The organism is Microbacterium testaceum (genome assembly GCF_001476285.1).
Classification (GTDB): domain Bacteria; phylum Actinomycetota; class Actinomycetes; order Actinomycetales; family Microbacteriaceae; genus Microbacterium; species Microbacterium testaceum_B.
Genome location: NZ_LDRU01000037.1, coordinates 1 through 56373 on the forward strand (window position 1 = coordinate 1; position 56373 = coordinate 56373).

55 protein-coding genes and 1 tRNA gene (1 of these 56 only partly in view) are annotated in these 56373 nt (G+C 69.5%); 41 read left to right on the forward strand and 15 right to left on the reverse strand.

What is annotated here, in order from left to right; genetic code table 11:
* Window positions 1-160 precede the first annotated feature (160 nt).
* The 5 genes from NS283_RS07555 to NS283_RS07575 all read left to right on the forward strand — a co-directional run bounded on the left by NS283_RS07555 (window position 161) and on the right by NS283_RS07575 (window position 3998).
* The gene (locus NS283_RS07555) at window positions 161-649 is read left to right on the forward strand and encodes a tetratricopeptide repeat protein (RefSeq protein WP_058596254.1); all 489 of its coding nucleotides are present in this window, start codon (window positions 161-163) and stop codon (window positions 647-649) included.
* Between the two features lie 78 nt (window positions 650-727).
* Entirely contained in the window at window positions 728-1312 is a 585-nt protein-coding gene (locus NS283_RS07560; protein WP_013586418.1) for an ATP-dependent Clp protease proteolytic subunit, read from the forward strand.
* Window positions 1313-1335: 23 nt separating this feature from the next.
* Complete coding sequence (locus NS283_RS07565; protein WP_058596255.1) at window positions 1336-1998, forward strand: ATP-dependent Clp protease proteolytic subunit; 663 nt, start codon at window positions 1336-1338, stop codon at window positions 1996-1998.
* Between the two features lie 168 nt (window positions 1999-2166).
* Window positions 2167-3435 carry an ATP-dependent Clp protease ATP-binding subunit ClpX gene (gene clpX, locus NS283_RS07570; RefSeq protein ID WP_058231495.1) on the forward strand — a complete coding sequence of 423 codons (1269 nt, stop codon included), beginning with the start codon at window positions 2167-2169 and terminating at the stop codon, window positions 3433-3435.
* Between the two features lie 5 nt (window positions 3436-3440).
* Window positions 3441-3998, forward strand: coding sequence for a hypothetical protein (locus tag NS283_RS07575; RefSeq protein WP_058596256.1), 558 nt, complete (start codon window positions 3441-3443; stop codon window positions 3996-3998).
* Window positions 3999-4158: 160 nt separating this feature from the next.
* Here NS283_RS07575 and NS283_RS07580 read toward each other — a convergent pair whose 3' ends face one another.
* Window positions 4159-6210, reverse strand: coding sequence for a M3 family metallopeptidase (locus NS283_RS07580; protein ID WP_058596257.1), 2052 nt, complete (start codon window positions 6208-6210; stop codon window positions 4159-4161).
* Between the two features lie 81 nt (window positions 6211-6291).
* Between NS283_RS07580 and NS283_RS07585 the strand changes: the two genes are divergently transcribed.
* Complete coding sequence (locus tag NS283_RS07585; protein WP_058596258.1) at window positions 6292-6882, forward strand: ArsR/SmtB family transcription factor; 591 nt, start codon at window positions 6292-6294, stop codon at window positions 6880-6882.
* On the forward strand, window positions 6879-7100 hold the full coding sequence (locus NS283_RS07590; protein ID WP_058596259.1) for a hypothetical protein: 222 nt from the start codon (window positions 6879-6881) through the stop codon (window positions 7098-7100). The genes NS283_RS07585 and NS283_RS07590 overlap by 4 nt, the downstream gene beginning before the upstream one ends.
* A 7-nt stretch (window positions 7101-7107) precedes the next feature.
* On the opposite strand, the gene NS283_RS07595 is transcribed toward NS283_RS07590, so the two are convergent.
* Both NS283_RS07595 and valS read right to left on the reverse strand, forming a co-directional pair.
* The gene (locus tag NS283_RS07595; RefSeq protein ID WP_058596260.1) at window positions 7108-7356 is read right to left on the reverse strand and encodes a hypothetical protein; all 249 of its coding nucleotides are present in this window, start codon (window positions 7354-7356) and stop codon (window positions 7108-7110) included.
* Window positions 7356-9923, reverse strand: coding sequence for a valine--tRNA ligase (gene valS, locus NS283_RS07600; RefSeq protein WP_058596261.1), 2568 nt, complete (start codon window positions 9921-9923; stop codon window positions 7356-7358). The genes NS283_RS07595 and valS overlap by 1 nt, the downstream gene beginning before the upstream one ends.
* A 265-nt stretch (window positions 9924-10188) precedes the next feature.
* On the opposite strand from valS, the gene NS283_RS07605 reads away from it, so the two are divergent.
* The 8 genes from NS283_RS07605 to ndk all read left to right on the forward strand — a co-directional run bounded on the left by NS283_RS07605 (window position 10189) and on the right by ndk (window position 21105).
* Entirely contained in the window at window positions 10189-11817 is a 1629-nt protein-coding gene (locus tag NS283_RS07605) for an ABC transporter substrate-binding protein (protein ID WP_058596262.1), read from the forward strand.
* 24 nt (window positions 11818-11841) lie between these two features.
* Complete coding sequence (locus NS283_RS07610) at window positions 11842-12819, forward strand: ABC transporter permease (RefSeq protein ID WP_058596263.1); 978 nt, start codon at window positions 11842-11844, stop codon at window positions 12817-12819.
* On the forward strand, window positions 12816-13658 hold the full coding sequence (locus NS283_RS07615; RefSeq protein WP_058596264.1) for an ABC transporter permease: 843 nt from the start codon (window positions 12816-12818) through the stop codon (window positions 13656-13658). Before NS283_RS07610 ends, NS283_RS07615 begins: the two co-directional genes overlap by 4 nt.
* On the forward strand, window positions 13655-15226 hold the full coding sequence (locus NS283_RS07620) for a dipeptide ABC transporter ATP-binding protein (protein ID WP_058596265.1): 1572 nt from the start codon (window positions 13655-13657) through the stop codon (window positions 15224-15226). Before NS283_RS07615 ends, NS283_RS07620 begins: the two co-directional genes overlap by 4 nt.
* 298 nt (window positions 15227-15524) lie before the next feature.
* Window positions 15525-18935 (forward strand): isoleucine--tRNA ligase, encoded by a 3411-nt coding sequence (ileS, locus tag NS283_RS07625; RefSeq protein ID WP_058596266.1) that lies wholly within the window; start codon window positions 15525-15527, stop codon window positions 18933-18935.
* Window positions 18932-20284 (forward strand): bifunctional folylpolyglutamate synthase/dihydrofolate synthase, encoded by a 1353-nt coding sequence (locus NS283_RS07630; RefSeq protein WP_058596267.1) that lies wholly within the window; start codon window positions 18932-18934, stop codon window positions 20282-20284. Before ileS ends, NS283_RS07630 begins: the two co-directional genes overlap by 4 nt.
* Window positions 20272-20685 (forward strand): DUF4233 domain-containing protein, encoded by a 414-nt coding sequence (locus NS283_RS07635; RefSeq protein WP_081317308.1) that lies wholly within the window; start codon window positions 20272-20274, stop codon window positions 20683-20685. The genes NS283_RS07630 and NS283_RS07635 overlap by 13 nt, the downstream gene beginning before the upstream one ends.
* A 3-nt stretch (window positions 20686-20688) precedes the next feature.
* Window positions 20689-21105 carry a nucleoside-diphosphate kinase gene (gene ndk / locus NS283_RS07640; RefSeq protein ID WP_058596268.1) on the forward strand — a complete coding sequence of 139 codons (417 nt, stop codon included), beginning with the start codon at window positions 20689-20691 and terminating at the stop codon, window positions 21103-21105.
* 176 nt (window positions 21106-21281) lie between these two features.
* On the opposite strand, the gene NS283_RS07645 is transcribed toward ndk, so the two are convergent.
* Window positions 21282-21512 carry a PLDc N-terminal domain-containing protein gene (locus NS283_RS07645; RefSeq protein WP_058596269.1) on the reverse strand — a complete coding sequence of 77 codons (231 nt, stop codon included), beginning with the start codon at window positions 21510-21512 and terminating at the stop codon, window positions 21282-21284.
* Between the two features lie 85 nt (window positions 21513-21597).
* On the reverse strand, window positions 21598-22194 hold the full coding sequence (locus tag NS283_RS07650) for a vitamin K epoxide reductase family protein (protein ID WP_058596270.1): 597 nt from the start codon (window positions 22192-22194) through the stop codon (window positions 21598-21600).
* Between the two features lie 284 nt (window positions 22195-22478).
* Between NS283_RS07650 and NS283_RS07655 the strand changes: the two genes are divergently transcribed.
* Entirely contained in the window at window positions 22479-25112 is a 2634-nt protein-coding gene (locus tag NS283_RS07655; protein ID WP_153003300.1) for an Rne/Rng family ribonuclease, read from the forward strand.
* 55 nt (window positions 25113-25167) lie between these two features.
* Here NS283_RS07655 and NS283_RS07660 read toward each other — a convergent pair whose 3' ends face one another.
* Window positions 25168-25443: a DUF4031 domain-containing protein gene (locus NS283_RS07660; protein WP_058596271.1), complete on the reverse strand. Its 276-nt coding sequence runs from the start codon at window positions 25441-25443 to the stop codon at window positions 25168-25170.
* Window positions 25444-25656: 213 nt separating this feature from the next.
* On the opposite strand from NS283_RS07660, the gene rplU reads away from it, so the two are divergent.
* From rplU to rsfS, 9 genes are all read left to right on the forward strand, one after another.
* Complete coding sequence (rplU, locus tag NS283_RS07665; protein WP_081317309.1) at window positions 25657-25965, forward strand: 50S ribosomal protein L21; 309 nt, start codon at window positions 25657-25659, stop codon at window positions 25963-25965.
* 18 nt (window positions 25966-25983) lie between these two features.
* Window positions 25984-26241: a 50S ribosomal protein L27 gene (gene rpmA, locus NS283_RS07670; protein ID WP_058596273.1), complete on the forward strand. Its 258-nt coding sequence runs from the start codon at window positions 25984-25986 to the stop codon at window positions 26239-26241.
* A 94-nt stretch (window positions 26242-26335) separates the two neighbouring features.
* Window positions 26336-27880, forward strand: a complete 1545-nt coding sequence (gene obgE, locus NS283_RS07675) for a GTPase ObgE (protein ID WP_058596274.1) — start codon at window positions 26336-26338, stop codon at window positions 27878-27880.
* Window positions 27877-28713: a glutamate 5-kinase gene (gene proB, locus NS283_RS07680; RefSeq protein WP_193752645.1), complete on the forward strand. Its 837-nt coding sequence runs from the start codon at window positions 27877-27879 to the stop codon at window positions 28711-28713. Before obgE ends, proB begins: the two co-directional genes overlap by 4 nt.
* Window positions 28714-28717: 4 nt before the next feature.
* On the forward strand, window positions 28718-29977 hold the full coding sequence (locus NS283_RS07685) for a glutamate-5-semialdehyde dehydrogenase (protein WP_058596276.1): 1260 nt from the start codon (window positions 28718-28720) through the stop codon (window positions 29975-29977).
* Between the two features lie 50 nt (window positions 29978-30027).
* Window positions 30028-30252: a hypothetical protein gene (locus tag NS283_RS07690; RefSeq protein WP_013586444.1), complete on the forward strand. Its 225-nt coding sequence runs from the start codon at window positions 30028-30030 to the stop codon at window positions 30250-30252.
* A 10-nt stretch (window positions 30253-30262) separates the two neighbouring features.
* The gene (gene nadD, locus NS283_RS07695; RefSeq protein ID WP_058596277.1) at window positions 30263-30859 is read left to right on the forward strand and encodes a nicotinate-nucleotide adenylyltransferase; all 597 of its coding nucleotides are present in this window, start codon (window positions 30263-30265) and stop codon (window positions 30857-30859) included.
* On the forward strand, window positions 30856-31974 hold the full coding sequence (locus NS283_RS07700) for a hypothetical protein (protein ID WP_058596278.1): 1119 nt from the start codon (window positions 30856-30858) through the stop codon (window positions 31972-31974). The genes nadD and NS283_RS07700 overlap by 4 nt, the downstream gene beginning before the upstream one ends.
* Window positions 31971-32348 (forward strand): ribosome silencing factor, encoded by a 378-nt coding sequence (rsfS, locus tag NS283_RS07705; RefSeq protein ID WP_058596279.1) that lies wholly within the window; start codon window positions 31971-31973, stop codon window positions 32346-32348. The genes NS283_RS07700 and rsfS overlap by 4 nt, the downstream gene beginning before the upstream one ends.
* A 97-nt stretch (window positions 32349-32445) precedes the next feature.
* Here rsfS and NS283_RS07710 read toward each other — a convergent pair whose 3' ends face one another.
* Genes NS283_RS07710 through NS283_RS07720 form a run of 3 tightly spaced genes read right to left on the reverse strand, consistent with a single transcriptional unit; the run spans window position 32446 to window position 35413 of the window.
* Window positions 32446-33375 (reverse strand): TAXI family TRAP transporter solute-binding subunit, encoded by a 930-nt coding sequence (locus tag NS283_RS07710; protein WP_058596280.1) that lies wholly within the window; start codon window positions 33373-33375, stop codon window positions 32446-32448.
* Window positions 33372-34760 carry a sensor histidine kinase gene (locus NS283_RS07715; RefSeq protein WP_058596281.1) on the reverse strand — a complete coding sequence of 463 codons (1389 nt, stop codon included), beginning with the start codon at window positions 34758-34760 and terminating at the stop codon, window positions 33372-33374. Before NS283_RS07715 ends, NS283_RS07710 begins: the two co-directional genes overlap by 4 nt.
* Window positions 34757-35413, reverse strand: a complete 657-nt coding sequence (locus NS283_RS07720; RefSeq protein WP_058596282.1) for a response regulator transcription factor — start codon at window positions 35411-35413, stop codon at window positions 34757-34759. Before NS283_RS07720 ends, NS283_RS07715 begins: the two co-directional genes overlap by 4 nt.
* A gap of 195 nt (window positions 35414-35608) precedes the next feature.
* Here NS283_RS07720 and NS283_RS07725 point away from each other — a divergent pair, with 195 nt between their 5' ends.
* On the forward strand, window positions 35609-36997 hold the full coding sequence (locus NS283_RS07725; RefSeq protein ID WP_058596283.1) for an MFS transporter: 1389 nt from the start codon (window positions 35609-35611) through the stop codon (window positions 36995-36997).
* Window positions 36998-37209: 212 nt separating this feature from the next.
* Here the strand turns inward: NS283_RS07725 and NS283_RS07730 are convergent.
* The 5 genes from NS283_RS07730 to NS283_RS07750 all read right to left on the reverse strand — a co-directional run bounded on the left by NS283_RS07730 (window position 37210) and on the right by NS283_RS07750 (window position 40738).
* Window positions 37210-37282, reverse strand: a tRNA-Ala gene (locus NS283_RS07730).
* A 43-nt stretch (window positions 37283-37325) separates the two neighbouring features.
* Window positions 37326-38231: a hypothetical protein gene (locus NS283_RS07735; RefSeq protein WP_058596284.1), complete on the reverse strand. Its 906-nt coding sequence runs from the start codon at window positions 38229-38231 to the stop codon at window positions 37326-37328.
* The gene (locus NS283_RS07740) at window positions 38228-38938 is read right to left on the reverse strand and encodes an SOS response-associated peptidase (protein WP_058596285.1); all 711 of its coding nucleotides are present in this window, start codon (window positions 38936-38938) and stop codon (window positions 38228-38230) included. Before NS283_RS07740 ends, NS283_RS07735 begins: the two co-directional genes overlap by 4 nt.
* An 82-nt stretch (window positions 38939-39020) precedes the next feature.
* On the reverse strand, window positions 39021-40052 hold the full coding sequence (locus tag NS283_RS07745; RefSeq protein ID WP_058596286.1) for an App1 family protein: 1032 nt from the start codon (window positions 40050-40052) through the stop codon (window positions 39021-39023).
* Between the two features lie 5 nt (window positions 40053-40057).
* The gene (locus NS283_RS07750) at window positions 40058-40738 is read right to left on the reverse strand and encodes a DedA family protein (protein ID WP_058596287.1); all 681 of its coding nucleotides are present in this window, start codon (window positions 40736-40738) and stop codon (window positions 40058-40060) included.
* Between the two features lie 42 nt (window positions 40739-40780).
* Between NS283_RS07750 and NS283_RS07755 the strand changes: the two genes are divergently transcribed.
* Entirely contained in the window at window positions 40781-42019 is a 1239-nt protein-coding gene (locus NS283_RS07755; protein ID WP_241492208.1) for an anthranilate synthase component I family protein, read from the forward strand.
* 65 nt (window positions 42020-42084) lie between these two features.
* Window positions 42085-44658 (forward strand): leucine--tRNA ligase, encoded by a 2574-nt coding sequence (leuS, locus tag NS283_RS07760; protein WP_153003301.1) that lies wholly within the window; start codon window positions 42085-42087, stop codon window positions 44656-44658.
* 61 nt (window positions 44659-44719) lie between these two features.
* Here leuS and NS283_RS18870 read toward each other — a convergent pair whose 3' ends face one another.
* Complete coding sequence (locus NS283_RS18870) at window positions 44720-44983, reverse strand: DUF2087 domain-containing protein (protein ID WP_193752646.1); 264 nt, start codon at window positions 44981-44983, stop codon at window positions 44720-44722.
* 369 nt (window positions 44984-45352) lie between these two features.
* Here NS283_RS18870 and NS283_RS07770 point away from each other — a divergent pair, with 369 nt between their 5' ends.
* From NS283_RS07770 to NS283_RS07825, 13 genes are all read left to right on the forward strand, one after another.
* A complete protein-coding gene (locus NS283_RS07770) occupies window positions 45353-46276 on the forward strand; it encodes an ATP-binding cassette domain-containing protein (protein WP_058596290.1) in 924 nt (307 codons plus the stop codon).
* A gap of 10 nt (window positions 46277-46286) precedes the next feature.
* Window positions 46287-47087, forward strand: a complete 801-nt coding sequence (locus NS283_RS07775) for an ABC transporter permease (RefSeq protein ID WP_058596291.1) — start codon at window positions 46287-46289, stop codon at window positions 47085-47087.
* Between the two features lie 110 nt (window positions 47088-47197).
* Window positions 47198-47899 (forward strand): hypothetical protein, encoded by a 702-nt coding sequence (locus NS283_RS07780; RefSeq protein ID WP_153003302.1) that lies wholly within the window; start codon window positions 47198-47200, stop codon window positions 47897-47899.
* A 60-nt stretch (window positions 47900-47959) separates the two neighbouring features.
* Window positions 47960-49132, forward strand: coding sequence for a sensor histidine kinase (locus NS283_RS07785; RefSeq protein ID WP_058596293.1), 1173 nt, complete (start codon window positions 47960-47962; stop codon window positions 49130-49132).
* The gene (locus tag NS283_RS07790; RefSeq protein WP_206542545.1) at window positions 49129-49794 is read left to right on the forward strand and encodes a response regulator transcription factor; all 666 of its coding nucleotides are present in this window, start codon (window positions 49129-49131) and stop codon (window positions 49792-49794) included. Before NS283_RS07785 ends, NS283_RS07790 begins: the two co-directional genes overlap by 4 nt.
* A gap of 108 nt (window positions 49795-49902) precedes the next feature.
* Window positions 49903-50274: an SdpI family protein gene (locus NS283_RS07795; RefSeq protein ID WP_058596295.1), complete on the forward strand. Its 372-nt coding sequence runs from the start codon at window positions 49903-49905 to the stop codon at window positions 50272-50274.
* Window positions 50275-50664: 390 nt separating this feature from the next.
* The gene (locus NS283_RS07800) at window positions 50665-51291 is read left to right on the forward strand and encodes a hypothetical protein (protein WP_058596296.1); all 627 of its coding nucleotides are present in this window, start codon (window positions 50665-50667) and stop codon (window positions 51289-51291) included.
* 67 nt (window positions 51292-51358) lie between these two features.
* Complete coding sequence (locus NS283_RS07805) at window positions 51359-52978, forward strand: sporulation-delaying protein SdpB family protein (protein ID WP_058596297.1); 1620 nt, start codon at window positions 51359-51361, stop codon at window positions 52976-52978.
* A 5-nt stretch (window positions 52979-52983) separates the two neighbouring features.
* The gene (locus tag NS283_RS18620; protein ID WP_119863578.1) at window positions 52984-53094 is read left to right on the forward strand and encodes a lasso RiPP family leader peptide-containing protein; all 111 of its coding nucleotides are present in this window, start codon (window positions 52984-52986) and stop codon (window positions 53092-53094) included.
* Between the two features lie 77 nt (window positions 53095-53171).
* Entirely contained in the window at window positions 53172-54968 is a 1797-nt protein-coding gene (locus NS283_RS07810; protein WP_058596298.1) for an asparagine synthase-related protein, read from the forward strand.
* A gap of 5 nt (window positions 54969-54973) precedes the next feature.
* Entirely contained in the window at window positions 54974-55243 is a 270-nt protein-coding gene (locus NS283_RS07815; protein WP_153003303.1) for a PqqD family peptide modification chaperone, read from the forward strand.
* Window positions 55236-55679, forward strand: a complete 444-nt coding sequence (locus NS283_RS07820; protein WP_058596300.1) for a lasso peptide biosynthesis B2 protein — start codon at window positions 55236-55238, stop codon at window positions 55677-55679. The genes NS283_RS07815 and NS283_RS07820 overlap by 8 nt, the downstream gene beginning before the upstream one ends.
* 166 nt (window positions 55680-55845) lie before the next feature.
* Window positions 55846-56373, forward strand: partial view of a ComEA family DNA-binding protein gene (locus tag NS283_RS07825; RefSeq protein WP_058596301.1) — the 5' portion only. The gene runs 90 nt beyond the window's last position; 528 of the gene's 618 nt are visible here — the first part of the coding sequence; the start codon lies at window positions 55846-55848; its stop codon lies beyond the right edge, outside the window.

Consider the following 56373-nt stretch of genomic DNA (forward strand, 5'->3'; position numbering starts at 1 on the left):
GCCATGGCATCCGCCCCCTTTCGCGTTCCCGGGACCGCGCTACCGAAACGCGCACCCGAACAGAACCGTCGAGTGTCCAAGACACGCCGCAATGCCCGGTGGGGAAACGGCGTGTCTTGGACACTCGGCGGGCACCGCACAGAGAAGGATCGGGCCCATCATGAACGACTGGCAGAACCGAGTGGACGCTGTCTGGGCGGACGAGACCCTCACGCCCGGTGACGTGATCGAGCGGATCGACGCGCTCTCGAGCGAACGGCCGGAGGACGACGCGGTGGCCCTGTTCGAGCGAGCGGGTGCACGCGACTCGGCCGGTGTCGAGGACGAGGCGGAGGTCCTCTACCGCCGTGCCCTCGCGCTCGGTCTCGACGACGAGCGCCGCACGCGCGCGACGATCCAGCTCGCCAGCACCATCCGCAACCTGGGCAAGACCGCCGAAGCCCTCGCGATGCTGCGCGCGGAGTACGAGCGCGAACCGCGCGGACCCCTGCACGACGCGGCTGCGGCGTTCTACGCGCTCGCGCTGGTGTCGAGCGGCGAGCCCGAGCGGGCGGCATCCATCGCCCTTCAGGCCCTCGCCCCGCACCTTCCGCGCTATACCCGGTCGGTGACCGGATACGCGCGAGAAATCGCCGACGACCGCGTCTGATCCGCCCGCGGCGAACACGGCATCCCGCCCCGGAACGCGCCGGTAGATTCGTTGCAGATCACCGGAAGAGGAGCACAAATGCCCGAACCCCTTATGGCAACGAGCGTCTTCGACAGGCTGCTGAAGGACCGCATCATCTGGCTCGGTTCGGAGGTGCGTGACGAGAACGCCAACGAGATCTGCGCGAAGATCCTCCTGCTCGCCGCAGAAGACCCGCAGAAGGACATCTACCTCTACATCAACTCGCCCGGCGGCTCGATCACGGCCGGTATGGCGATCTACGACACGATGCAGTTCGTGCCGAACGACATCGTCACCGTCGGTATCGGCATGGCGGCCTCGATGGGGCAGCTGCTGCTGACGAGCGGCACCAAGGGCAAGCGCTACATCACGCCCAACGCCCGCGTGCTTCTCCACCAGCCCCACGGCGGATTCGGCGGAACGTCGAGCGACATCCAGACGCAGGCTCAGCTCATCCTCGACATGAAGCGCCGCCTCGCCGAGATCACCGCCTCGCAGACCGGCAAGAGCGTCGAGCAGATCAACGCCGACGGTGACCGCGACCGCTGGTTCACCGCTCAGGAAGCCCTCGAGTACGGCTTCGTCGACCACATGCGCGAACACGCCACCGACGTCACCGGCGGCGGCGGAACCGCGGCCTGAGTCGAGAGGAAAAGGACACCGATATGAACATCCCCACCTTCGGCGGCGCTGCGGCGCACATGCCTTCGAGCCGCTACGTCCTTCCTCAGTTCGAGGAGCGCACCGCCTACGGCTACAAGCGTCAGGACCCCTACAACAAGCTGTTCGAGGACCGCGTCATCTTCCTGGGCGTCCAGGTCGACGACGCCTCGGCAGACGACGTCATGGCCCAGCTGCTCGTTCTCGAGTCGCAGGACCCCGACCGCGACATCATCATGTACATCAACTCGCCCGGTGGCTCGTTCACGGCCATGACGGCGATCTACGACACGATGCAGTACGTCTCGCCGCAGATCCAGACGGTCGTGCTCGGACAGGCCGCGTCCGCGGCATCCGTCCTGCTCGCCGCCGGCGCGCCCGGCAAGCGTCTCGCCCTGCCCAACGCCCGCATCCTGATCCACCAGCCCGCGATGGGCGAGGCCGGTCACGGACAGGCGTCAGACATCGAGATCCAGGCCGCCGAGATTCTGCGCATGCGCACCTGGCTCGAAGAGACCATGGCGCGCCACACGGGTCAGGACGCGGCGAAGGTCAACAAGGACATCGACCGCGACAAGATCCTCTCCGCCCAGGAGGCGATGGAGTACGGCATCGTCGACCAGGTGCTGACCACGCGCAAGCGTCAGCCGGCGGCACTCACCGCCTGATACCCGCGCTTTCTCGACGACGCCCCGCAGACCCGTCTCGGTCTGCGGGGCGTCGTCTTGCGCGGATCACACCGGCACCGCGGGCGCAAATGCCCTCGGTTCGCTCGGGCACGGGTTAGGCTCGTGGCACACAGGCGTGAGGGCGCCGAGTGACGAGGAGGAACAGGCATGGCACGCATCGGAGAAAGCGCCGATCTGTTCAAATGCTCCTTCTGCGGAAAGAGCCAGAAGCAGGTGCAGCAGCTGATCGCCGGTCCGGGCGTGTACATCTGCGACGAGTGCGTCGAGCTCTGCAACGAGATCATCGAAGAGCGCATGGCCGAGTCCTCGGCCGGTGAGGTCGCCGAGTTCGACCTCCCGAAGCCGCGCGAGATCTTCTCGTTCCTCGAGGAGTACGTCGTCGGACAGGAGCCCGCGAAGCGCGCTCTCGCCGTCGCCGTCTACAACCACTACAAGCGCGTCCGTGCGCACGGCACCCTGCAGCCCGCCGAGGCGCGTGCCGAAGAGATCGACATCGCCAAGAGCAACATCCTGCTCCTCGGTCCGACCGGTTGCGGCAAGACCTACCTCGCGCAGACTCTCGCGAAGCGGTTGAACGTGCCCTTCGCGGTCGCGGATGCCACGGCTCTCACCGAGGCCGGCTACGTCGGCGAAGACGTCGAGAACATCCTCCTCAAGCTCCTGCAGGCCGCCGACTTCGACGTGAAGCGCGCCGAGACGGGCATCATCTACATCGACGAGGTCGACAAGATCGCCCGCAAGGCCGAGAACCCCTCGATCACGCGCGACGTGTCGGGCGAGGGCGTGCAGCAGGCGCTGTTGAAGATCCTCGAGGGCACGGTCGCCTCGGTGCCGCCGCAGGGCGGCCGGAAGCACCCGCACCAGGAGTTCATCCAGATCGACACGACGAACGTCCTGTTCATCGTGGCCGGGGCCTTCGCGGGTCTCGAAGAGATCATCTCGGCGCGCGTCGGCAAGCACGGCGTGGGCTTCGGCGCTCCGCTGCACCGCAAGGAGGACGCACCCGACCTCTTCAGCGAAGCGCTGCCCGAAGACCTCCACAAGTTCGGTCTCATCCCCGAGTTCATCGGTCGTCTCCCGGTCGTGGCATCCGTCTCGCCCCTTGACCAGGACGCGCTCATGGAGATCCTCACCGCTCCGCGCAACGCGCTCGTCAAGCAGTACCAGCGCATGTTCGAGCTCGACGGTGTGCAACTCGAGTTCGACGAGGACGCGTTGCGCGCGATCGCCGACCTCGCCGTCGCCCGCAAGACGGGCGCGCGCGGACTGCGCGCAATCCTCGAGGACGTGCTCGGGCCGATCATGTTCGACGTGCCGTCGTCCGACGACATCGCGAAGGTCGTCATCACGCGCGCGGCGGTCGAGGACGGTGCCCAGCCGACGATCGTCCTGGCGCAGAAGCGTCGCAGCGCCTGACACGCGTGGGCGGCTGGCGGGGACGCGGCGAATCGCTGCGCGTCCGGCCGTTCACCGTCGGCGGGATCGCGCGCGGTGCTCGACTGGTGCTCCGCGACACGCCGGACGCCGCTCTCTCGCTCGCTCTCGACGCCCTGTGCGAGGAGCGTTTCGACCTCGGGGACGATCGTGTGGCCCGGGCGCTGAGGGAGCGCGGCTCGGAGTGGGTCGCCCAGGACGTCCGCATCGGCCACCCGAATCCGTCGTGGAACACCGGATTCGTGGATGCCATGCTGTCGGACACTCTTCTGACGGTGGTGCCCGGCCTCTGGCGTCACGCCACGCCGACCCTCGTCATGGCCAGTGCGCGGGCCCACCGCGAGGGCGCGGAGCTCGTCGCCTTCTCTCACGTCACCGTCCGAGGGTGGACCTCGTCGAACGACGCGGCCCCCCTGCTGAAAGCGGCTCTGGACCGGGTCGAGGCGTCGGGGAACGTCGTGTCGCGCGAGCCCCTGCACGGTGTCCCGAACGACAGAGCTCCGGCCTCCCAGGCTTTCGTGCGCGAGGTCCTGGGCTGGCGCTAGAGGGCGCATGGTGCCGGCCGCGCCGCGCTGCTGTGGCCGGCACCCGCGCGCGCAGCCGCCCATAAACACGATTCGCTCACAGAAACACGAGGAGAACGTGTTTCCGTGAGCGAACAGCGTTTATGGGAGTCGCCGCCGCCACCAGGGACGGGTTGATCGCTCAGCCCGTCAGGCCCCGACGCTCCAGCAGTGGCTGGATCTCGGCATCCCTGCCCCGGAAGTCGCGGTACGCGGCGAGCGGATCGGCCGACCCTCCCACACCGAGGAGCCGCTGCCGGAAGCGGTCGCCGTTGTCGCGCGTGAGACCGCCGTTGTCGCGGAACCACTCCACCGTGTCGGCATCGAGCACCTCGCTCCAGATGTACGAGTAGTAGCCCGCGCTGTAGCCGCCCGAGAACACGTGCGCGAAGTAGGTCGAGGCGTAACGGGTGGGGACAGCCGGGTTGTCGAGGCCGATGTCGGCCAGCGCTGTCGCCTCGAACTCCGCGACGTCGATGTCGGCGGTCGCCTCGTCGACCGACAGGCCGTGCCACGCCTGGTCGATCCAGGATGCCGCGAGGTACTCGCTCGTCGCGAAACCCTGGTTGAAGGCCTCTGACGCGTGCAGCCTCTCGACGACGTCCGCGGGCAGAGGCTCATCGGTGTCGATGTGACGGGCGTAGTTCGTGAGGATCTCGGGCCAGAGGATCCACATCTCGTTGACCTGGCTCGGGAACTCGACGAAGTCGCGGTGGACCGCGGTGCCGGCGAAGTGCGGGTAGGTGACCGTGGCGAACAGCCCGTGCAGGGCGTGACCGAACTCGTGGAAGAGCGTCGTGACCTCATCGAGCGTGAGCAGAGTGGGCGTGCCCGGCGCCGGCTTGTTGACGTTCAGGTTGTTGACGACGACGGGAGCCGTCCCGCGCAGGGCCGACTGGGTGACGATCGAGTTCATCCAGGCGCCGCCGCGCTTGGAGTCGCGCGTGTACAGGTCGAGCAGGAACAGTCCGAGTTCACTGCCATCGGCGTTGTGCACCTCGAACACGCGGACGTCGGGGTGGTAGCCCTGCAGATCGTGACGTTCGGTGATCGTCACGCCGTACAGCTGTTCGGCCGCGAAGAAGACGCCGTCGCGGAGCACGCGCTCGGCCTCGAACCAGGGGCGCAGGGCCGCGCGATCGAGGTCGTACTCGGCCGCGCGCACCTTCTCGGTGTAGAAGGCCCAGTCGTGGGCTTCGATCCGGATGCCGTCGGCGTCGGCGATGCGCTGGAGCGCGGCCTGCTCCGACCGGGCGTTCGTCGCAGCGGGCACGGCGAGGCGACGCAGGAGGTCGTGCACGGTCTGAGGGGACCCGGCCGTCTGATCGGCCAGGATCGCGGCCGCGTGAGACGGGTACCCCAGGAGTGCCGCGCGCTCGGCGCGGAGGCGCACGATCTCGCGGAGGACCTCGCGGTTGTCGTGCTCGTTGCCACGTGCGCCACGCGCACGCGATGCCTCGAGCAGCCGGCGCCGGCTCTCGCGGTTCGCGAGGGACGCGAGGTAAGGGTGTCCGGTGTAGAGCGTGAGGGTGACGACGTACCGACCGTCGAGCCCGCGGGCGGTGGCGGCCTGTGCGGCGGCCGACAGCTCGCCCTCGCTCAGTCCGTCGAGTTCGGCGGCATCGTCGAACACGACGGCGAGATCGTTGGTGTCCGCGAGGAGGTTCTTCTCGAACGTCGTCGTCAGGACCGAGAGACGCTGGTTGAGGTCGGTGAGCCGCTTCTTCTGCTCGTCGTCGAGACCGGCACCGGCCAACGACATCTCGCGGTGGTGACGCTCGACGAGGTGGCGGCTCTCGGCATCCAGACCCAGCTCATCGAGCTGCGCGTGAAGAGCCGAGATGCGGGCGAAAAGGGTCGCGTCCAGCTGGATGGCGTCGCTGTGGGCGGCCATGAGCGGCGCGAGCTCTTCCTCGACGGCCTGGATCTCGGCCGTGCCGTCCGCCGACGACACCGTGTAGAACGTGCGGGCGATGCGATCGAGCAGAGCCCCGCTGCGTTCGAGGGCCATCAGGGTGTTCTCGAAGGTCGGCGCGTCGGTTTGCGAGGTGATCTGCTCCACCTCGGCCCGGTGCGCGGCGAACGCCTCGCGGAACGCGGGCAGGTAGTGCTCGGCGCGAATGCTGCCATAGGGCGGCAGATCGTAGGGGAGAGCGGGCGGTGAGAGGAGGGGATTGGTCACGGCATCCGTCATCCGTCCAGCGTAGTCATCTGCCTCATGCCCGGATGCAAAGAAGTATTTGCATAGATGCGATTGCAAAGGTATCTTTGCACTATGAACACGGAGTCGCCCCGCGAACGCATCCTCGACGCCGGCGCGCTGCGCGCCCTCGCCCACCCCCTCCGCGTGCGCCTGTTCGATCTGCTCAGCCAGTACGGGGCTCAGACGGCGAGCGGACTGGCCGCGCTGACGGGGGAGTCCACAGGAGCCACGAGCTACCACCTGCGTGCACTCGCGCGTCACGACCTCATCCGCGAGGTCGAAGGGCGCGGAACCGCGCGAGAGCGGTGGTGGGAGCGTCCCGCCGGCGCCGTCACGCTGTCGGACCCCGAACTCGCGAAGACCCCCGCCGGTCGAGCCGTACAAGAGGTCGTCGCGAGCGAGACGTTGACGCTGCGACAGGAGCAGCTCATGCACTTCGTGCGCCACGGGTGGGACGAGACCGCTGAGTGGCGGGACGCCACCCTGATCTCCACCGCCAGCGCGAGGCTGACAGCCGAACAGATGGCCGAGCTCAGCGCTCGGCTACAGACCGTGATCGACGAGACGGTCGCCCGATACCGAGACCAGACCGGAGACGCTGTGCGCGTGGTGTCGGTGCGCGCCGACGTCTTCCCCCTGCCCATTCAAGGAGCCGCATCATGACCACCCTGACGACTTCCCTGCCCACCGCGCCCCGCGCGCTCGCGCCGACCGCTCTCGACCGCGCACTGATCGCTCTCTCGCGGGCGCTCGCGCGAGCCGCCGAACACCGCATGCGGGCGCGCGAGAATCGAGCCCTCACCACCCGCACGCGCGACACCGCCCGTGATCGCGGGCGGTCACTGACCGCGGAGGCGGAGTTCACGCTCCGCATCCGCTGACGTCGACTCAGGCGAACTCGTCGCCCTCGTCGTAGCGCACGACGACCTCGCCCGCGGCATCCTGCGTCACGACGACGCCGGTGTCGAGCTCAGCCACCGGACGGCCTTCGAGGAAGGTCAGCGTCCACCGCGGCGCGGGGGCGCTGAGCCCGTCGGGGTTGAGAGCCTCCTCGACCGCGGCGATCTGCGCGTGGAGCACCTCGGGAACAGCCTTCGGCGGCTCTTCGCGGGCGGTCCAACGGGTTCCGAGCTGCATCAGTCCTCCTGGGGTGCGAACACGATGTCGGTGACGGTGGTGGTCTCGCCCTCGGCGAAGGCGATCGTCTCGATGCGTCCCACCGCGCGCAGGTCGCCCTCCGCGAGGCGCAGGGCCTCGACGTGCGGCCCGGACACGGTCAGCGAGGTGACCGGCGTCTTCTGCGAGGCCTTTGCCTCGGTCTTGGCGCGACGGATGCCGATGAGCGCCTGACTCACGGCGGTCAGCACCGCCGGGTCGCCCTCGATGCCGAGCGGCTCGGGCCAGGCGACAGTGTGCACCGAGCCCTCTTCGAACCACGACCACACCTCCTCCGACGCGAACGAAAGCACGGGCGCGAACAGGCGCACGAGCGTCGACAGGGCCGTGCGCAGCGCGAGAGCCGCGGAGGCCTGACCCACGTCGGTCTGGTCGTACGCGCGCTCCTTGACGAGCTCGAGGTAGTCGTCGCAGAACGTCCAGAAGAACGACTCCGTGATCTCGAGCGCACGCGCGTGGTCGTACGCCTCGAAGGCGGCGGTGGCGTCGCGCACGACGGCATCCAGCGTCGCGAGCATCGACGCGTCCAGCGCGTGCGTGACCTGCGCGCCCTCGGGCACCGGGAACGACAGCACGAACTTCGCCGCGTTCAGCAGCTTGATCGCCAGGCGTCGACCGATCTTTACCTGCGTCGGGTTCTGCGGGTCGAAGGCCGCGTCGGTGCCGAGGCGGCTCGACGCCGACCAGTACCGAACCGCGTCGGAGCCGTGCTGCTTCAGGATGTCGGCGGGCGTCACCACGTTGCCCTTCGACTTCGACATCTTCTTGCGGTCGGGGTCGACGATGAAGCCCGAGATCGCAGCATCCGACCAGGGGTTCCGGTCGTCTTCGAGGGCGCTGCGCAGCATGGTCGAGAAGAGCCAGGTGCGGATGATGTCCTGACCCTGCGGGCGCAGGTCGAACGGCGCCACGAGGTTCCAGAGCTCGTCGTCGCGCTGCCAGCCGCCGGCCAGCTGCGGGGTGAGGGAGGACGTCGCCCACGTGTCGAGGATGTCGCGCTCGGCGTCGAAGCCGCCGGCCGCACCGCGCTGGTCTTCGGTGTAGCCCGGGGGCACGTCCGTGGTCGGGTCGACGGGCAGCGACGCCAGGTCGGGGGTCAGCACACGGTCGTAGTCCCGCTCCCCGTTCTCGTCGAGGGCGTACCAGACCGGGATCGGCACGCCGAAGAAGCGCTGGCGCGACACGAGCCAGTCGCCGGTGAGCCCGTTGGTCCAGTTCTCGAAGCGCACGCGCATGAAGTCCGGATGCCACGACATCTCGCGACCGAGCGAGATCAGGCGCTCGCGCAGCTCGGCATCCCGAGCCCCGTTGCGGATGTACCACTGGCGCGTCGACACGATCTCGAGCGGCCGGTCGCCCTTCTCGAAGAACTTCACGGGGTGGGTGAAGGGCTTCGGGGCGCCCTCCATGGCGCCGGACTCCTGCAGCAGCTCCACGATGCGCTTCTTGGCGCTGAACACGGTCTTGCCCGCGAGTTCCGCGTACGCAGCCTGCGCGGCATCCGTCACGATCACGTCGGGGGCGTCGGCGACGATGCGACCGTCCTTGCCGATGATCGTGCGGTTGGGGAGGTCGAGCTCGCGCCACCAGATGATGTCGGTCACGTCGCCGAACGTGCAGATCATGGCGATGCCCGAGCCCTTGTCCTTCTGCGCGAGGGGGTGGGCGAGCACCGGCACCTCGACGTCGAAGAGGGGCGTGCGCACGGTCGAGCCGAACAGCGGCTGGTAGCGCTCGTCGTCGGGGTTGGCCACGAGGGCCACGCACGCGGGCAGCAGCTCGGGGCGGGTGGTCTCGATGAACACGTCGCCCGAACCGTCGGTCTTGGCGAAGCCCACGCGGTGGTACGCGGCGGGCTGGTCGCGGTCCTCGAGCTCGGCCTGGGCGATCGCGGAACGGAAGTCCACGTCCCACAGCGTCGGCGCGAGCGCCTGGTACGCCTCGCCGCGCTCGATGTTGCGCAGGAACGCCAGCTGGCTCGTGCGGATCGAGTCGTCGGAGATCGTGCGGTACGTCTGCGTCCAGTCGACGCTCAGGCCCAGCTCGCGGAAGAGGTCCTCGAACTGCTTCTCGTCTTCGACGGTGAGCTGCTCGCACAGCTCGATGAAGTTGCGGCGGCTGATCGGCACCTGGTCGGCGGCCTTGCTGCTCTTGTTGTCGCCTCCCGCGAACGGCGGGGTGAAGTCGGCGTCGTAGGGGAGCGACGGGTCGCAGCGCACGCCGTAGTAGTTCTGCACGCGGCGCTCAGTGGGCAGGCCGTTGTCGTCCCAGCCCATCGGGTAGAACACGGTCTTGCCGCGCATGCGCTCGAACCGCACCTTGACGTCGGTGTGGGTGAACGAGAACACGTGTCCGATGTGCAGGCTTCCGGATGCCGTCGGCGGCGGGGTGTCGACCGAGTACACGCCCTGACGACCGGCCTCGGCGGCGCGGATGCGGTCGAAGACGTAGGTGCCGTTCTCACGCCACACGGCGTCCCACTTCTGCTCGAGGCCTTCCAGGGCGGGCTTGTCGGGAATGGTGGCCATGGGGGTACTCCTCGAGCGATATGGGCGGCACTGTGTGAGCGTGCCTGATGGGTGTGGCTTCCAGGATACCGGGGGAGTCGCGCGCGAGAGCGCGGCGCGCAGATCCGGAGATCGCGGCCGGACCCGGATGCATTCGCGCGCTGCGTCAGGATGCAGCGCCCTTCTCCGGATCTGCGGGCCACCCCTCCGCGCCCCAACTTTCCGCACTGGGTCCAGGAACACCGGTAGTCTGAAGGTTCCCCATCGAAAACTCCGAGGTTGCTCCATGCCTTCTGTGCCTTCCCGCGGGCGGCTCGCCCGCCGCGTGCTCTCGACGGTGGCCGTCGCCGCGGTCGCCGCTCTGACCCTCGCTTCGTGCGCCGGTTCCGACCCCGCGGCCGAGGGAGACGGCGAGCTCGTCTGGGCGATCGAGGGAGCCAACCTCTCGGCCGGTCACATGGACCCGCAGACCAGCCAGCTCGACGTGTCGGCGATGGTCCAGCGCGCGGTCCTCGACTCGCTCGTCTTCCAGGAGGCCGACGGTTCGTTCTCGCCGTGGCTTGCGACCTCGTGGGAGGTCGAGGACGGCGGCGCGACCTACGTCTTCCAACTCCGTGACGACGTGACCTTCCACGACGGCACGCCCTTCGACGCGGCGGCCGTGAAGGCGAACTTCGATCGCATCGTCGACCCGGCGACCGCGTCGGCCCAGGCCGCCTCGATGCTGGGCGGCGACCTCTACGCGGGCACCGACGTCGTCGACGAGCACACCGTCCGCGTGCGCTTCTCGCAGCCCTACTCACCCTTCCTGCAGGCCGCGAGCACGGCTCTGCTCGGGTTCTACTCGCCCGCCGTGCTCTCGGCGAAGGCCGACCAGCTCAAGGCCGGCGGTCCCGGGGTGAACGTCGGCACCGGCCCCTTCGAGCTGACCGAGTACACGCCCGATCAGGACATCGTGTACACCCGCAACGACGACTACACGTGGGGACCCGACGGCGGCGGAAAGCCGGCGTTCAAGACGCTTCGCGTCGACATCCTCCCCGAGGCCTCGGTGCGCCTCGGCGCGCTGTCGAGCGGCCAGGCCGACGTCGTCACGAACCTCCCGCCGAACCTCGTCTCGCAGGTTCCGGGCGATGACACCGTCGAGTCGATCGCGTACCCGGGCCTGCCCTACTCGCTGTACCTGAACGAGAAGTACGGGGTGTTCGCCGACCAGAACGTGCGGCAGGCCTTCAGTCGCGCGATCGACGTCGACACGGCCGTGCAGGAGATCTTCTTCGGGCAGTACCCGCGCGCCTGGAGCATCCTCGGCGCCACGACGCCCGGTTACGACGCGAGCCTGGAGAACTCCTGGCCGTTCGACCCCGCCGAGGCGAACGCGCTGCTGGACGCCTCCGGATGGACGGGACGGGATGCCGACGGCATTCGCACCAAGAACGGTCAGCGTCTCACCGCCCGGTGGATCGCATGGACCCCGGTCCCGGACGACCGCGCGGCGCTCGCGAACGCGATCCAGAGCGACCTCAAGGCTGTCGGTTTCGACCTGCAGCGCGAGGTGCTGGAACCCGGCGCGTACAACGAGCAGTACGGTCCCAAGACGTTCGATCTGACCGACTGGGGCTTCTCGGGCGTCGACCCCGACCTGCTGCGGAGCCACCTCGCCAGCGACGGTTTCCAGAACGCCTCGCAGGTCAGCGATCCCGCGCTCGACGCCCTGCTTCAGGAGGGCGCCTCGACGACCGATCAGGCCGCGCGGAACGCCATCTACGCGCAGGTGCAGCAGTGGAACGCGCAGCACGCCGCGATCGTCCCGCTGTACAGCCCCGCCCTGATCAGCGCCATCACTCCGAGAGTGTCCGGCCTGACCTTCGACCTCTACGGTCGCCCGTTGTTCGCGACCGCCTCGGTCGGCTGATCGCCCGCACACCACAGACCACGGATGCCACGCCCTCGCTCGCGCGCGATCCTCTCGCGCCTCGGCGGGATCGTGGCATCCGTCGTCCTGGTGTTGTGGGGAGCGGCCACCGTCGCGTTCGTCGCGTTCCGGATCATCCCCGGCGATCCGGTCGAGGTCATGCTCGGCCCGCAGGCGCAGGTCAGCGACGCGGTCAAGGACGGAATCCGCACGGAGCTCGGACTCGACCGCCCGGTGCTCGAGCAGTACGGCGCGTTCCTCGGTCGACTCGCGCGCGGTGACCTGGGGGAGTCGTACCAGTTGCGACTGCCCGTGAGCGAGGTCATCGGGCGCCAGCTCGGCCCCACCCTGCAGCTCTCGGCCCTCGCGTTGGGGATCGCGCTCGTCCTGGCCCTGGCATCCGCTCTTCTCGTCCGCGGACGGACGGGCCGGGTCGTGGCGTCCGGGATCGAACTCGTCGTGCTCTCGTCGCCGGTGTTCTGGACGGGGCTCGTGCTGCTGAGCGTGTTCTCGTTCCAGCTCGGCTGGTTCCCGGTGTCGGGGGCGCGCGACCCGTCGGCGATCGTCCTGCCGGCCGTGACGCTGGCCCTGCCGGTCGCGGCTCTGCTCGCGCAGGTTCTGCGCGACGGGGTGCAGGCGGCGGAACGCGAACCGTTCCTCGTCACCGTGCGAGCACGCGGTGCCTCGCCGTTCCGCGAGAGCGTGCACCACACTCTGCGTCACGCGAGCGTGGGCGCCGTGACGCTCGCGGCCTACCTCGTCGGCTCGCTCCTCGGGGGCGCCGTGCTCGTCGAGACGGTGTTCGCCCGCCCCGGCATCGGGCGAGTGACGCTCACGGCGATCACCGACCGCGACCTGCCCGTCATCACGGGTGTGATCCTGCTGAGCGCGCTCGTCTTCGTCATCGTGAACACGATCGTCGACCTCGTCGTGCCGCTGCTCGACCCGCGGCTCCGGGGCGCGTCCGCGGCGATCCGGGTGCGGGCGGGGGTGCCCGCATGACGGTGGTGGATGCGCCGAAGCGCACGCGTTCCGGCGGGCGGACCCTCGCGCTCGGCATCGCCGGCGGGGTGCTCGCCGTCATCGCCCTCGCGGCTGTCGCCCCCGGCCTGCTCGCGACGCACGACCCGCTCGTGACTGACGTGCGTGCTGCCCTGCAGCCCCCGAGCGCGGCGCACTGGTTCGGCACGGACCAGAGCGGGCGCGATGTGTACTCGCGCGTCGTCTACGGGACGGGCCGTTCGGTCGGTACGGGGCTCCTCGCCACCGCCCTCGCTTTCGTCGTCGGGATCGTGGCCGGGTCTCTCGCCGCTGTCTCGCCAAGGGTCGTGGATGCCGCCGCCATGCGCGTCGTCGACGTGCTGCTCGCGTTCCCCGAGTTCCTCGTCGCGCTCCTCGTCGTCGCGGTGCTGGGACCGGGCCCGGTCAATGTCGCGGTGGCCGTGACGATCGCCGCCATCCCGGTCTACATCCGCCTCGCTCGCGCGCAGACGCGCACACTCGCGGCCGCCGAGCACGTCGAGGCCGCGCGGATCGTCGGCGTCCCCGCCGTCGTCGTGCACATCCGCCACGTGCTGCCGGGCGTCCTGGGCGCCGTGAGCGTGCTGGCCACGATCGGCATCGGGACGAGCATCCTCGCCGCGGCGGGGTTGAGCTTCCTCGGTCTGGGGCCGACCGAACCCACGCCGGAATGGGGGTTGATGCTCTCGGCTGGACGCAATCTGCTGCTGCAGGCGCCCTGGGTCGCCGTGTTCCCCGGGCTGGCGATCACCACGACCGTCATCAGCGTCAGCGTGATCGGGCGCATCCTGCGGGCCGGGACCGAGGAGCGGGGCGCATGAGCGGGCTCAGGGTGCGAGACCTCCGGGTCGCCGCGGGGCGAACGCCGCTCGTCCGCGGTCTCGACCTCGACGTGGCGCCGGGGGAGTGCGTGGCGATCGTCGGCGAATCGGGCACCGGAAAGTCGCTGACGGCCGCGGCGCTGCTCGGTCTGCTGCCGCGGACCCTGTCGTGGAGCGCCGCCGCCCTCGAGGTCGACGGCGTCGACGGGCGCGGCCTCGACGAGCGGCGGTGGCGCGGGCTCCGCGGGCGCCGGATCGCCCTGGTGTCGCAGGACGCCCTCGTCTCGCTGGACCCGCTGCGGCGCGTCGGAGCCGAAGTGGCCGAGCCCGTGCGCATCCATGAACCCGCCGTCCGCGGGGAGGCGCTCCGCGCGCGCGTCCGCGGGGTGCTGGACCGCGTGGCGCTGCCCGAGCCCGACCGGCGGGCTCGCCAGTATCCCCACGAGCTCTCGGGCGGACTTCGCCAGCGCGCGCTCCTCGCCTCGGCTCTCGCCGCCGATCCCGCGATCCTCATCGCCGACGAACCGACGACGGCCCTGGATGCCACGGTCCAGGCGCGCGTGCTCGACCAGTTGCGGCGTATTGCCGACGCCGGTGTCGCGGTGGTGTTCATCAGTCACGACCTCGCGGCCGTCCGCCGCGTGGCCGATCGCGTGATCGTCCTGCACGACGGTCGCGTGGTCGAGACCGGCGAGACCGCCCGGGTGCTCTCCGCCCCGCGCGATCCGCAGACCCGCGCGCTCGTCGAGGCGACGCATCACGAGCTCCTGCACCGCGCCCCGCGATTCGACGCACCGCTGATGGCCGGCAAGCGACTGCGCAAGAGCTTCGGCGACCGCGTCGCGGTCGACGACGTCAGCTTCACGCTGCACCGTGGACGGACCCTCGCGATCGTCGGCGAATCGGGATCGGGCAAGACGACGCTCGCCCGACTCATCGTCGGAGTGGGCGCCCCGGATGAAGGGAGCCTCACGTTCGACGGACGCCCCTGGTCTCCCCACGCGGCGCGCGGTGCCTCTCGGCGCCGCGTACAGCTTGTGCAGCAGAACCCCTGGGGCGCGCTCGATCCGCGCTGGAGCGTCGCCCGCACGGTGGGGGAGGCGGTCGCTGCGGCCGGGGTTCCCCGTCCGCGCCGCCGCGCCGAGGTCGATGCGCTGCTTCACGAGGTCGGTCTGGGTGCCGGCTTCGGGCGACGACTGCCGGCGCAGCTCTCGGGCGGACAACGGCAGCGGGTCGCGATCGCTCGCGCGCTGGCGACGGATCCCGACCTCCTCGTTCTCGACGAGCCGGTCTCGGCGCTCGACGCGACCGTCCGCGCGCGTATCCTCGACCGCCTTCGGGCTCTCCAGCGTGAGCGGGATCTCGCGATGGTGTTCATCACGCACGATCTCGAGGTGGTCGCGGGCATCGCCGACGACGTGCTCGTGATGAAGGACGGCCGCGTCGTCGAGTCCGGCCCCGTGCCGTGCGTGTTCGCCGAGCCCCGGCATCCCTTCACGCAAGAGCTCCTCGCCGCCTCCGCTTCCCCTTCCTCCTCTGCCCTCACCGCCCCGCCGACCGAGCGTTGAGTGTCCAGGAAACGCCGCAACTCGCTCCGGCATAACGGCGTTTCCTGGACACTCGACGGGGGAGCGAAGGGGCGCAGCGGGGAGCGGGACGAGCGCGTAGACTAGATCGATCAGCACCGATCCGGCCATCACCGGGGAGCTCGCGGAAGAAACGGGTCACGGCCCGGACTAGAACCGCGCGGGGCAGGCCCGTCACAGCCGCAGTGAGAGCGGCGTTCCCGGGAGGGCGCGCAACGCAGGGTGGTACCGCGGTCCCGACGGATCGTCCCGGCGAGGAGACCTCGACCCGCGGAGAGACATGACCTACCCTCGCCCCTCATCCTTCGGCCCCGCAGCTGACGCCAGCGCCGCGGGCACGGCATCCGTTGTTCCCAGCCCGCGCTTCCCGGACATCGAGCGTGACACCCTCGCGTTCTGGGCCGAGGACGACACATTCCGCGCCTCGATCGCGAACCGTGAGGGCGCCGAGGAGTGGGTCTTCTACGACGGCCCGCCCTTCGCCAACGGTCTCCCGCACTACGGGCACCTGCTCACCGGGTACGCCAAGGACGTCTTCCCGCGCTTCCAGACGATGCGCGGCAAGAAGGTCGACCGCGTCTTCGGCTGGGACACCCACGGTCTCCCGGCCGAGCTCGAGGCCATGAAGCAGCTCGGGATCACCGAGAAGGACGAGATCGAGCGCATGGGCGTCGCGACCTTCAACGCGAAGGCCCGCGAGTCGGTGCTCGAGTACACGCGCGAGTGGCAGGACTACGTCACCCGTCAGGCCCGATGGGTCGACTTCGAGCGCGGCTACAAGACGCTCGACACGACCTACATGGAGAGCGTCCTGTGGGCCTTCAAGACCCTGCACGACAAGGGCCTCGCGTACGAGGGGTACCGCGTGCTGCCGTACTGCTGGCGCGACGAGACGCCGCTGTCGACGCACGAGCTGCGCATGGACGACGACGTCTACAAGATGCGTCAGGACCCCTCGGTCACCGTGACCTTCCCTCTCGTCGGCGCGAAGGCCGAGGCGCTGGGTCTCACCGGCGTCCGTGCCCTCGCGTGGACGACGACCCCGTGGACCCTCCCGACGAACCTTGCCCTCGCGGTGGGTCCCGGCATCCGTTATGCAGTTATCGAGGGCGGCCCGAACGGCGCGGCCGACGTGCACACGACCCCCGACGGCACCCCCGACGAGGCGTTCGAGGCCGTCGCGCACCGCTACCTGCTCGCCGAGGATCTGCTGCCGAACTACGCGAAGGATCTCGGGTACGAGAGTGCGGATGCCGCCCGCGCGGCCGTTCAGACGACGGTCCTGGGCGCCGAGCTCGAGGGCGTCTCGTACGACCGCCTCTTCGACTACTACGCCGACGCGTCGGTGTGGGGCACGCAGGACGCCTGGAGAATCCTCGTCGACGACTACGTCACGGTGAGCGACGGCACGGGCATCGTGCACCAGGCCCCGGCCTACGGTGAGGACGACAAGCGTCTCGCGGATGCCGCGGGCCTGCCGACGATCATCTCGCTCGACGACGGCGGCCGGTTCCTGTCGGCAGTGACCGACGTCGCCGGGGAGCTGTGGATGGAGGCCAATCGGCCGCTCATCCGTCTGCTGAAGCAGGGCGGACGCCTGCTGCGCGAGGCGTCGTACGAGCACTCGTACCCGCACTGCTGGCGCTGCCGGAACCCCCTCATCTACAAGGCCGTGTCGAGCTGGTTCGTGCGTGTGACCGACATCAAGGACGACCTGCTCGCGAACAACCAGCGGATCACCTGGGTGCCCGAGAACGTCAAGGAGGGCCAGTTCGGCAAGTGGCTCGAGGGCGCTCGCGACTGGTCCATCAGCCGCAACCGCTACTGGGGCTCGCCGATCCCGGTCTGGAGGAGCGACGACCCGAACTACCCGCGCGTCGACGTGTACGGCTCGCTCGCCGAGATGGAGGCCGACTTCGGGAGGCTGCCGCGCAACGCCGACGGCGAGGTCGACCTGCACCGCCCCTACATCGACGACCTCACGCGCCCGAACCCCGACGACCCGACCGGGCAGTCCACGATGCGCCGCATCGAGGACGTGCTCGACGTGTGGTTCGACTCGGGCTCGATGCCGTTCGCGCAGGTGCACTACCCGTTCGAGAACCACGAGTGGTTCGACGAGCACGCCCCCGCCGACTTCATCGTCGAGTACATCGGACAGACCCGCGGCTGGTTCTACGTCATGCACGTGCTCTCGACCGCGCTGTTCGACCGCCCGGCCTACACGGGCGTCTCGTGCCATGGCATCGTGCTCGGCAACGACGGGCAGAAGATGTCGAAGTCGCTGCGCAACTACCCCGACGTGCGCGAGGTCTTCGATCGCGACGGCTCGGATGCCATGCGCTGGTTCCTCATGTCGTCGAGCGTGCTGCGCGGCGGCAACCTCGTCGTGACCGAGGAGGGCATCCGCTCGGGCGTACGCGAGTTCCTGCTGCCGTTGTGGAACGCGTGGTACTTCTTCGCGACGTACAGCAACGCCTCGGGACCCGACGGCTACACCGCCGAGTGGCGCACCGACTCCACCGACGTGCTCGATCGGTACATCCTTGCGCTGACGGGCGACCTCGTGAAGGACGTCGCCGCCGACCTCGAAGGCTTGGACTCCACGACCGCGGCCGAGCGCCTGCGCGACTTCGCCGAGGTGCTGACCAACTGGTACATCCGGCGCTCGCGCGACCGTTTCTGGGTCGGCGTGACCGACGACCCGCGCTCCCGCGAGGCGTTCGACACGTTGTACACCGTGCTCGAGACGCTCACCCGCGTCGCGGCCCCGCTGCTTCCGCTCGTCACCGAGCGCGTGTGGCAGGGCCTCACCGGCGGACGCAGCGTGCATCTGACGGACTGGCCCGACGCGTCGGCCTACGCGGCCGCGGAAGACATCCGCACCGCGATGGACACCGTGCGCGACGTCTCGAGCGTCGCCAACGCGCTGCGCAAGCGCGAGGGCAAGCGTGTGCGCCTGCCGCTGCCGCGTCTGACGGTGGTGACCCCGGATGCCGCGGGCCTGGCGCAGTTCGAAGACCTCGTGCGCGAGGAACTCAACGTCAAGGACGTGCAACTGGTCGAGCTGACGCCCCAGTCGTTCGACGAGTTCGGACTCGCGCAGCGCCTCGTCATCAACGCTCGCGCCGCCGGCCCGCGTCTGGGAAAGCGCGTGCAGCAGGTCATCCAGGCGGCCAAGGCCGGCGACTGGGCGGAGACCGACCGCGGCATCGTCGTGCAGACCCCGGAGGGCGAGGTCGTGCTGGGGCTCGGCGAGGGAACCCTCGAGACCGACGCCTCTCGCCTCGCCGAGGGCGAAGCGGTTGCGCTGCTCGTCGCCGCCGAGGGCTTCCTCCTGCTCGACACCTCGACGACGCCCGAGCTCGAGGCCGAGGGCCTGGCGCGTGACATGATCCGGGGCATCCAGGACACGCGAAAGGCGGCGGGCTTCGACGTGAGCGACCGCATCGCCCTTTCCCTCACGTTCGACGACGCCGGCGATGCGGCCGCCGTGGCCCAGGCGTTCGACGTCGCGGGCGTGGCATCCGAGACCCTCGCCGAAGGCGTCGTGCTGGCCAGCCGCACGGAGCGGCTCATCGAGCGCGGGAACGTGGGCGAGCCCGAGTTCGAGAACGTGCTCGCCGCGAAGACCTACGCGAACGTCGGAGCCGTCACGGTGGCCGTCGCCCGGATCGGAGCCCCCGCATGAGCGATCGCACCAGAGCTGACGCCGTCTACGCGGCGCTCCTCGAGCGCCAGGGCGAGCAGTGGGTGCAGCCGCGCGTCGAGCGCACGCGTCGTGTGCTCGAGCTGCTCGACGACCCGCAGCGCACGTACCGCGTGATCCACGTCACCGGCACGAACGGCAAGACCTCGACGAGCCGCATGATCGAGAGCCTGCTGCGTGCGATGGGGCTTCGGACGGGCCTGTTCACCAGCCCGCACCTCGAGCGGTTCACCGAGCGCATCCTCATCGACGGCGAGCCGGTGTCGGATGCCGCGATCGCGGACGCGTGGGACGAGATCCAGCCGTTCGTCGACATGGTGGATGCCGAGTTGGCCGGCGCGGGCGACGCTCCGCTGACCTTCTTCGAGCTGCTCACGGTGCTCGCGTTCGTCGTCGCCGCCGACGCGCCGATCGACGTGCTCGTGCTCGAGGTCGGCATGGGCGGCGAGTGGGACTCGACCAACACCGCGGACGGCGACGTCGCGGTGTTCACGCCGATCGACATCGACCACGTCGACCGACTCGGCTCGACCGTCGCGGAGATCGCCACGGTGAAGGCGGGCATCATCAAGCCTGGCGCGGCCGTCGTCTCGGCTCCGCAGCCTCCCGACGCGCTGCGCGCCATCCGCCAACGCGCCGAGAAGGAGGGCGCGACGGTATCGATCGCGGGTGACGGGTTCGCCCTCGAGGGGCAGACCCTCGCCGTCGGGGGACAGCAGCTCGACATCCGCGGCGTCGCGGGAACCTACCGCGAGGTCTACCTGCCGCTGTACGGCGCTCACCAGGGCGCCAACGCGGCCCTGGCGGTCGCGGCGGTCGAGTCGCTCATCGGCGGCGGGACCCAGGCCCTCGCCGCCGACGTGATCGCCGACGGTCTCGGCACCGCGACCTCGCCCGGCCGCCTGCAGCTCATCGGCACGGCGCCCACGGTCTTCGTCGACGCCGCACACAACCCGCACGGCGCCCGCGCCCTGGTCGCCGCCCTCGACGAGTCGTTCGACATCGACGAGTGGGGGGCGGTCATCGGCATCCTGGATGGAAAGGATGCCGTCGGCATCATGTCCGCACTCGTGCCGGCCGTCGCGCGTGTGTTCGCCACCGCTCCCGACAGCGACCGCGCCACCGATCCCGACACGATCGCCGACGTGGCCGAAGCGGCCGACCTGCCGGTCACCGTGCACCCGACGCTCGAGGACGCCGCCGACGCGGCACGGGCGTGGGCGGCCGAGTCCGACCGTCGCGCCGTCGTCATCGCGGGCTCCGTCGTCCTCGCGGGCGAAGCGCTGCGTTTGTCGGAGCTCGAGGACTGGAAGTCGGGGTGGCAGGCGTGAGTCCCCGGGAGCCGCGCGCGCGTCGCCAGCGCGGTGCCCTCGAATCGCTCGGCGCCGTCGTGCTCGGCTTCGAGTCGATCATCGTCTTCCTCGGTGGTCTCGTCGTCTACGGGCTGAAGGTGCTGCCGTTCGGCATCGAACCGTGGTGGGGGATCGTCGGCGGCGTCGTGATGGCCGTCGCCATGGTCGCCGTCGCCGGCCTCCTTCGCCACCGGAAGGCCGTGTGGGTCGGCTGGGCTCTCCAGGTGCTCCTGCTCCTCGGCGGATTCCTCGTTCCGGCCCTCGCCGTCGTCGCGCTCATTTTCGGCGGCATGTGGGCGTATGCGACGATCAAGGGAGCGGCCCTCGACCGGCAGAACGCCCGGCGGGCCGCTTCCCCCGACCTCTCGAACGGAGAATGACCCATGGCCACCGAAGAGACCCTCGTCCTGGTCAAGCCCGACGGCGTCGCCCGCGGCCTGACCGGCGCGATCCTCGCCCGTATCGAGGCGAAGGGCTACGCCCTCGTCGACATCCGCCTGGTCGAGCCCGACCGTGAGCGCCTCGCCCAGCACTACGCCGAGCACGAGGGCAAGCCGTTCTACGAGCCGCTCCTCGAGTTCATGCTCTCCGGCCCCTCGGTCGCCATCCGTCTCGCGGGCAACCGCGTGATCGAGGGCTTCCGTTCGCTCGCCGGAACGACCGACCCCACCACCGCCGCGCCCGGCACGATCCGCGGCGACTTCGGCCGCGACTGGGGCCTGAAGGTGCAGCAGAACCTCGTCCACGGCTCCGACAGCGTCGAGTCCGCCGAGCGCGAGCTCGCGATCTGGTTCGCCTGATCCCGGATGCCGAGATGGCCGCCGCCCCGAGGGGTGGCGGCCATCACTGCGTCCCGATCCCTTCGACGAGCTCAGGAACCTGCGCCGGCGCCCGGTGAGATGACTGCTACCGGCCCGCGCCCTCGACCGAGGAGGTGGCTGAGCCTGTGGAAGCCACCGGCCCGCGCGCGACGCCCTCAGGTTCGCGACAAGCCCGCCCGGTGCCCCGCCGCCAGCCACGACACCGGGCCGAGCACGGGAACGGCGAGGATCACGATCGCCCACACCAGCACCGACGTCGACGACAGCCGTCCCGCGCTGCGGCACAGGCTGACGATGGCCCAGACGGCAAGACCGAGCACCACCACGGCCAGCCCCGACCACACCAGGTCGTACGCGGCAGGCATCAGCGGGTTCGTGGCATCCATTCCTCGAACCTAGGGCACAAGTCCTTTGCGCGCGAGAAACCGCGGGTACGAGAACCCGAGGGCACGAGAACGACCCGCGATGAGGTCAGAACTGCGCCAGGACGTTGAGTCGAGCCTGCGCGATGACGGCGATGACGACGAACGCCGCGAGCGTCATCAGCGGGACCCAGGGCATGAGCCGTTCGGCGACGTGCCGCACACGCGGCGCGGGAATGACTCCCTCGCGGAGCACGTGCAGCGTGACCACGAAGAACGAGGGGATCACGACCGACCACGTCACCATGCACCACGGGCAGAGGGTCGCGAGCACGAAGATGCTCTGCGAGATCAACCAGATGACGAACGTGATCGCGAAGGCGAACCCGAGCCAGAACAGCGCCCAGAACCAGCGCGCGAACCGTGCACCGGCCAGCAGCGCCATGCCCACGACGACCGGCGCCATCCACGCCGTGAGGCCGATGATCGGGTTCGGGAATCCGAACACGCTGCCCTGGGGCGACTGGAGGTTCGCCGAGCACTGGACCAGGACGCTGAAGTCGCAGGATGCCGCTTCCCCGGGGTTCTTCAACTGGGCGAAGCGCTCCATCGTCAGCGAGAACGCCGCCCACCACCCGACGATGCCGGCTAAGACGAGCCAGATCGCGACCACGACGGGGCGGCGAGGGGTGACGGTGTCGCTCATGGCTCGATTCTGTCACCGCGCACTTCGCTGTCCGCTGAAGATCGCTCGGTGTCGAAGAGCCCCCGTGCGGTGGTTTCCGGACGGACCGTGCGATAATGATGTTTCGATGTACCGCGGCCGCGCCGCAGGAGCATCACCAGAAGACTTCGGGCGATGACCGCCCTTCGCAGCACGAGCCGCCGGCCTGCTGCAGACCGAGTGAGTTCGCGGCCCCGCCGGGTGCGGCGCCGCACGAGATTTCGCCGGGCGACGCGCGGTGTCGCCCCGCCAGGGAGTACGCCACAATGGCAGACGCAAGCGACGAACAGACCCCCACCGAGCAGATCGCGCCCGACGCCGCAGTCGAGCAGGACGCTTCCTCCGACGCCACCGCTTCCCCCGAGGCGCCGACGGTCGACGAGGAAGAGGGCGCGGTTCAGGATGCCGAGAGCGCCGCGGCGCTCGACACGGCTCCTCCCGCGGTGCTCGACGAGACGCCCGCCGAAGAAGCGCCCGCCGACGCGGTGTCCGCCGAGAGCGAGCAGGACGCTGAGCCCGCTGTCGCCGACGCCGCGACGGACAGCGCGACGGAAGACGCCGCCGACGCTGACGCTCCCGCGCCGGTGGACGAGACGCCCGCCGAGGCCGCCCCCGGGCCGGACACCGCTGACGAGACGTCCACCGCCGAGACGCGCACCGCCGAGGCGCCCGAAACGGAGAAGACGGCCGAGGTCGCGGCATCCGAAGCGCCCGCGGAAGAGACGTCCGCACCGCAGAAGCCGGAACGCCCGACCGCCGTGTCGCTGGGCCTTCTGCCCGAGGTGTTCGTGTCCGCGGTGTCGACCCAACTGCACTTCTACGCGCCCGAGCCGCTTCCGGCGGCCCTGCGCGACGACTCCGACGACCGCGGCTTCCGCGACGAGCGCGACGACGAGGCTCCGGCGGAGCGCACCTCCGCGAACGCTCGACGACGCAACCGCCGTCGCGGTGGCGCCGCCGCCGCCAGCGCAGACGACCAGGACGACGCCCCCGCGGCCCCGCCGCGCCAGCGCGCCGTCGAGGTCGTCACCGAGCCGCAGCGCATCAAGGGCTCCACGCGCCTCGAGGCCAAGAAGCAGCGGCGCCGCGATGGTCGCGAGGCCGGCCGTCGCCGCCCCGTCGTGACCGAGGCCGAGTTCCTCGCGCGCCGCGAGGCCGTCGACCGCGTGATGGTCGTGCGGTCGAAGGCCGGCCGCATCCAGATCGCCGTCCTCGAGGACAACGTGCTGGTCGAGCACTACGTCGCCCGCAACCAGGATGCGTCGCTCATCGGCAACGTCTACCTCGGCCGCGTGCAGAACGTGCTCCCGAGCATGGAGGCCGCGTTCGTCGACATCGGTCGCGGGCGCAACGCCGTGCTGTACTCCGGCGAGGTCGACTGGGACGGCATCGACACCGGCAACCAGCCCCGCCGCATCGAGCTCGCGCTCAAGTCGGGCGACCGCGTCTTGGTTCAGGTGACCAAGGACCCGGTGGGCCACAAGGGTGCGCGCCTCACGAGCCAGATCTCGCTCCCGGGGCGCTATCTCGTCTACGTGCCCAACGGCACCATGAACGGGATCTCGCGCAAGCTGCCCGACACCGAGCGCGCCCGCCTCAAGAAGATCCTCAAGGAGGTCCTGCCCGAGTCGTCGGGCGTGATCGTCCGCACCGCGGCCGAGGGGGCCACCGAGGAGCAGCTGACGCGTGACGTCCAGCGCCTGACCTCGCAGTGGGAGCACGTCAGCAACCAGCTGCAGACGATCCAGGCGCCCGCGCTGCTGCACTCCGAGCCCGATCTCCTCGTCAAGATCGTCCGCGACGTCTTCAACGAGGACTTCACGCGCATGCTGATCCAGGGCGACGAGGCGCTGCAGACGATCTCCAACTACCTCGCGGGCGTCGCCCCCGACCTGCTCGAGCGCGTCGAGAAGTACGAGGGCGAGCAGGACCCCTTTGACGCCTTCCGCGTGACGGAGCAGATCGAGAAGGCCCTCGACCGCAAGGTCTGGCTGCCCTCCGGCGGTTCGCTCGTGATCGACCGCACCGAGGCCATGACCGTGGTCGACGTCAACACCGGCAAGTTCGTCGGTTCGGGCGGGAACCTCGAAGAGACGGTCACGAAGAACAACCTCGAAGCGGCCGAAGAGATCGTGCGTCAGCTGCGTCTGCGCGACATCGGCGGCATCATCGTCGTCGACTTCATCGACATGGTGCTCGAGTCCAACCGCGATCTCGTGCTCCGTCGTCTCATCGAGTGCTTGAGCCGCGACCGCACGAAGCACCAGGTCGCCGAGGTCACCTCGCTCGGCCTCGTGCAGATGACGCGCAAGAAGCTCGGCCTCGGCCTTCTCGAGACCTTCAGCGAGGCCTGCGAGGTCTGCGCCGGACGTGGCGTCGTCGTGCATCACGACCCCGTCGTCCGCCACCGCACCGGAACGAACGGCAACGGGAACGGCAACGGCGGCTCGAACAACCGTCGGACACGCGGCGGAAACGGCAACGGCAACGCCTCCGCGAACGGCTCGAACAACGGAAACGGCGCTCCGGCCGGCAACGGGGGAGCAGCGGCCGCCGCCGGCGGCACGCACGTGATCACCGAGGGCGTGAAGTCGGCGCTCGCGCAGATCGCGGCATCCACGATCCACCCCACCGTCGAAGACCCCGCGATCGTCGAAGCGGCCGTGGTCGCGTCGGTCGAAGCGGTCCTGGATGCCAAGGTCGAGGCGCCCGTGCGCGAGAAGCGTCCGCGCAAGAAGCGTGAGCCGAAGACCCCGCGCACCGAGAAGGACGCGCTGCTCGAGTCCGTGCTCGAGGCGCTCCCGGAGCCGAAGGCGCCCGGTCAGGGACGCTCGCGCCGCCGCGTCACGACAGCCGCCCTCACCGGGACCCCGGTCGACGCCCAGCCGTCGTCGGACTGATCGTTCTCACCCGTGAGGGGTCATGCCCTGTCGTCCGCGACGTGGGCATGACCCCTCACGCGCGTCCGCGGCGTTCGCGGGCGGTGATGCGCAGGCCCGAAGCGCGGAGACGACGGACGAGCTCGCGCCCGCCGACGTGTTCCGCGCCGGCGGCGACGAGATCGGCGTGGCGCTCGTCGGGAACGTCGTAGTGGTCGAGATCGAACGCACGGGCGGGAATCCCGGCGGCCGCGGCGAAGGCGTGCAGCTCGTCGAGATCGCTGTCGCTGACGAGGTGCGCCCACAGTCGTCCGTGCGCGGGCCACTGCGGGTCGTCGATCAGGATCGCCATTCCGTGATCCTACGGTCGACACGCGGGTCGGATGCTTTTGCCGGATGCCGTCCCGTGAGCTAAACTTGACCCTTGGTGCGTCGTGTCCGCCCCTACCAGCGCGTGACACCCGCGAGCCGAGCTCGCCGGATCGTACCGAGATTTGGGTCGAGAGACCCTCTCGACGTCATCAGACAACCGGAGCCGTGCGCTCCCGAATGAAACAGGTGTGAAGTGGTCTACGCAGTTGTGCGCGCCGGCGGCCGGCAGGAAAAGGTGGAGGTCGGCACGATCGTCGTGCTCGACCGCCAGGCGGCGAAGATCGGCGAGAGCATCCAGCTGCCCGCCGTCCTGTTCGTCGACGGCGACGCCGTCACGACCGACGCCGACAAGCTCGCGAAGGTCTCGGTCACGGCCGAGGTCCTCGGTGAGGAGCGCGGTCCGAAGATCGTGATCCAGAAGTTCAAGAACAAGACCGGCTACAAGAAGCGCCAGGGCCACCGTCAGGACCTCACGCGCGTCAAGATCACCGGCATCAAGTAAGAGCCAGGAGACGCAGAGATGGCACACAAAAAGGGCGCAAGCTCCACCCGTAACGGTCGTGACTCCAACGCACAGCGCCTCGGCGTGAAGCGCTTCGGCGGCCAGGCCGTCAACGCCGGCGAGATCCTCGTCCGCCAGCGCGGCACGCACTTCCACCCCGGCGCCAACGTCGGCCGTGGAGGCGACGACACGCTCTTCGCTCTCGCCGCCGGTGCGGTCGAGTTCGGCAACAAGGGCGGCCGCAAGGTCGTCAACATCGTCGCCGCAGCGGAGTAATCCACAGCGCTCAGCGCGCGATAGAGGGGGTGGGCACAGCCCGCCCCCTCTTCTTTTCTTTCCGGCATCCCGGTCCCGTCCCGAAAGGACTCCCATGGTCACCTTCGTCGACCGCGTCACTCTGCACCTGCGTGCGGGCAAGGGCGGCAACGGCTGCGTGTCGGTGCGCCGCGAGAAGTTCAAGCCGCTGGCCGGTCCCGACGGCGGCAACGGCGGACACGGCGGCGACGTCGTCCTCGTCGCCGACCCCCAGACGACCACCCTGCTCTCGTACCACCACTCGCCGCACCGCTCCGCGGGCAACGGCGGATTCGGGATGGGCGACCACCGCTCCGGCGCCATGGGCGAAGACCAGGAGCTCCCCGTCCCGCTCGGCACGGTCGTGAAAGACACCGACGGCACCGTTCTCGTCGACATGCTCACCCCCGGCATGCGCTTCGTCGTCGCCCCGGGTGGTCTGGGCGGGCTCGGCAACGCCGCGCTGGCCTCGCCCAAGCGCAAGGCTCCCGGCTTCGCGCTGCTCGGGACACCGGGGTGGGAGGGCGATGTCGTCCTCGAGCTCAAGACCGTCGCCGACGTCGCCCTCGTCGGCTTCCCCTCGGCCGGAAAGTCGAGCCTCATCGCCGCCGTGTCGGCCGCGCGTCCCAAGATCGCCGACTACCCGTTCACGACGTTGCACCCGAACCTCGGCGTCGTGCAGGCGGGCGACGTGCGGTTCACGATCGCGGACGTACCCGGGCTCATCGAGGGTGCGAGCGAGGGCAAGGGCCTCGGCCTGGAGTTCCTGCGCCACGTCGAACGCTGCACGGCTCTCGTGCACGTCCTCGACTGCGCGACCCTCGACCCGGGTCGTGATCCGCTGAGCGACCTCGACGTGATCCTCGCCGAGCTGGGCGCCTACCCGGTCCCCGAGGGGCAGCTGCCGCTCCTTGAGCGCCCGCAGATCATCGCCCTGAACAAGGTCGATGTCCCCGAGGCTCACGAACTCGCCGATTTCGTCCGCCCCGACCTCGAAGCGCGTGGATTCCGCGTGTTCGAGATCTCCACGGTCAGCCGCGCCGGCCTGCGCGAGCTCACCTTCGCCCTCGCCGACATCGTCGAGCAGCACCGCGTGGCGACGATCGACGACGCCCCGGCTGAGCGCATCGTCATCCGTCCGAAGGGTGCCGAGAAGGACTTCGAGATCAAGGTCGAGGGCGGCACCTACGGGCCGGTCTACCGGATCCTCGGCGACAAGCCCGTCAAGTGGGTGCAGCAGACCGACTTCCAGAACGAAGAAGCCGTGGGCTATCTCGCCGACCGTCTCGCGCGCCTGGGCGTCGAGGACGGTCTGTTCCGCGCCGGCGCCGTCGCGGGTGCGACCGTCGTCATCGGCCCCGGAGACGGGATCGTGTTCGACTGGGAGCCCACGCTCACGTCGGCCGCAGAACTCATGACCGCGCCCCGCGGCACCGACCCGCGTCTCGTGCAGAACCCGCGTCGTACGTCGTCCGAGCGTCGTGAGCAGTATCACGAGCGAATGGATGCCAAGGCCGAGGCGCGCGCTGAACTCGAGGCCGAGCGCCGGGCGGCGCGCGCCGCCGGGATCGACCCGGACGGCGACTCCTCGGCTCTCCTGGACGAGGCGGACGAACGGTGATGGCCTCGACCCGCGCCGACATCCCACGCGCGTCGCGCGTCGTCGTCAAGGTCGGCTCGTCGTCGATCAGCGGTGACGGCGCGCACCGCATCGACACGATCGTCGAGGCCCTGTCTCGCGCTCACGCGGGTGGCGTCGAGGTCGTGCTGGTGTCGTCCGGCGCCATCGCCACCGCCCTGCCGCTCCTCGACCTCGGCGGCCGACCGAACGACCTCGCCACGCAGCAGGCGGCCGCCGCCGTGGGGCAGAACGTCCTGATGTGGCGCTACCAGACATCTCTCGACCGCTTCGGGCTGCTGGCCGGCCAGGTGCTGCTCACGGCCGGCGACCTCGAGAACGCCACTCCGCGTTCCAACGCGCGTCGTGCCATGGAACGGCTTCTGGGGCTCGGCATCCTGCCTATCGTCAACGAGAACGACACCGTCGCCACGCACGAGATCCGCTTCGGCGACAACGACCGGCTCGCCGCCCTCGTGGCACAGCTGATCGGGGCCGACGCGCTCGTGCTGCTCAGCGATATCGCGTGCCTGTACACCGCCCCGCCGAACGAACCCGGCGCTCGCCCGATCACCGACGTGGCCTGGGGTGACGACCTGTCCGACTTCGAGTTCGGTGCGGGCGTCGTCAACGGCGTCGGCACCGGGGGAGCGGCGACCAAGGTCTCGGCCGCGAAGCTCGCGTCGACGGCCGGTGTCGGCGTTCTGGTGACCAGCGCGGATCTCGTCGCCGATGCCCTCGCCGGCGAGTCGGTGGGGACCTGGTTCGCTCCGAATCCGGATGCCGTCACCCTGTCGACCGGTCCGATCGGCGCCGTCGCCGCGACGGTAGACTGACGCGATGACCACGATCGCTGTCTCCGTCCAGGAGCGTCTGCGTCTGGCGAAGGACGCGGCGCGACAGATCGGCCTGCTCGACGCCGACGCGAAGACGTCTCTCCTGAACGCGATCGCCGACGCTCTCGACGCCGCGACCGACGACATCGTGCTCGCGAACGCCGACGATCTCGAGCGCGGTCGGACGAACGCGATCGGCGACGCCCTTCTCGACCGGCTGCGCCTCGACGCCGGCCGTGTCGCGGCGCTCGCGGCAGCCGTCCGCGACGTCGCCGTCCTGCCCGACCCGGTCGGGCGGGTCCTCGATCGCCGTACCCTTCCCAACGGGCTCGCACTCGAGAAGGTCGCCGTGCCGTTCGGTGTCGTCGGTTCGATCTACGAGGCACGCCCCAACGTCACGGTCGACATCGCCGCTCTCGCCCTGCGATCGGGCAACGCGGTGGTGCTCCGGGGCGGCTCCGCCGCGCAGAGCTCCAACGCGGCACTCGTGACGGTCATGCGCGGGGCACTTGCCTCGCAAGGTGTCTCGCCCGAGGCGGTGCAGACCGTCGACGACTTCGGCCGTGACGGTGCCCGCGCTCTCATGAATGCCCGCGGTCTCGTCGACGTCCTCGTCCCGCGGGGGAGCGCGTCGCTCATCGAGACGGTCGTCACCGAGTCGACCGTCCCCGTCATCGAGACGGGCGCGGGCGTCGTCCACGTCTACCTCGATGAGACGGCGCGCGCGGACTGGGCGCGCGAGATCGTCCTGAACGCCAAGACCCAGCGACCGAGCGTCTGCAACGCCGTCGAGACGGTCCTGGTGCACCGCGCGGCGGCCGACCGTCTGCTGCCCGAACTGCTGGTCTCGCTCGCCGAGGCGGGCGTCAGCGTGCACGGCGACCCGACCGTCGCGGGGTACGACCCGCGCGTCGTCGCGGCCACCGACGCCGACTGGGCGGCCGAGTACCTCAGCCTCGATCTGGCTGTGCGGGTGGTCGACGACCTCGACGCCGCCCTCGACCACATCCGGCGTTACTCGACGCACCACACCGAGTCGATCATCACCGACGACGACACCGCGGCGCAGCGCTTCCTGGCCGAGGTCGACTCGGCGGTCGTGCTCGTCAACGCGTCGACCCGCTTCACCGACGGCGGCGAGTTCGGTTTCGGCGCCGAGGTCGGCATCTCCACTCAGAAACTTCACGCGCGCGGCCCGATGGGTCTCGCCGAGCTCACGAGCACGAAGTGGCTCGGGCGCGGCGACGGACAGGTCCGCGTCTAACCGCCTAAAATGGCACTGCGCGCCGCGCAGACACCCGAAACGGAGCACTGATGACTTTCGCCTCACTTCTCGCCCACGCCGCCGAAGAGGCCGGTCACCACGGCGGCAACGTGCAGGCCCAGACCTTCTGGATCGGCGCCCTCGCCTTCGTGGTGTTCGTGTCGCTCAGCCTCGTCACGCTGTCGTACCGCAACGTCTCGAACCGTCACGCGCACAAGGCCGAGGCCTACACGAAGAAGCACGGGACGCCGACGCCCGAGGCGCACGGCCACTGAGGCCCACCGTATGTCGGTGACGCGAGCCCCTCGCATCGGGGTCATGGGTGGGACGTTCGATCCCATCCATCACGGTCACCTGGTGGCGGCGAGCGAGGTCGCGCAGTCCTTCGACCTCGACGAGGTCGTCTTCGTGCCCACGGGCCGCCCGTGGCAGAAGGACGAGGTCACGGCGAGCGAACACCGTTACCTCATGACGGTGATCGCGACCGCCTCGAACCCGCAGTTCACCGTGAGCCGGGTCGACATCGATCGCGACGGCCCGACGTACACCATCGACACGCTGCGTGATCTGAAGAGCCAACGCCCCGGCGCCGACCTGTTCTTCATCACCGGAGCCGACGCGGTCGCGCAGATCCTCAGCTGGCGCAATCACCAGGAACTGTGGGACCTCGCGCACTTCGTCGCCGTCTCCCGCCCGGGGCACGTTCTGACGACCGAGGGACTCCCGACCGAAGATGTGAGTCAGCTCGAGATCCCGGCCCTGTCGATCTCATCCACAGACTGCCGCGCCCGTGTGCGCCGAGGACACCCGGTGTGGTACCTCGTGCCCGACGGTGTCGTGCAGTACATCGCGAAGCACCACCTCTACCGGAGTAACGCATGAGCACTTCCGAGAACAATGGAACCCCGCCGCTGACGCGGCGCCAGCTGCGCGAGATCCGCAACACCGGCGCGACGCCGATCATCCCGACGCCGCCGGTCGAGCCCGCCGTCGAGGCGGCGCCCGAGCCCGCGGTCGCGAACGAGCCCGCGGTCGCGAACGAGCCCGCGGTCGCGAACGAGCCCGCGATCGCCGACGACTCGCCGGTCGCGCACGACGAGCGCACCGCAGATGGACATCCCGCGACGCCCGACGAGCCCACGTCGCACGACGACAGCGCGACGCCGGAGTCGCCGGTGGAGCCCGACGCTCCCGTCTCCTCGACGCAGCCCGCGCAGCCCGCGCAGCCCGTGACGACGCCGGAACCTGCCGTGATCGGCCTTCCGTCGTCGGCGGTCGACGACAATTCGGCGTACGCACCGACCGGACTCACCCGGCGTCAGGTGCGCGCGCAGGAGAAGATCCGAACGGCGTCGGTGCCGGTCATCTCGCCCGACCTCACCCCGGCCGTCCCCGGCCAGAGCGCGCCCACCGGAGACCTTCCGGCGATCTTCCGCCCGGCCGTCGCCGAGGAGCCGGAGACCACCGAGCCCGTCCCCGCTCCGCCGGTCTCGTCGACGGTGAACCCCGAGCTCGGATCCGATCTCCTCAACGGTGCGACGCCGGACATCTCGTTGCCGCCCTCTTTCGATCAGCTGATCGCGCGTAGCGGTGCCGCGACGGGGTCGGTCTCGACCCCGAACGCGCTGATCCTCTCGGACGCCCCCGTCGGCGGGCCGCTGGTCGCTCCGGTGACGGCGACGGGCGAGGTCATGATCACGGGAACGTTCGAACTTCCCCAGGGCTTGGGGTCCGTCGGCCACGCCCCCGGCACCACCGACGGCCGCGAAGCAGACGCCGTCCTCCTCGACGGAGAGCTGCCGGCCGCGTCGTCGCCCACACCGATCGCCGCCAGCGCGGCGATCAGCACCGTCAAGCAGCCGGGCGACATCATCCGCCCACCCGCGCCGGAGAAGGGCAGCAAGCTCGTCATCGGCCTCATCATCACCACAGGCGCTCTGGCGATCGCCGTGGCGGTGGCTCTCGCCATCGCCGTCACGACAGGAGTATTCGGATGACCGCGACCCAGAACGGCCGCGAGATGGCACAGATCGCCGCTCTCGCCGCCGACAGCAAGTCGGGCGAAGACCTCGTCGCCCTGGACGTTTCGGAGCCCCTGCCGCTCGTCGACATCTTCCTGCTCGTGACGGGCCGCAACGAGCGCAACGTCGCGGCGATCGCCGACGAGATCGAAGAGAAGCTCCTCGAGGCGGGTCACAAGCGTCTTCGGCGCGAGGGTCGCCAGGAGTCACGCTGGGTGCTGCTCGATTTCGGCGACCTCGTCGTGCATGTCTTCCACGAGGAGGAGCGCGTGTACTACGGCCTCGAGCGCCTCTGGAAGGACTGCCCGGTCATTCCGCTCGAGCTCCCGAGCCCGGCCACGGCGGACTGACCCGCGCCCACACGGCGATGCCCCCGCGCTTCTCGGCGCGGGGGCATCGCCGTTTCATCGTCAGGATCGCCCCTCGCATTCGTGGGCGATCGCGACGTCATCCGTATCGCTGGCGGTACCGGCGCTCGGCTGCCGGGTGCAGAGCGAGGGGGAGGGTGTCGATGAGACTCGCCGGGGTCAGGTACTGGATGCCGAGGGCGCCAGGAGGCACGAGAGCGGCGGCGTCGTCGATCAGCACGTCGACGAGCCGCTCGACCACGAGGTCATCGAGATCCGCACGAGCGACGAGAAGATTCGCCACCCCGATCGCCGGGACGGGTGCCGACGCACCGTAGACTCCCGCCGGGATCATCGTCGAGACGTAGGCATCGGGGGAGCGGCGACGCAGCTCGGGCAGCACCGCGGTGATGTCGAGGACGGCGATCGGCGTTCGCTCCGCCAGGTCGGCGATCTGGGGCGTCGGGATTCCCCCCGACCAGAAGAGGGCGTCGATGCGACCCTGTTCGAGGTCGGCCACGGCATCCCGGAAAGATCTCTCGACGGTGACAGGCCCCCGATCACCCGGGCCGAGGCCCGCGGCATCCAGAACCCGACGCGCCGTCGCGGCGGCTCCTGATCCGGGGGCGCCGAGCGAGACGACGCGTCCGGCGAGCTCCGGGAGCGAGCGGGGGCCGTCGTCTGCGCGGACCACGCACTGGAGGTAGTTCTGGTAGACGCGTCCGATCGCGACGAAGGCATCATGTCCGGGAGCCTCCGCGGCGGCATCCGCCAGCGCCAGCGCGAGGTCGATCTCCTGATCGCCGAGCAGGGCGAGGTTCTCGACGCTCCCCTGCGTGGCGAGCGCGGTGATCCCCACCTCGGCCCCGGCTGCCTCCCTCAGCAGCTCCCCGAACTGGAGGTAACTACCGCCCGCTTCACCGCAGCCGAGCCTGACGACCGGGATACCCGTCGGGGCGCAGCCGGCGAGAGCGATCGCGCCGAGTGCGGCGCCGGCCCAGAGGAAGCCGCGCCGGCTGACCTCCGTCACGTCCGCCTCCAGACCAGGCGCACCGACAGACCGCCGAGCGGGGAACGCGCGAGTTCCATCCGCCCGCCGGCGGCTCGCAGAAGCTGCACCACGATCGCGAGGCCCAGCCCGGTACCGGTGCGCGAAGAGTCCCGTCCTGCACGCCAGAACCGCGTGCCCATGCGGGACAGATCGTCATCGTCGAGATGCTCGCCGGAGTCTTCGACCGTCAGCACGGGACCTTCGGTCTCGGCGACGAGCGCCACGCGCACGTGCGACCCCGGTCCCGCGTACTTCGAGGCGTTGTCGAGGAGGACGTCGAGCATCTCGTCGAGGTCGGCACGCCCGCAGGGCACCGTCACCTCGGCGCCGGACACGACCTCGAGTCGCACGCCCGCCTTCCGCAGAAGCTCGCGGTGCCGCTCGACCAGGTCCGCGGCCGTGACGACGCACTCGCGCTCCGCACCCTCAGCACGGCCCACGTCGTGGCCCTGCGTCTGCGCCGATGCACGGTGCTCCGCGTTCGCGAGGGTAAGCATTCGCTCGACCGTGTGCTCGAGACGGTCGAGGTCCTCGTCGACGGCGACAAGGTCGTCACCTGCCTCCCCGTCGCGGGGGAGACCGTCGACGCGGAGACGGATCGCCGCGAGGGGCGTCCGCAGTTGGTGGGAGGCATCGGCCACGAACCCCCGCTGCTGCTCGAGGCTGTTCTCGACCTCGTGCGCCATGGCCGCGAACGCGCGGCTGAGTCTGCGGAGCTCGGGCGGACCCGAGGGGCGAAGCGGCGCGGGATCGCGATGAGCGGTGACGTCGGCGACCGCGGTGTCGAGAGCGCGGACGGGGCGGAGGATCCAGCGCGTCCAGAGCAGCGAGGCCACCATCAGGGTGCCGAGCAGGACGACCCCGATGACCGCGACGATCGCCCACGCCTGCGCGACATCGCGTTGGGCGCCGCGGAGATCGACCGAGAGCACCACCACCCCCGTCGAGAGGTCGCCCGCGGCGATGACAGGCACGGCGACGAGAGCGGATGAGGGTCCCCACGGAGTGACGCGCGGCAGGGTCAGCTGCGGGATCGCGCGTGACGCGGCCGTCGCGACAGCGTCGACCTGATCGTCGCGCGTGAGCGATCCCGCCGAGGCGACGACCTCTCCGCTCTCGTCGAGGACGAGCACGGATTCGGTGTACACGGCGTGAAAGCGCTGCAGGTACGTTTCGAGGCTCTCGGCGTCGCCCTGCACGAGGGCGGTGCGGGCGCGCTGCACGACCTGGTCGAGCGCGGCGGTGCGCTGCAACGCGAGCTGCTGCGTCCGCGAGTCGGCGATGGACTGGGCCGTCGGGATCAACACCGCGATCACGGCGATGAGCCCGAAGACGAGCAAGGGGAGGAGGACGCGCAGCTTCACCCGGCATCCTCGAGTCGGTAGCCGACCCCGCGGATGGTCGTGATCGTGACCTCGGGAACCTTCTGTCGAACCTGACCGAGGTGCACGTCGAACGATCGCGACGACGTCGAGTACCCGTCGCCCCACACCTCATCGAGGATCTGCGGGCGTGTCACCACCTGCCCCGCCCGCCGGGCGAGCGCGAACAGGATGCCGAACTCGTTCGGTGTGAGAGCGACGTCGCGGTCTCCCGCGCGGACCGTACGGGCGTCGACATCGATGTCGATCGACCCCGCTCGCACGCGGGTGGGTTCCTCCGCGGGCCTGTAGCGCCGAGTGACCGCGAGCAGACGCGCGAGCAGCTCGTGCAGGCGAACGGGCTTCACGAGGTAGTCGTCGGCGCCGAGAGCGAGAGCCCGCACCGTGGAACGCTCGTCGCCGCGTGCCGTGACGACGATGACGGGGACCTCGCTCACGGCGCGCAACGCGCGGAGGACGTCGAGCCCGTCCATGTCCTCGAGCCCCAGGTCGAGGAGCACGACCTGTGCGTCGCGGTGCCGAAGCAGCACGTCGCTGCCACGCGCGACCCGGGTGCACGTGTGCCCCGCTCGTTGCAGCGCGGCGACGAGAGCGGCGGCGACGGAGCCGTCATCCTCGGCGACGAGTATGTGCATGGGGTTCATCGTAGGCATCGCCGGCGCGAGAGGAACGCAGGGCGGACACCGAATGTAAGGCCGGTGTAAGGATCTCGATCACGCTGGGCGCGAGCGACCACGATGTCGGATACGCCTCGTCGTCGCCGCCGAGCACCGGACCCTCGGCCGACGGCCCACGAGGCGGCGTTCCGTCCCTCGACCGATCGGATTCCCATGTCAACGACGACATCCGCCCCCGCGGCGACCACCACGACGATCCCCACGAGTCTTCGACGCTCGATCTCGAACACGCTGAAGGGCTCAGCCGGGAACCTCGTGGAGTGGTACGACGTCTACGTCTACTCCGTCTTCGCGGTGTATTTCGAATCGCAGTTCTTCAGCGCCGACGACAAGAACTCCACGATCTACGTGTGGGCGATCTTCGCCGTCACGTTCCTCATGCGGCCGATCGGCTCGTGGTTCTTCGGTCGATTCGCCGACCGCTACGGACGGCGGCTGTCGCTCACGGTCTCCGTCTCGCTGATGGCGTTCTGCTCCCTGGTGATCGCGTTCGCGCCGACGGCGGAGATGATCGGCGTGGGCGCCGTGGTGATCCTCGTCTTCGCGCGTCTCGTGCAGGGTTTCGCCACGGGCGGCGAGTACGGGACCAGCGCCACGTACATGTCCGAGGCGGCGATGCCCGGCCGTCGTGGCTTCCTGTCGTCGTTCCACTACGTCACCCTCGTCGGCGGTCACGTGCTGGCGCAGACGACGCTCCTCATCATGGTGCTCACCCTCGACGAGGATGCGATCTCGGCGTGGGGCTGGCGCGTCGCCTTCGCCATCGGCGGCGTCGCCGCGGTCGCGGTCTTCTGGATGCGGCGCACGATGGACGAGTCGCTCGAGAAGAGCGTGATCGAGAACACCAAGTCGGGCAAGACCAAGGAGTCGGGTTCGCTCCGCGACCTCTTCGTGAACAACTGGCGCCCGCTGCTGCTCTGCTTCGCGGTGACCGCCGGCGGCACCGTCGCGTTCTACACGTACTCGGTGACGGGACCGAACATCGTCAAGACGGCGTTCTCGGGCGGCGACGTCATCGCCGGGACCATCATCAACCTCGTCGCCCTCACCGCGCTCATGCTCATGCAGCCTCTCGGCGGCTGGCTCAGCGACAAGGTGGGACGCAAGACGCTGCTGGTCTTCTTCGGCGTCGGGGGAGTGCTGTACACGTGGTTCCTCATCACGATGCTGCCGCAGCAGACGAACGAGTTCACGGCCTTCGCGATCCTCTTCGGCGGCTTCGTGATCCTCACCGGCTACACCTCGATCAACGCCCTCGTGAAGGCTCAGCTCTTCCCGACGCACGTGCGCGCCCTCGGCGTCGGTCTCGGTTACGCCCTCGCCAACTCGTTGTTCGGCGGTACGGCGCCGCTGCTCTACGCGGGCGCCCAGAGCACCGCGCAGGTGCCGCTGTTCATCGTGTACGTGACGGTCATCATCGCTGCCTCGCTGGCGGTGTACATCTTCGCGCTGCGCAACAAGGCACCGAACTGGCTCGACGACGAGGTGCTGATGCGGGACGCGCGAGAGGCGCGGAGCCGGGAATCGGTCGCATCGCGCTGACCCGAACGGATCCGGATGCCGAGGCTCACGGCATCCGGATCCCCATCTGCCCCGTCACGGCGGTGCCCCGGGTGCTCGTGCCCGACGCGTCGAGAAGGAGCCCCACGGTGCGAGCGGGCCACCGACGCGCGACGGCGATCCGATCGAACACCGCGATCCCACAGTCCGACGGAACGAAAAAAGCCCCCGCCGAGGCGGAGGCTTTCTCTGGGTGGACCTGAGGGGACTCGAACCCCTGACCCCCTGCATGCCATGCAGGTGCGCTACCAGCTGCGCCACAGGCCCGTTTTTTGTTTTCTGCCCCGTTTGAGGCAACTCCATGAGCTTACTACACGCGATCGAGTGGCAAGAAATCGGCGCCGCCGGGCGTGTCGTCGGTGGCTCCGACGGACGTCAGCACAGCGCGTCGCAGACCCTGCGCACGGTCGCTCAGGGCGCGCTGACGGGCAACGTACTGCGCCTTACCCTCCGCCGTCTCGATGGCGACGGGGGAGTACCCCCAGTCGCGGAGGTCGTACGGGGATGCCTCCATGTCGAGCGTCCGGATGTCGCGCGCCAGTTCGAAAGCGTCGAGGAGGAGGCGACCGGGAACGAGGGGGCCGAGCTTCACGGCCCACTTGTACACGTCCATTCCCGCGTGCAGACAGCCGGGCTGTTCGCGATCCGTCTGGGTCTCGCGCGACAGTGGCTCGCGGTTGCGCGGCACGGCGTCGGGCGTGAAGAAGCGGAAGGCGTCGAAGTGGCTGCAGCGGAGGTCGTGCGCGTCGACGACGGCATCCGTCCCGTCCCTCCCCAGTCGCAACGGGACGTCGTGGCGCACCTCGTCGACGCGGTACGCCATCGCCCACTCGTGAAGGCCGAAGCAGCCGAACTGCGCGGGCCGGTGCAGCGTCGCGCGGAGGAGGTTCACGATGCCGCGGTACAGCGATCCGCGCTCGGTCCGGAAGGCCTCGGCATCCACCCGCACCCCGCTGCCCTCGCGGCGGTACCAGCGCCAGCCGGCGCGCTCGTCGGCGTCGTCGAGCACCACCCCAGGGCCCGGGTGCCACCGCCGGAGGATCGCCGGCTTGTACGAGTAGTAGGTGAAGAGGAAGTCCTCGACGGGATGCTTCTGCGCGCGGCTCGCCCGCGCGCGGTGCTCCGCCGTCAGGGCATCGGCGCGAGCCGCGTGCGCCTCGGCCTCCGCCGTCCATTCGTCACGACCGAGGACCGTGTCGACGAGCAGCGCGGTCATTCGACCGGCTCGATGAGGGCGGCGGAGTCGTTGCGAACGTTGCCCACGGCCGGCGACACGACATGGTCGTCGAGCGTCTCGGCGACGTCGGGGGCCGCGTCGATCGCCGCGTCGAGGATGTCGCCCACGTTCTCGGTCGTCGGGTCGAGCCACGCGTCGGCGAAGTCGGGGTCCATGAACAGGGGCATCCGGTCGTGGATCGAGCCCAGTCGGCCGATCGAGTCGCGGGTGAGGATCGTGCAGCTGAGCACCCACCGAGCCGGATCGTCGTCGGCACGCGCGGGGTCTTTCCACCACTCGTAGAGGCCCGCGAAGAAGAGGGGCGAACCGTCGGCGGGGTGGATGTAGTGCGGCGTCTTGCCCTCGTCGGTCGTCTTCCACTCGTAGTACCCGGATGCCGGGATCACTGCGCGCCTCTTGATGAGGGCGTTGCGGAACATCGGCTTGTCTTCGATCTCTTCGGATCGCGCGTTGAAAGCGCGGGCGCCGATCTTGACGTCTTTTGCCCACCCGGGGACGAGTCCCCACCGCGCGACCTCCAGCCGACGTACCGGGGGCTCGGTCTTCACCGAGTCGAGCACGATCGCCACCGACGACGTCGGCGCGATGTTGTAGGAGGGCGGAGGCAGTTCATCGCCCTCGACATCTACGCGCAGGACACCCACCAGCTCCGACGCCACATTGGCCACGACGAATCGACCGCACATGCTTCCACCGTACGCGCCCCCTCCGACATCGGGCCGGGCGCATGGCATCCGCGATCAGCCATCCGCCGTCAGGCGTCCGCCGTCACGCGTCCGACGCGATGACTCCGGTGCTCTCGAGCCGGTCGAGCAGGGCAGCCCCGTCCGACCCCGTGACCCAGGGCACTTCGGATGCCGAGTGGTCGTCGACGACCGTCCGTCCACCGGCGAGCACGGCTTCAGCGGGAAGGAGCCGACGGATCGCCACGGCGGCGACGTTCTGCGGATGGTCGATCGCGAACTGCGTGTAGATCGCGTCGTCGTGCTGACCGTCGTCACCCACCAGCAGCCACTTGACGCGGGGAAACTCGCTCGCGAGTCGGCGGAGGTTCTGCTCTTTGTGATCGCGGCCGCTGCGGAACCAGCGGTCGTGCGTCGGCCCCCAATCGGTCAGCAGGAACGACCCCGCGGGGAACAGGTGTCGGCGCATGAAGCGCGTGAGCGTCGGGGCGACGTTCCAGGCTCCGGTGGAGAGATAGATCACGGGGGTGCCGGGGTGCTCGCGCGTGAGCCGCTCCAGCATCACGGCCATGCCCGGTACGGGCTGGCGCGCGTGCTCGTCGAGCACGAACGAGTTCCAGGCGGCGAGGAGCGGGCGGGGGAGCGCCGTGACCATGACCGTGTCGTCGATGTCGCTCACGACGCCGAACCGCACGTCGGAGCCGACGATGAAGACGCGGGTCTCGGCGGGCTGGCTCCCCTCCACCGACATCGTGATGGTCTGCCATCCCGGCGCGAGCGTCGCGGGCAGCCGCGCGTCGATGACCCCGCCGCGGTCGGCCGACACCTCGTGCGTGACGCCGTCGATGACGACGCTGACTCTCGCCATGCCCACCGGGACGGCCGCGAAGCTACGCCAGCCCCGGAGGCTCGCGAACTCGCCCGTCGACGTGCGCTTGAGGGGAGGAGCGATGAGCACGCGGCCCAGGACGCGGATCCATTCCTCGGTGCCGTACCCCGGAAAGCCGGTGACGGCGGGACGCAGTCCGCGCGCGCGGGCGCGCTTCTCGCGCCACCGATGGAAGCGGCGCTCCAGTCGGGCGAACCAGAGCACTTTGGCGCGGGGGGAACGAGGCATCCGCCTCAGTCTTTCACGTCACCGTCCACCGGTTCGAGGGGGTGCACATCGTCGGCGAGATGACGACGCTCGATCCGCTCGATGACCTTCTTGCCCACGAACACCAGCACGAGGAACACGACGAGGATGCCGACGAAGACATAGCCGGCGTAATGGATGCGGTCCGCGAGCTCGCGATACGTGCCCGCCGCCGTCGCCGCGACAGAGATGTAGAGAGCCGACCAGATCGCACACGCCGGGGCCGTCCACGCGAGGAAACGTCGGTAGCTGTACCCGCTCATCCCGACGGTCAGGGGGACGAGGGAGTGCAGCACCGGGAGGAACCGCGAGAGGAAGATCGCCGGCCCGCCCCGCCGCCGCAGGTAGCGATCCGCGCGCTCCCAGTTGCGTTCACCGAGCTTCTGGCCGAGCTTCGACGCGCGGATGCGCGGGCCGAAATAACGGCCGAGCCAGAACCCGCCGCTCTCGCCGAGCAGAGCGCCGACGACCACGGCCGAGGCGAGGATGACGCCCTCGAGAGGTGAGGCGATCGCCGTCCCGGCGACGATGACCATCGTGTCTCCGGGCACGATCAAACCGACCAGCACGCTCGTCTCGAGCATGACCGCGACACCGGCGAGAATCGTGCGCAGCACGGGGTCGACGTTCTGCACGACGTCGAGCAACCACGTGAGGATCTCGTTCACCTCCGTCAGCTTAGAGGCGACGCCGAGGCCTAGCCTGGGAGCGTGCCGCGTTCCGCCCCTCCGCTCGCCCTCCCGTGCTGGATGGACCCGGAGACGGTCTTCACGAGCCTCTGGGCCGCCGAACCCGCGGCGTTCTGGCTCGACGGCGGTGTGGATGCCGAGACCGGCTGGAGCTGGATGGGGGCGGGGCACCGGGAGAGCGCGAACGACCCCCTTCACGTCATCGCGTCGAACGATTCCCGCGGCGCATTTCACGGCGGATGGGTCGGCTGGATCCCGTACGACGGCGACCCCGCGTGGATCCGCGTCGACGCCGCGCTCGCGTTCGATCACGAGAAGCGGCGCGTGTGGGCGGTCGGGACGGATGCCAAGGCCCTGGCCGACCTCGCCGAGCGGGCGCTCGCCGTCGGGCCGGTCGCTGCCGTGGCTCCCGCGGAACCGCGAGGGGTGGCATCCGGTCGCCATGAAGCCGACGAGTACGCCGGACTCATCGGGGTGTGCCGCGAGCACATCCGCGAGGGGGACGCCTATCAGCTGTGTCTCACGACCCGATTCACCGTTCCGGGCCGATTTCTCGCCCTCGATGTGTTCCGGCGCCTCCGCGCGACGTCGTCGTCGCACCACGGCGGCTTCGTGCGGATCGGCGACACCGCCCTCGTGAGCGCGTCACCCGAGCGCTTCCTCGAGGTGCGCGGAGGGGCCGTGCACACGCACCCCATCAAGGGCACGCGCCCGCGCGCCACCGATCCCGTCGTCGACGAAGCGCTCGCTGCGGAGCTGCGGACGGATGCCAAAGAGCAGGCCGAGAACGTCATGATCGTCGATCTGATGCGCAACGACCTCTCGCGCGTCTGCGTGCCGTCGAGCGTCGGGGTCGACCGGCTGCTCGAGGTCGAGTCGTATCCGCACGTGCATCAGCTCGTCAGCGAGGTCTCGGGGCGGCTGCGTCCCGGAACGACGCTCGGTGCGCTCCTCGATGCCGCCTTCCCCGCCGGCAGCATGACCGGTGCACCGAAGGCCTCGGCGATGACGATCCTCGAGCGCCTCGAGGGCGCGCCCCGGGGCATCTACTCCGGGACGTTCGGATGGATCGGAGACGACGGGTCCGCGGATCTCGCGATGGTCATCCGCAGCATCGTCGTCGAGGCGGATGCCGCCCACGTCGGCGCCGGCGGAGGCATCACGTGGCGCTCGGTCGCGGCATCCGAAGTGGCCGAGGTGGGAATCAAGGCGCGCGCCCCGCTCGCCGCGCTCGGCGCCCAGGTGCCGCCGGGATGGTGACGGGCCGGGTCCGATAACCTGGACGCTGGCCCTCGGGCCTCCCGACCTCACGATTGGCTTCACCCGTGTCTGAGAACACCACACCCGTGCCCGGCGAGGGCGCCTTCGACGCCCACGCGATCCAGGCGAAGTGGCAGCGCGCGTGGGCGGACAAGGATCCGTTCCGCGCCGGTGGCGACGACGACAAGCGCCCACGCAAGTACGTGCTCGCGATGTTCCCGTACCCCTCCGGCGACCTCCACATGGGGCACGCCGAGAACTACCTCTACTCCGACATCGTGGCGCGATTCTGGCGCCACCGCGGCTACAACGTGCTCAACCCCATCGGCTGGGACTCGTTCGGCCTGCCCGCCGAGAACGCCGCCATCAAACGCGGGGCCGACCCCGTCGAGTGGACGTACGCGAACATCGCGCAGCAGAAGGAGAGCCTGAAGGACTACGGCGTCTCGTTCGACTGGAGCCGCGTGCTGCACACGAGCGACCCCGAGTACTACCGCTGGAACCAGTGGCTGTTCCAGAAGCTGTACGAGAAGGGCCTCGCGTACCGCAAGGACGCGCTGGTCAACTGGGACCCGGTGGATCAGACCGTGCTCGCGAACGAGCAGGTGCTGCCCGACGGCACCTCCGAGCGCAGCGGCGCCGTCGTGGTGAAGAAGAAGCTGACGCAGTGGTTCCTGCGCATCACCGACTACGCCGACCGCCTGCTCGACGACCTGAACCAGCTCGAGGGCTTCTGGCCGAGCAAGGTGATCCAGATGCAGCGCAACTGGATCGGCCGCTCCGTCGGTGCCGACATCACCTTCGAGATCGAGGGTCGTGACGAGAAGATCACTGTCTTCTCGACCCGCCCCGACACGCTGCACGGCGCGACCTTCTTCGTCGTGGCGCCCGAGTCCGACCTCGCGGCCGAACTCGCGGCATCCGCGGATCAGGGCGTGCGCGAGACGTTCGAGGCGTACCTCACCCAGGTGCAGCGCGCGACCGACATCGAGCGTCAGGCGACCGACCGTCCGAAGACCGGCGTCTTCCTCGGTCACTACGCGATCAACCCGATCAACGGCGAGAAGCTGCCGATCTGGGCCGCCGACTACGTGCTGGCCGACTACGGTCACGGCGCGGTCATGGCCGTACCCGCGCACGACCAGCGCGACCTCGACTTCGCCCGCGCCTTCGATCTGCCCGTCAAGGTCGTCGTGGACACGAATGCCCCGGTCACCGGCGCGATCCCCGTGATCGAACTCGACGACGAGGGGGTGCCGATCGACCCGCTCGGCGACATCGAAGAGACCGATCCCGTCAAGACCGGGATCGCGCTCACCGGTGACGGCCGCATGATCAACTCCGGTTCTCTGAACGGGCTGTCGAAGCGCAACGCGATCGCCCGCGTCATCGAGGAGCTCGAGGCCAAGGGCGTCGGCCGCGCCGCCAAGACCTATCGCCTGCGTGACTGGCTGATCTCACGTCAGCGCTACTGGGGCACGCCCATCCCGATGCTGCACGGAGAGGACGGTTCGATCACGCCCGTGCCCGCCGATCAGCTGCCGGTCGTCCTGCCGTCGGTGGAGGGGCTCGACCTCAAGCCCAAGGGCACCTCGCCGCTGGGCGCTGCCACCGAGTGGGTGCAGGTGACCGACCCCGAGACGGGCCAGACGCTGCTGCGCGACCCCGACACGATGGACACGTTCGTCGACAGCTCCTGGTACTACCTGCGGTTCCTGTCGCCGGGCGACGAGACGCAGCCCTTCTCGGGTCGCGAGGCGTCGAAGTGGGGCCCGGTCGATTTCTACATCGGCGGTGTCGAGCACGCGATCCTGCACCTGCTGTACGCGCGATTCATCACCAAGGCGCTGTTCGACATGGGCCTGGTGGAGTTCACCGAGCCGTTCTCGAGCCTCATCAACCAGGGCATGGTCATCCTCGACGGCGCCAAGATGTCGAAGAGCAAGGGCAACCTGGTGCTCTTCCAGGAGGAGCTCGACGCCCACGGCGCCGACGCCCTGCGCGTGGCGCTGGCCTTCGCCGGTCCCGTGGAGGACGACAAGGACTGGAATGACGTCTCGACCACGGGAGCAGCGAAGTTCCTCGCCCGCGCGCTGCGCATCGCGCACGACGTCGACAGCGAGAAGGACGTCGTGTGGGCCGAGGGCGACCAGGCCCTGCGCCGCGTGACGCACCGCCTGCTGGCGGAAGCGCCCAACCTCATCGAGCAGACGAAGTTCAACGTCGTCGTCGCGCGCCTGATGGAACTGGTCAACGCGACCCGCAAGGCGATCGACGGCTCCGCCGGCACGAGCGACCCCGCCGTGCGAGAGGCCGCCGAGGTCATCGCGATGACCCTCGACCTCTTCGCCCCGCACACCGCGGAAGAGATGTGGCAGACGCTCGGCTACGACGGCTTCGTTGGCCTGGTCACCTGGCGCCAGGCCGACCCGACGCTGCTCGTCGAAGACAGCGTCACCGCCGTGGTGCAGATCGACGGCAAGGTGCGCGGCACCCTTGAGGTCTCAGCCAAGATCGGCGCCGACGAGCTGGAGAAGCTCGCGCGAGCGGACGAGAAGGTCCGCCGCGCCCTCGGTGAGCGCGAGATCGTGCGCGCGGTCGTGCGGCCGCCGAAGGTGGTCAGCTTCTCGACGAAGTAGGACCCGCGGATGCCGCGTCCCGAGCGCTCAGCAGAGCGGGAGGGGCGGGGCATCCGGCGTATCAGGCGCGGGAATAGACCGAGCCGTCGGCCGTACGCACGAGAAGACCGTGGTCGACGAAAGCGCGGCGAAGGCCGGCGACGTCGTCCGTCACCCCGGCGAGCCGCGCGTTGATCTCGGCCTCGGAGACGGTGTCGCCGGGCGCGAGCACGCGGGTCGCGAGATGCTCCAGGAGCGCTTGCCGGTCGGTCGCTCGCGCGGGCATGCCGACGACGCGGCCGTCCTCCAAGAAGCGATCCACGCCCTCGCGCCGAGCGGGGGCCACTCGCGGATGCCAGGGCCCGGGCGAACACGTCCGGGACGGCGACGAGCCCCTCTGCGGTGGCGGAGACGAGCCCCGCCGCCGTGAGCGACTCGGTGATGCGCTGCGCCTTCTTCGGGGGGATCGTGGCGAGGGCCTCGTCGATCGGCTGAGCGAGGACGATGCGGGCATAGATCTCGCGCGCGCGGTCATCGGCGAGAGCGGCGAGGATCGCGCGCCAGGCGTTCTGATGCATGGGATCGAGTCTCCTCGTGGAACGACGACCCGTGAAATCCCTGCGCCGTATTCCACCCCCGGTTGGTAGAGCGCCCCTCCACCCGAAACGTAGCGTCGGGACCAAGCTGCACAACCGACGGAAAGGCGGCGGGCGTCATGACCCTTTCGGTGAAGAACCTCAGCAAGCGATACGGGAAGACCTTCGCGGTGAAGAACGTCTCGTTCGAGATCGCGCCCGGAAAGGTCACCGGATTCCTCGGGCCCAACGGCGCGGGGAAGTCGACGACCCTGCGCTCGATCGTCGGTCTGGACTTCCCGACGTCCGGGGAGGCGTTGATCGACGGCCGGAGGTACGCGGAGCTGAAGGCGCCTTTGCACGAGGTCGGCACTCTGCTCGATGCGAAGGCCGCGCACCGCTCACGGCGCGCCGTCGACCACCTTCGATGGATCGCGGCCACCCACGGCATCCGGCGGGCACGGATCGACGAAGTGCTCGACATCGCGGGGCTCACGACGGTCGCGCGCAAGCGGGTCGGGGGGTTCTCGCTGGGAATGGCCCAGCGGCTCGGTATCGCCGCCGCGCTCCTCGGCGACCCCCACACGCTGATCCTCGACGAGCCGGTCAACGGTCTCGATCCGGACGGCGTGACATGGATCCGCGAGCTGCTTCGTGGTTTCGCCGCGGAGGGACGCACGGTCTTCCTCTCCTCGCACCTCCTGGGGGAGCTCTCGCTCATCGCGGAACACATCGTCGTCATCGGGCAGGGCCGGATCATCGCCGACGCCCCCTTGACCGCGCTCATCCAGACATCTCCCACCGTCCGCGTCCGCACGGCGGAGGCGGCACGGCTCGCGGAGCTCGTGGCGGGACCCGGCGTCGCAGCGACGATGCCCGCGCCGGACCGGCTCGAGATCGACGGGCTCCCCGTCGAGCAGATCGCCGAGATCGCCGCGCGCGAACGGATCGTGGTCTACGAGATGGGACAGCTCACGAGGACGCTGGAGGATGCATACAACGACCTCACCCGCGGAGCCGTCGAGTACGCGCCGCAGCAGGCGGGGGAGCCGCACCGTGTCTGAGACGGCGACCATGACCAGCGCGAAGCGCGCGACCTGGGTAGCCCCGGTCACGTTCCCTCGCGTCCTCCGCGCGGAGGCGATCAAGCTGGCCACGCTGCCGAGCTTCGTCTGGGCCTTCGTGATGGCCTACGCGGTCCTGGGCGGGTTCGGCATCCTCACGGCTCTCGCGCGGATCCTGCAGCGGGACGCCGCGACGCCGACCATTTCGGCGGGAGCGGGAACAGCGCTGACCGGTATTCAGGGCGCGCAACTGGTCATCGTCCTCGTCGCCGCGGTCTTCGCGACCACCGAATTCGCGCACCAGACCGTGCAGCCCAGCTACCTGGCGGAACCTCGCCGGCTGCGTGTCCTGGCGAGCAAGGCCGTCCTCGTGGGCGCCCTCTCACTCGTGGTCGGCTCAGCGGGGGCGACGACGGCATTGCTCGCGGCAGCAGCGGTGGCGCGCAGCGCGGGGCTTCCCTTCGAGATCACGGGCACCTACGCGGCCCAGCTGATCGCGGGGGCGGCGATCTATCTGGCCGCGATCGGTGTGACGGGACTCGCGATCGGTGCGCTGCTGCGCAGCACCGTGGGGGCGATCATCGCCGGCCTCGTCCTGCTCAACGTCTTGCCGCTGCTGGTCGGTGCGGCGCCGGTCGAGAGCATCCGGGATGCCGCGGGATACCTGCCGTCCACCGCCGGCCTGATGATCCTGCAGGAGCACGTGCCCGCCGGGTTCATCGCGCCGTGGTTCGGAGTCCTCATCGCCTGCGCGTGGGCCGGCGTGCTCCTCGGCGCCGCCGCTCTCGTGACCAGGAGGACCGACGCATGACGACGGCGGCCCCCTCTCGCCCGACTGTGCATCGGAGGACCAGACCGTTCGGATCGAGCATCCGCGCCGAGAGCATCAAGTTCTGGTCGCTCCGATCGAACCGGATCCTCGTGACTCTGGCGATCCTGTTCGTCCCCCTCAACGCCGTGCTCCTGTCGGTCTCCCTGGGGCAGCGGGCGGAGAGCCCCGATCCGCGGATGCGCATCTCGTCCGTGGACGCCGTCGCCTACCTCGACAGCGTCCTCTGGCTGCAACTGCTCATCGCGGTGATCGCGGTGCTGGCCGCCACCGGCGAGAGCGGCGGCAGGATCGGAGCCTCCTTCCTGGCCGTTCCGACCCGGCTGCCCGTTCTCGGAGCGAAGGTGATCGTCGTGGGGCTCGTGTCCTTCGGCATCGGGGTCGTGGGGGCGACGGCCGGTCAGCTGCTGCCTCATCTGCTGCTGTCGGGGACGGGTGTGGCTTACGCGGCGGACCCGGCCGACGTCTTCCGGGGGGCGATCTCGTCGGGGGCGTATCTGGGTCTCATCGCCGCGATAAGTCTCGCCATCGCGGTCGTCGCCGGCAACCTCATCGTCGCTCTCCTCGTGCCGCTCGCGCTCTTCACGATCGTCCCCTCGGTGATCGCCTCGTTCGGGGGAGAGCTCGGGAGTCGGATCTCCGGGTACTTCCCCACGATCGCCGGACGTACGGCCCTCTCCGCGGCGGAGAACCCCGGCGGGCTCGACAGCACGACGGGCTTCCTCGTGATGCTCGCGTGGGCCGTCCTCGCGGTCGTCGGTGCGGGTCTGCGGTATCGATTCGCCGATGCGTGACCCGCTGCCCGAGGGGGCCGCTGAGTAGACTGCCCAGACACCTGAAGAGAGGGGCTCGCGATGATCGACGTCGACGCGAGCGTCCCCGGGCCTCACCGGCTCCGCGGCCTCGTGGACGTCGTCCTCGCGGTCGTGGCCATCCTCCCGGGACTCATCAGCATCCTCGTGGAAGGCTCCTCGCCCGCCCTCACGGTCGGCCTTCTCCTCCTCGCCGCCGTGACGCTCTGCGCACGACAGCGGGTGCCGTGGACGGTTCTCGCCGTCGTGGCCGTGCTCGCGGCGATCGGTGAGGGGCAATCCTTCACGTTGGCCCTCTGCCTGGCGGTTTACACCGTCGCACGGCGGTCGACGACCGGACGCGCGGCGCTCGGCTACCTGCTGGCCGTCGGAGTGCCGCTGCTGGGGACGACGGTCAAGATCATGCTGGGTGTCGCGGTCACCGCGACCGACGACATCATTCCCGCGATCGGGGTGGGCACGAGCGTCGTCGATCCGTACGTCGTCCTCGCTTGCGCGGCGGGGATCGTGGTGCAGAACACCCTGCAACGCCGCCGCGCGCAGGAAGCCCTCCTGCAGCAGAAGATCGACAGCGCTCGGGCGACGGAACGCACGAGGATCACGGCCGAGATGCATGACGTGGTCGGACACGCCCTGACGGTGATGATCTCTCTGGCGAACGGGGCGCGTTTGGCGTGGGACACGGACCCCGAACGCTCGCGTCAGGCACTCGCCCACCTGGGCGAGGTCGGGGCGACGGCGCTCGACGACATGCAGCGGACTCTCCGCGTACTGCGCGACTCCGACGACCAGCTCGACGATGCGCTCCATCACTCCGGATACGACCTCCCCGACATCGGCAGCATGGTCGAGGTCTTCCACGCCGCGGGGATGCCCGTGCACCTGCGACAGCGCGGCGATGCCCTTCCGGAGAGCACGATGCTCAGGGCCGCGGTCCACCGCATCGTGCAGGAATGCCTCACGAACGTGCTCCGCTACGCGCAGGGGGCGACGTTCGTGCTCGTCACGATCGAGTGCTCCGCTCGGACGGGTATCGTCGCGATCGATGTCGAAGACGACGGCCGTTCGACCGGCGCCGGAAGCATCGGCACGGGGCGCGGTCTCATCGGTGTCTCGGAGCGAGCGGCGTCGTTCGGCGGCACCTGCGTCTATGGCCCGCGGACCCCCGGCGGATGGGCGGTGCGCACGACCCTGCGAACGGAGAAGTCCCGATGATCGACGTGCTCATCGTCGATGACCAGGCACTCGCACGACTCGGCAACTCGCTCGTCGTCGAGAGCGCGGCGGACCTTCACGTGATCGGAGAGGCCGCGACCGGGGAGCAGGGGGTCGCCCTCGCCCAGACCCTGCGCCCCGATGTCGTCCTGATGGACGTCCGGATGCCGGGAATGGGCGGCATCAGCGCCACCCACGCCATCACCTCGGCCAGCCCGACGACGCGAATCGTCGTCCTGACCTCGTTCGACCTGGATCAGTACGCGTTCGGAGCCCTCGAGTCCGGCGCGAGCGCCTTCCTCCTCAAGAGTGCTGCCCCTGAACGCCTGATCGATGCCATCCGGACCGTGCATCGCGGCGATGCGGTGGTCGAACCTCACATCACCCAGAAGTTGATCCATCGTGCCCTGAGATCGGATGACGGACAGGCGGCATCTCGTCCGATCGGCATGCCCGCCGAGCTCTCGGTCCTCAGCCCGCGCGAACAGGATGTGTTCCTGGCGATGGCGACGGGGATGACGAACGCGGAGATCAGCGAACGGCTGTTCTTGTCACCGGCCACAGTGAAGAGCCACATCAACAAGATCTTCAGCAAGCTCAAGCTTCGCGACCGTGTCCATGCCGTCATCCTCGCGCACCGTCTGAAGATCACGGGGGAGTGACCCCCCGCGTTGGCGGCTGAGATTCAACTCGTGGTTGGTGGTTGCCCGGCCCCGTCCGGCAATACGTTCCTCACAGAAGAGTCGCCGCCGGCCGTAAGGGATGTGAAGATGATCGGGATCGTTGTCGCGTCCCTACTGGTGCTGGTCGCAGGACTGCTGTCGCTCTGGTGGGCTCGTGCTTCCTGGCGAGGCACGCTGCCGCAGAACTGGCTCTTCGGGTATCGGACGCCGCTGACGCTGTCCGACAAGGATGCGTGGACGACGGTCAATCGCGCTCCCGCTCCTTTCGCCGCGGTCGGCGGCATCGGGGCGAGCGCCGCCGCCGTCATGGCTCTTGTGCTCACGCTTCTCGGCCTCAGCAGCATCGCGCCGGCGTTCTTCGGGGCGGGGCTGGGGTGGCTGCTGCTGTGGACGGTTCTGGGGATCGTTCCCGCGCATCGAGCGGGGAGGAACTACAAGCGGACGCGCAGCTCGGCCTGAGATCGACGTCTCATCCGCTTCTGACCGCGGCGGCTCCGCGGTCTCATCATCTCGAGAACCCGCGCGCGTGATCGCTCGCCGCGGACCACGCTTCGTGACGGGGGATCACCGAGCGTGATCGCGGTGCCGCGCGCGCTCGTGACGAGCGACGACGCAGCCTTGCAACGGTCTCGAGTTCTGACCATCGACGCATCACCTGGGGGAGGTGATTATCCATGGACGACATCTACGAGGCGCCTTGTGCAGTGCTCGTCGCCGACTTCCGCCGCGACACGGCGTTGACCAGTCGCGGCGGCTGGCCCGACCTCCTGGGCTGGTGGTTCTGACGCCACGCCCGCCGGCCGGCGTACGACACGAGACACAGATCATTCGCAAGGAAAGTGAGCATTCATGAAGAACAGAGGCAAACCACTGCTGGTCGCGATCACCGCCGGAGCCCTTGTCCTGGCCGGGACGACGGCCGCTTCGGCGGACAGCTCGAGCCGAGACGGGTCGGTGTCAGCGGCCGCGAACGTCGCCACCGGTGACTACACCGATCGCGAGGTCGTCGAATTCCTGGCCTTCGGCGCCGGCACCATCGATGCCGAGCACCCGGGTCTGATCGCCGAGCTCGGCTATGACGGCGTCGCCGCCGAGGCACCGCCCGCGGAACTGGTGGACGAGATCGTCGCCGGGGTGACGCAGATCAATCCGGCGTTTCACGCTCAGGTGACGGAGCCGCTGCAGAGCGGCGACCCGGTCGCTGTGGAAGCTGCGCTCACCGTCTACAACGACTCGATGATCGAGTACGTCAAGAGCTCGGACGACTGGACGGTCGGATCGGGCGACGACGGCTCGGCTACCGCCTACTGCCTGGTCTGGCCTCTCGCCCTCGCCGTGGCTCTCGTCGTCGCCGTGGTGTCGACACGCATCGTGGCCTACGTCGGGCCGAGCACGCCGTCGGCGACGCTCGCCTCGGACGACCGGCTCACCCGCCAAGAGGCATCAGCGGCGATCGCGTCGACCATCGCGCCGTGACCCCGACGGTGCCCGCCCACGCCGCCGTGCGCGGGCGGGCACCCCTCCCCTGAAAGGAGGCATGCCCATGGACGACTCTGTCGACGACATCGTCGCCGGTCGCGGTTCCATCGTGGCGTTCGTCCTCACGCTTGCCGTGATGCTCCCCGTCCTGTTCGTGTCGGTGCTGGTCGCGGTCCCGCCGACCACGATCTCGCTCGGTATGGGACAGGACTTCCGCAACAACTACAGCGCGTTCGTCTCGCAGGGGTGGAACTTCTTCACGAAGGACCTCCAGGGGACTCAGTTCGGCGCGTACACGACGGTGTCGGGCTCCGCGCCGGTCAGTCTGTTGACGACTCCGCAGACGCGCATCGAGAATGCGTGGGGTCTCACCCGGAACCAGCGGGCACAGGGACCGGAGCTCGCGAACCTGGCCAACGCCGTGACGCAGTGGCGGGAATGCTCGACCTTGCGAATCTCCTGCGCCATGGATCTCGATGCCGAGCCGATCGAGCTCGTCAACACGAGCCCCCCTGCCGACGCTCTGCGGGTCGGTGATCCTCACGCAGGAACGGCAGAGTCCCTGGAGCTACCGCACCTTCCCCTCGGCCGACGAGCAGATCGTCGACAAGGTCGCGCCGGTCGATGTCGTCTGCCCCGCGAACGGAGGAGGATCATGAGCCTGCTCTCCACGCTGTCGACGTTCGATCACCGTCGCCTCTGGTTCGGCGCCGCGCGCACCGTTCTCGCCTCGGGCCAGATCGTGCTCCTGGCCTTCACCGACCCGCGTGCGCTTCTCGTGCCCGTGGGGGATCAGCCCGCCGCTCCGTACTGCGATGGCGTGAAGGCGATCAGCGCGTACTGCCTCGAAGGCGATGTCCTCGCCCCTTCGACGAGACACGCGATCATGCTGATCCTCCTGGTCGTCGTGGCATCCGGGTTCCTTCCCCGCGCGACCGGAATCCTGCACGCCTGGGTGACCTTCTCGATCGCCGGCAGCATCGCCCTGCCTGACGGGGGAGAACTGGCCGCCAAGGTCGTCACGCTGCTGCTCGTTCCGATGTGCCTGACCGACGACCGTTGGTGGCATTGGACGCGGCCGAGATCGTCCCTCAGCCCGTCGGCGCGCGGTGTCGCGTATGCGGCGCTGTGGGCCGTGCGCCTCCAGGTCGCGGGCATATACCTGCACTCCGGTGTGGGCAAGTTCGCCAGTTCCGACTGGCTCTCGGGCACCGCGGAGTACTACGTCCTCCGCGACAACATGTTCGGCGCCGCCGGCTGGGTGCGCGATCTCGGGGTCGCCGTGATGTCGGTGCCGTCTTTCGCGTTCGCTGTGGCCTGGGGGTCGATCGCGCTCGAGATCGCCGTCGGTGTGATCATCCTGTGCGGAACAGACAGGCTCCGTCGCGTGGCGCTGGCCGCCGTGATCGTCTTCCATGTCGGGATCATCGTCACCATCGGACTCTGGACGTTCGCTCTCGTGATGATCGGCGCCGTCGCCGTCGCCTGTCTGCCCGCGACACCGCGTGGCAGCGGTCCCCACCACGTCCCCGCTGTCCTGTCGGCGCTGAGGCGCAGGCTCAGGCCCGACGGCGGTTCGCCCTCGCTCTCCGGCATCCCCGCCACCGTCCCGGTCGCCGACGAGGGCGCCGACGGCATCCCCTCCCCGCAACGCGCGGTGGTTCCCGAGCAGGGGAGGAGGTGAGACAGATGACCGAAACCTACGAGAAGCCTCAGGTGCTCGTCGTGGGCGACTTCCGCAAGGACACCGCCTTCACGTCCCAGGGCTACTGGACCGACGTCCTCGGCTGGTGGCTCTGACCCGCCGCTGATCCCGGGTGGGAGCGGTCGCCTCGTGGCCGCTCCCACCCTCCCTTCCACAGATCTGAGTCGACACCATGCGCTTCCTGCTCTATCCCGACCGAGAGGTCATCGCGCCCGCCCCCTCCGCGGCGTTGCCGAAGTATGTTCCGCATATCTCCGGACGCCCGTGGATCGTCGGCGACTGGGACGACGCAGAGATCGTCCAGGCCTCGAACAAGGATTACCGAGTCGTTCTTCTCGGCACCGTTGGTAGCAGCGATGAGGAGCTCCGCTCGTGGCTCGACGCCGGCGGCCGAGAGCCGGACTTCACGACGATTCACCGCAGCATCGCCGGGGCGTTCTTCACCCTCGTCTCCACGTCCGCCGGAACCACGCGGGCTTTCGGGACGCTGTCGAGTTTCCGGCGCCTGTCCTTCTCCACCGACCCGGACGCCCCGCTCGCCTCCAATTCCCTCGCGCTGCTGATTGAGATGTTCCGCCCGCGTCTCCGCGAGGAGCGCGTGCCGCTCGCCCTCATCGCTCCGCGCGCACCCTGGCCCCTCGGCGACGCGAGCTACTGGCAGGGAATCGAGAACGTGCTGCCGACCCATCAACTGTGTGCGGATACGACGGGTCCCCTTCACGTGAGCGAACGGTGGGCTCTCCCTCGACGCCACGTGCCACAGGACGAGGTCACGCCGGCTCTGGCCGCGGCGCTTCACGCCGCCATCGAGGCGCGGGCTCGACACGCCAGATCCACCCTGAGCACGGACCTCTCCGGAGGGATGGATTCGACCTCCCTCGCGTTCTTCGCGCGAGAACACGCGAGCGAGCTGACGACCATGCACCTCGGCATCAGCGTCGAGATGAACGACGACGCCGAGTGGGCGGATGCCGCGGCCCGGGCGCTTCGCAGCCGGCACATCCGCGTGTCGCACGACGAGTTCCCGCGCTGGTTCGCCGGATGGCACGTCACGAACGAGCGGTTCGCGGCGGAGCCCGAACCGTCCATCCGCACGGAGGGAATGCACCGCGCGATGGCCGAGCGTCTCAGCGAGCACGGCTGCACGATCCACCTCGCCGGCTCCGGAGGAGACGAGCTCTTCTACCCGGACGAATCCGTCCTCCCCGGCCTGCGACGCGAGGCACCCGCGGCGCTCTACGGGGCGATCCGGGGGATGGCGACGCTTCACCGCTGGCCCCTGGCGAAGACGGTTCGCGCCGCGCTCAACAGGGACGATCCACGTTCGTGGCTCGTGCGGGAGACCGCTTCGTTGGGCATGACGGAGTTCGAGCGGCCCTCACCCGCGTGGGACGTCGTGTTCTCGCTGTCCCCGTGGGCCACGGACACCGCGCTGTCGGCGGTCCAGGATCTGATCCTCGAGAACACCGCGGATGCACAACTCGATGCCGCATTCGCCAGCGACGCCGTCGCGTACGGAATGATCACACGCAACGGTCAGATCCACCGCGCCCTCGATGAACAGACGCGTGAGGTCGGCGTCCGCTACGAAGCGCCTTTCCTCGATGACGCGGTCATCGAACTCGCGCTCCAGGTGCGCCTGGTCGATCGTCTGAACACCCGTCGCTTCAAGCCCGGCCTCGCCGCGGCCGCCGCGGGCGTCGTCCCCGATCTCTTTCTCGACCGACGGTCGAAAGGCGATTACATCTCGTTGATCTACACCGCGTTCAACGAGCACCGCAGATCCATCGCGGCCCAGGCCGACGACTTCCGCCTCGGCCGACGCGGACTGGTCGACGTCGAGCGCCTGAAAACGTATCTGCAGAGCATGCAACCCCAAGCGCAACACTTCTTCCCGTTCGAATTCCTCCTGGCCGCGGAGCGTTGGCTTCAGGCCGCGGATCGGATGACACTCGTGAACGAAAGGTGAGCACGATGCCACACACCTACCACCTCGCCGACGACGTCCGCTTCACGGAAGTGACCCACGGGGGCGTTCTGCTCAGCCGACGCTCCGGGCAGTACCGCCAGGTGAATCCCTCCGGAACGCGCATCCTCCGCCTCCTGGTCGACGGGGAGCCCGTGGACGGCATCGTCGAGCACCTCCAGAAGCGGTACCCGGATGTCGACGCCGCCCAGATCACGCGCGATCTCCACCAACTTCTCGATGACCTCGCCGCCGAAGGATTACTCGTCCGTGTCTGACATCGTCGTTCCCCTCGAAGCCCGGCAACGTCTTTCGGCGAACGATCGGCTCCGCGCGTTCCTCGTGCTTCCCCTCGTCTTCTTCCTGGTGCGGCAACAGCCCGATCGACTCGAACGCCTGCTCACGACACTCGCGCGCGGGAGGCGAGCCGCCGATCGATCGCTGGTCGAGCGCGGTCTCGATGCCGTCGTCTCCGTCAGCCGGAGATGCGCGGGACGCTATTGTCTCGATCGCGCGACGGCGACCGCGCTGTTCTGCTGGACCTATGGCAGATGGCCCGAATGGCACGCCGGCGCCGCGATCGATCCCTTCCGTGCTCACGCCTGGATCTGCGTCGAGGGCGCACCCGTTCGCGAACCCACGTCCCTGATGAAGTACTTCGTGCCGCTGATCAGCGTGGGTCCGTCGACGAATCCCGATGCGCCCGCGACCTGAGACCGTCGCGCCTGGCCCGCTGGCGGAGTCCGGGACGCACACCCCGTCGCCACGTCTGCGCTTGCGCTCCACAGCGGATCCTCCCCAGTTCGGCCTCGCGGCGAACGATCCACGGATGACGCTCAGATGCCCGCGCACCGTTCCTTCCTCTTCCTAGGGTTGCCGGGTGACCGAGACCCTCGAATCCCCACCGGGTGCGCTCGCCGCGCGTCGGCGGCTGGGAGTCGGGGCCGTGATCGTTCTGGTCCTGATCGCCTTCGCGGTCACGATCGGCATCGGAATGCTGCGAGGCGTGTCCGGCACGCAAGAGGTGTCCGCCGCATCCCCACCGCTCGCGACCGCGCTCGCACCCCCGCAGGCCGGTCTGTACGTCCACGTCGCGGGTGCCGTGCGCGCCCCCGGCCTCTATCGCCTCGCCGCGGGCGACAGGGTCGCGGATGCCGTCGCCCGGGCAGGCGGCTTCACGGACGACGCGGAGCGCGCCGGGGTGAACCTTGCACGACCCGTCGCGGACGGGGAGCAGATCGTGGTGCCCGTTGTCGGAGCGTCACCCGACGACGGCACCGGTGCGGCCCACGGCACCGCCGCAGGAGGCCTCGTCGACCTGAACACGGCCACGCGCGAAGAGCTCGACGCACTGCCGCGGGTGGGACCGGCGATCGCCGACCGCATCATCGCGTGGCGGAAGGAGAAC

What these genes read in the sequence shown, in the direction of transcription:
- NS283_RS07660 (WP_058596271.1), bottom strand. Translation starts at nt 25,443, where the DNA reads ATGGCGATCCTGATCGACGACCCGCAGTGGCCCGCGCACGGACGACTG.
- NS283_RS07770 (WP_058596290.1), top strand. Translation starts at nt 45,353, where the DNA reads ATGACCCTTTCGGTGAAGAACCTCAGCAAGCGATACGGGAAGACCTTC.
- NS283_RS07815 (WP_153003303.1), top strand. Translation starts at nt 54,974, where the DNA reads ATGCCACACACCTACCACCTCGCCGACGACGTCCGCTTCACGGAAGTG.
- NS283_RS07605 (WP_058596262.1), top strand. Translation starts at nt 10,189, where the DNA reads ATGCCTTCTGTGCCTTCCCGCGGGCGGCTCGCCCGCCGCGTGCTCTCG.
- NS283_RS07595 (WP_058596260.1), bottom strand. Translation starts at nt 7,356, where the DNA reads ATGCAGCTCGGAACCCGTTGGACCGCCCGCGAAGAGCCGCCGAAGGCT.
- NS283_RS07735 (WP_058596284.1), bottom strand. Translation starts at nt 38,231, where the DNA reads ATGACCGCGCTGCTCGTCGACACGGTCCTCGGTCGTGACGAATGGACG.
- NS283_RS07720 (WP_058596282.1), bottom strand. Translation starts at nt 35,413, where the DNA reads ATGCACATACTCGTCGCCGAGGATGACGGCTCCGTCGCCGCCGCTCTC.
- NS283_RS07690 (WP_013586444.1), top strand. Translation starts at nt 30,028, where the DNA reads ATGACTTTCGCCTCACTTCTCGCCCACGCCGCCGAAGAGGCCGGTCAC.
- NS283_RS07800 (WP_058596296.1), top strand. Translation starts at nt 50,665, where the DNA reads ATGAAGAACAGAGGCAAACCACTGCTGGTCGCGATCACCGCCGGAGCC.
- NS283_RS07700 (WP_058596278.1), top strand. Translation starts at nt 30,856, where the DNA reads ATGAGCACTTCCGAGAACAATGGAACCCCGCCGCTGACGCGGCGCCAG.
- NS283_RS07795 (WP_058596295.1), top strand. Translation starts at nt 49,903, where the DNA reads ATGATCGGGATCGTTGTCGCGTCCCTACTGGTGCTGGTCGCAGGACTG.
- rpmA (WP_058596273.1), top strand. Translation starts at nt 25,984, where the DNA reads ATGGCACACAAAAAGGGCGCAAGCTCCACCCGTAACGGTCGTGACTCC.
- NS283_RS18620 (WP_119863578.1), top strand. Translation starts at nt 52,984, where the DNA reads ATGACCGAAACCTACGAGAAGCCTCAGGTGCTCGTCGTGGGCGACTTC.
- ileS (WP_058596266.1), top strand. Translation starts at nt 15,525, where the DNA reads ATGACCTACCCTCGCCCCTCATCCTTCGGCCCCGCAGCTGACGCCAGC.
- NS283_RS07790 (WP_206542545.1), top strand. Translation starts at nt 49,129, where the DNA reads ATGATCGACGTGCTCATCGTCGATGACCAGGCACTCGCACGACTCGGC.
- NS283_RS07740 (WP_058596285.1), bottom strand. Translation starts at nt 38,938, where the DNA reads ATGTGCGGTCGATTCGTCGTGGCCAATGTGGCGTCGGAGCTGGTGGGT.
- NS283_RS07590 (WP_058596259.1), top strand. Translation starts at nt 6,879, where the DNA reads ATGACCACCCTGACGACTTCCCTGCCCACCGCGCCCCGCGCGCTCGCG.
- obgE (WP_058596274.1), top strand. Translation starts at nt 26,336, where the DNA reads ATGGTCACCTTCGTCGACCGCGTCACTCTGCACCTGCGTGCGGGCAAG.
- NS283_RS07585 (WP_058596258.1), top strand. Translation starts at nt 6,292, where the DNA reads ATGAACACGGAGTCGCCCCGCGAACGCATCCTCGACGCCGGCGCGCTG.
- NS283_RS07555 (WP_058596254.1), top strand. Translation starts at nt 161, where the DNA reads ATGAACGACTGGCAGAACCGAGTGGACGCTGTCTGGGCGGACGAGACC.
- NS283_RS07810 (WP_058596298.1), top strand. Translation starts at nt 53,172, where the DNA reads ATGCGCTTCCTGCTCTATCCCGACCGAGAGGTCATCGCGCCCGCCCCC.
- ndk (WP_058596268.1), top strand. Translation starts at nt 20,689, where the DNA reads ATGGCCACCGAAGAGACCCTCGTCCTGGTCAAGCCCGACGGCGTCGCC.
- rsfS (WP_058596279.1), top strand. Translation starts at nt 31,971, where the DNA reads ATGACCGCGACCCAGAACGGCCGCGAGATGGCACAGATCGCCGCTCTC.
- NS283_RS07580 (WP_058596257.1), bottom strand. Translation starts at nt 6,210, where the DNA reads ATGACGGATGCCGTGACCAATCCCCTCCTCTCACCGCCCGCTCTCCCC.
- NS283_RS07775 (WP_058596291.1), top strand. Translation starts at nt 46,287, where the DNA reads ATGACCAGCGCGAAGCGCGCGACCTGGGTAGCCCCGGTCACGTTCCCT.
- clpX (WP_058231495.1), top strand. Translation starts at nt 2,167, where the DNA reads ATGGCACGCATCGGAGAAAGCGCCGATCTGTTCAAATGCTCCTTCTGC.
- NS283_RS07565 (WP_058596255.1), top strand. Translation starts at nt 1,336, where the DNA reads ATGAACATCCCCACCTTCGGCGGCGCTGCGGCGCACATGCCTTCGAGC.
- NS283_RS07610 (WP_058596263.1), top strand. Translation starts at nt 11,842, where the DNA reads ATGCCACGCCCTCGCTCGCGCGCGATCCTCTCGCGCCTCGGCGGGATC.
- NS283_RS07685 (WP_058596276.1), top strand. Translation starts at nt 28,718, where the DNA reads ATGACCACGATCGCTGTCTCCGTCCAGGAGCGTCTGCGTCTGGCGAAG.
- NS283_RS07745 (WP_058596286.1), bottom strand. Translation starts at nt 40,052, where the DNA reads ATGCCTCGTTCCCCCCGCGCCAAAGTGCTCTGGTTCGCCCGACTGGAG.
- NS283_RS07805 (WP_058596297.1), top strand. Translation starts at nt 51,359, where the DNA reads ATGGACGACTCTGTCGACGACATCGTCGCCGGTCGCGGTTCCATCGTG.
- NS283_RS07645 (WP_058596269.1), bottom strand. Translation starts at nt 21,512, where the DNA reads ATGGATGCCACGAACCCGCTGATGCCTGCCGCGTACGACCTGGTGTGG.
- valS (WP_058596261.1), bottom strand. Translation starts at nt 9,923, where the DNA reads ATGGCCACCATTCCCGACAAGCCCGCCCTGGAAGGCCTCGAGCAGAAG.
- NS283_RS07560 (WP_013586418.1), top strand. Translation starts at nt 728, where the DNA reads ATGCCCGAACCCCTTATGGCAACGAGCGTCTTCGACAGGCTGCTGAAG.
- NS283_RS07620 (WP_058596265.1), top strand. Translation starts at nt 13,655, where the DNA reads ATGAGCGGGCTCAGGGTGCGAGACCTCCGGGTCGCCGCGGGGCGAACG.
- NS283_RS07725 (WP_058596283.1), top strand. Translation starts at nt 35,609, where the DNA reads ATGTCAACGACGACATCCGCCCCCGCGGCGACCACCACGACGATCCCC.
- NS283_RS07630 (WP_058596267.1), top strand. Translation starts at nt 18,932, where the DNA reads ATGAGCGATCGCACCAGAGCTGACGCCGTCTACGCGGCGCTCCTCGAG.
- NS283_RS07655 (WP_153003300.1), top strand. Translation starts at nt 22,479, where the DNA reads ATGGCAGACGCAAGCGACGAACAGACCCCCACCGAGCAGATCGCGCCC.
- NS283_RS07785 (WP_058596293.1), top strand. Translation starts at nt 47,960, where the DNA reads ATGATCGACGTCGACGCGAGCGTCCCCGGGCCTCACCGGCTCCGCGGC.
- NS283_RS07650 (WP_058596270.1), bottom strand. Translation starts at nt 22,194, where the DNA reads ATGAGCGACACCGTCACCCCTCGCCGCCCCGTCGTGGTCGCGATCTGG.
- nadD (WP_058596277.1), top strand. Translation starts at nt 30,263, where the DNA reads ATGTCGGTGACGCGAGCCCCTCGCATCGGGGTCATGGGTGGGACGTTC.
- NS283_RS07615 (WP_058596264.1), top strand. Translation starts at nt 12,816, where the DNA reads ATGACGGTGGTGGATGCGCCGAAGCGCACGCGTTCCGGCGGGCGGACC.